Genomic DNA, 50,129 nt, shown 5'->3' with positions numbered 1-50,129 from the left:
GGACTACAAGCCAAACCGGTTGATGAACAAGCCGCTTTTCGTCCGGATGAGACGGTGGGAGTGTTTTTTTATTACATACTGGCTTTACTTAATCATACGGATTTTATTAGTGCAAGGCAGCGTATCGGTAGCTGCGGTGCGGGTGAGGGTGAAGGTGCAATACCGGATGTTAAAAGACTTAAACGCGCCCTGAAAGCCCTGCATGCTATCCGCCACAGTGAAGGTCAGGACAAGCCAGACTATGCGTATCACAGTGATGCGTTATCTCAAACCGCCAGCCACTATTTAGGCAGTCCGGTTGTGATGGATGGCAGTGGTGGTGATAACGATGCGGAATCAGCTTTAGTGAGTCAGGTAAAACAGGCCACGGCGGACGACCAGCTGACGGATATTGCATCGCTCTATCTTAATGCCATTAAACTGCTAAATAATGTCGAATTTATGTTATGCCATATTAAAGACTAAATAATAATGTTTAGGCCTGAATATCAAAGGTGAAAATTGAATAATAATTTAGGTTGAATATTTACAGTAGATCCATTAGAATTAGCAGCGTTCGTTTAAGTGGGTTGTTAGCTCAGTCGGTAGAGCAGTTGACTCTTAATCAATTGGTCGCGGGTTCGATCCCCTCACAACCCACCACTCCTTAATTCATCCAAACTCAAAAACGTTCAAAAAACCTTTATATAACAAGCTTTATAGCTAATTTACTGTTTAACTAAGTTCAAGAAGATTTAGCGAAATTCAAACTTTTATGTTATATATTATGTTATACGCTCAAATATAACTTAAATTCGTATAACATGGTCAAGATTATAAAACCCCTAAATGATACTCAAATCAAGTCAGCCAAGCCAGAGGAAAAGGATTTTACTTTATCAGATGGCAATGGTTTATATTTATTAGTTAAGTCTAATGGCTCTAAAATTTGGCGGTTTAATTATATTAGTCCTGATTCAAAAAAACGTACATTAGTTAGCTTTGGTAGTTATCCAGAAATCACATTACTTAACGCAAGACAAAAAAGAGATGAATATCGTTCTTTGGTATCTCAAGGAGTAGATCCACAACAGCATAAACAATCTATACAAATCCAAACAAAAAAAGAGAAAGATAATACATTTTATAAAGTGGCTGAAAGATGGCTTGAACAACAGAACTCAAGAGATATCACTAGTGGAACAATTAGGCGAATAAAAAATTCATTTGTTAATTATATTTATCCTATCCTTGGCGATATACCCGTCTCACAGCTAAAGGCAAAAGATTTTATTGAAGCTTTAAAGCCTCTTGAATGTGCCGGTAAACTAGATACAGTTAAGAGGATATCACAGCGAATTAATAGAGTAATGACTTATGCTGTTAACAATGATCTGATTGAATATAATCCAACGGGTAAAATAGGGGCTGTGTTTAAAGTCGCCCATAAACAAAATATGCCCTCGTTACCTCCGTCAGAGTTACCAAGAGTTATGAAAGCTATTTCTTTGGCTAGTATTGAATTACAAACAAGATGCTTGATTGAGTGGCAACTACTTACCATAACAAGACCAATTGAGGCAGTATCTGCATTATGGAGCGAAATAGACCTAAAAAATGAATTATGGACGATACCTGCAGAGAAAATGAAAATGAGAAGAGATCATACTATTCCACTAAATAAACAGGCAATAAAGATAATTGAGATAATGAAGCCTATTAGTGGTCATGGTGAATATGTCTTTCCAACATTAAAAGCACCTTTCAATAAACATATGAATAAAGAAACAGTCAATACAGCATTAAAACGAATGGGCTTTAAAGGTGAGTTAGTTGCTCATGGCTTTAGGTCATTAGCATCTACAGCATTAAATGAACATGGCTTTGATTATGATTTGATTGAAGTCTCACTTGCCCACGTCGATAGGAATGCAGTGAGAGCAATTTACAACAGAGCAACCTACCTAGATAAACGTAGAGATATGATGCAATGGTGGGGGGATTTTGTAGAGCAAACTAGCCAAGGAAATATATCCTTGTCAGGTAGTTAATATTAAAACTATAAATTTAATTTTGTCATATTCACATATTTAAGCCAGTCAGTTAGACTGGTTTTTTATTGTCTCTTATATAAGAATTACTTTATATATATTTTTAATAACACTAACAACACTAATAACATAATATAATTGATTTATATATATTTTTTTTAGTGTTATTAAAAGATAATAATAACATATATGACATAAAATTATGCCATTAAATTGATTCCAAATTCGTGCAGTTTCCTAAATGAGATCCTTTCCTTTGGCTAGCTAAATTCCACTAAATAGTGGTATTTAAAATGCATGTAATTTTATCCAGTAGTGGTATAATTATATTCAAACTTATTTAATAGATTAAATTAGTTACGCCTAGGGTAGCTCCCGAACGTTCGTAACCCTAACGGACTGGCGTAACTTCACCGTTAGGGATTTTGTTTAAGGGAAGCAAATAGTAATGTCAAATAAATTGTTTCAATTGAAAAAATATTTATCTATTGATGATACGGCTAAATTATTAAGTATTTCTTTGGGAGAATCTATAACCAATAAAGATATATTAGACTTAATTTTAGATAATCATATTTCTCTTAAAGTTAAAGCTACCCATTCGAAAGTAAAAGCTATTCCATTATCAGTCTGTGAACCATTAGCAACCATGGGTAATCTCATTAAGATATATAAATCTGCAACTGATGACGAAATGATAGACGATGTAAAATGTGGTGAAAATTTTACTCGCAATATCAAATTAAAAGGGGATAAGCATTTTATTGTAGATTTAAGACTTAATGATTATTGGCTCTTTCCGATGATTGGGGGTAATAGATTAGCAATAGAAAACTATAAAAGAAAATTGAATGGTCAAAGCTCAATAGATTCTTTTGATGGTTATATTTATCTGAAGGGAGACAATGATTATTGCAAATTATATACATTAAAGAAAGAAAAAAATCTTATGGAACTAGTTAGCGAACATCTAGATTATGACATAAATAATTATATACCAGCTACAGAAATTAATAATGATATTGAGTTATTTATTGAGGCGGAAGAAATAAAGAAATTTGAACTATCATTATTAGATCATCCACAAGAAAAAAAACAAGATACAGAACCTACCAATCTTCAAATTGAGTTTATTAGAAATTTATTACTGTTGAAATATGGTGACAAAGCTATAGATAACCCAAGAAATTTTATTGAAAATAAGCGAAGTGAACTTGTAAAAGAATTTCAATTAAACGCCTTAAAATACCCGTCAGGTAAAATACTTGAAAGCTGGTTAAAAAAATAATTTCGGAATTTCCGAACTGATTTTGGATATTTCCAAAAACTAAAAAATTCTATCCTAAAATCCTCATTGTATTAAACATTATTAATTCAGTGAGGAAAAACAATGCAATTAAATACAATACAAAAATACTATTCCTTAGATGAACTAGCTTTAATGCTAGGCTGTTCAAAAAACACATTACGCTATAATCCTAAATTCCCTAAAGGTATTCAGTTATCAAAACGTCGAACTGTTTATGATATAACCGAAGTACAAGCCTACTTAGAAAGCAACCGAGTACAGTAAGGGGGCTTTCAATGACTTATTCAATCACTCCAGAACAACACAAAGCAACCAGAGATAAATACGGCATTCAATATGATCGTCTGGTTCGTGAAAATGAAAGATACAAAATTACTAGTATCGCCCGTTCTACTGCTTGGCAACTTGAGAAAGAGGGTAAATATCCATTAAGAAAATCGTTAGGTGCTAACTCTTGCGGTTGGTCATTAGTGGAATTACTTCACTGGATAGATAATCCGCCACCAGTAGAAAAGATTAATCAACCGACTAAACGCCGAGGATTTGCCAATGGGAGCTACTAAGATGATTGTTAAACAAGATGAATTAAGCGTAATTAAATTCGATGGTATCGAAGTGCGAATTATTACTCGATTGGGCGAACCGTGGTTTATAGCAGCTGATGTTTGCAAGGCTTTAGAAATTAAGAATGTTACTAACGCAATTAAAGCACTAGATAAAAATGAGAATACCCTATGTTTAATAAAGGGTATTAAATCGGAAGCTGGTAATCCTATTTTCAATATTGTTTCAGAATCAGGATTTTATAAGCTCATTTCACGAAGTAGAAAAGCAACTCAACAAGGAACATTTGCTTATAAATTTAGTAACTGGGTATTTGGTGAAGTCATTCCAACTATTCGCAAAACTGGTGCTTATGGTGTGCCTTGGGCTTTCTTGAATGATCATGCAAAACGTGAAAAAGAATATCGCATTGAATCAAGCAGAAGAGGACGTAATTTAGAAGCTTGCAAAAAATGGAAAGCTAATTTAACCGCAGAGGAAAGGGCATTATGGGCAAAATACCAACCCGAATTGGCTTTGATATAAATAAAAAAGGCAACCTGTCACAGTTGCCTCTATTCAATCACTCAAATCAATTAACAAGGAATTTTCAATGACAATAAAACTTACTAGATGCATTGAATTTGTGCCAAAGCGTCACGCATTTAAAGCACGTTTTTATAATAGCGCAGAGTTAATAAAGTGGGTAGATTTCGGAAGCGTTCGAAAGGATTTTAGTTATTTATTCAATCTCATTTTACAAGCAGTTTTGACCCAGCCTGAAAAAGATTCACCATCTTTCTTGGCTTGTTGGTTAATTTGTTCAAGTAGATCATCTTCAAAACGTAGATTTTTTTTAGTGCTGTTTGAACGGTCGAATTTATTTTTTTCTTTTTTTTCTTGCACTGGTACACCCCTGTGTGTTAAATTGCTTTTAAAAGGTACACCCCATTATAGATATGGAAACCTTAAAAAGCAATCCCCCGAAGTGCTCGCAACACTATCGAGGGATCTAACCATAAACACTAACCAAGGAAATGCTATGGCTAATAGTAATGATACCCTACACCCAGAAAATGGGCAACTTGACCTACCTAATTTACTTTCTGTCTTAAATCTCTATAAGTCGAATATTCCGACCTCTTACTTATTGCAAGCAAAGAATCATTTTGAAGAACTACAGCAATCTATTTTATGCGGATTCGGCGCGATTGGTAATTTAATGTTTTGGGCTTGTGAGAGTGAGGATTATACAGAGCAAAACTTAAAAAATGATATGCGCGATATTGGCTATTTATTAAAGCAACTAAAGGATGTAGCTTATTTTGCTTTGAATCAAATTAATCAATTAGATGCCGAATATAGCAATAAGGGAGGTAAATAGCATGCTTGAAATGAATTATAAAGCAAAAATTAGTCATGCAATTAAGCTATTTAAATTCTATGACCTTTCAACGGCTCAAGTAATCCAAACAACGGCAACAACCGAATGCCAAGCCAGAAAAAATTTAGGCAAGAAATCCTTGATATTTATCGCAAGAATCCGCTTATATTCAACTATGGAATATCAAAGCAGTAATTGCTACTTTGGGAGGTTATAGTTATGAATGAATTAAAAGATTTATTAAGACGTTATCAACCACCTAAATTTACAGGTAGAAGAGACTTAGATCTCAGTAAAGATACGCTAAATATAACTCAAACAAATATACGATATGGTATCAAATCTATAAGCAATCTTATGATTTTAGCTTTGGAAAACACAGAATATTCTGAACATGATTTTAAAGAAGATATGCGTCAATTAGCTTATTTAATTAATGATTTAATGAATTTACAACAATTTGCTTATGAACAAAATGAAGATATAAGTTACAAATTAGAGTTAATGAGGAAATCAAAATGAGTAAAGTAAAAAATTCTAGTTCAGATATAGAATTAATTTTTATTCACCATAATATTGTTGACATGAAAATGCGCATAATCGCTCAATTGTATCTTTTAACTCTATTAACTAGAAATGGCTCTTCATTTTTTATTCATAATAATATTCGTTTAGAACTCAATTTAAATCTTATAGTAAAAGCTTTAGAAGCAAATATTAAAAAAATATGTATTGAAAACTGGGGTGAAAAAGATGGTTTGAATAAAAGTTATATTCTTTTAAATGATATGTACAATGAAATAAATGGAGAAGCTAAAGAATTAACTGAATACGGTTATGAGCTATTAAATCTAATTTTTATCAAAGTTATCAATAGATTAAAACATATTGAAAATTTTCCAGAACAAATAACAACCTTACACTAAGGCGGTCGTATGAAAATTAAAGAATTAATACAGCTCGCCACAGGTAAATGGGATTATATCTTTCATTCATTAGGCATTGAAGTGGGCAACGGTAAGCATTGCCCATGCCCTATATGTGGTGGTAAAGATAGATTTAGATTTGATAATCAAAATGGACGAGGTACTTATATTTGTAATCAATGTGGTAGTGGTGACGGCTTAGAACTGATTAAGAACTATTACCATCATAGTACTAAAGAAGCATCAATCAAAGTGGCGGAATGTTTGAATCAGCCTAATCAGAGTAACCAAATACGAGAAAAAACCGTATTTAGAAAAAGAGATTCCGAACAGTTGCATAATAACAACATACCAGAAAATTCCGTATGTAAAAAAGTCGAATATTTACTCTCTAAAACAACATTAGGGCAATCTGAGTACCTCACCAAGAAAGGATTAATCTTTGACTTACCTTTACTGGATAACGAGCGTATTTTTGCGCCTATTCTGAATCTTCATAATGAATATACAGGCGCACAGTTTATCGAATCAGACGGCAGTAAGCACTCAATGAAAAGTTCAAGCAAAAAAGGGGCTTTTATTTTAGTCGGCTCAATTTTGAGCAAGCCAGAGGAGGTGTGTGTAAAATTGCTCGCACATAATGAAATTATTATCTGTGAGGGGGTGGCCACAGCGATATCGATAGCGGAATTCCGCCATCGGTCTCTTGTTATATCAGCTATTGACGCAGGTAATCTTATGCATGTCGCTAAGGCTATCCGTGAAATAAATTCTACTGCTGAAATCATCATAGCCGGTGATAATGATATTGACCAAAGCCCGAATAAGGGCTTAGCTAAAGCAATGGAAGCCGCTCAAGCAGTCAATGGCTATTACTCTATACCTGAAACGGATTTTAAAGCAGATTGGGATGATTATAGACAACAATTTGGACTTGAAAAAGCTAAGCAGGATTTTCACAAAAATATTAAAAAATCAATTAAAGAGAGTAAGGAGCGTTTTACCGAAGTTAAACAAAAGGCTGTTCCTGACTTATCACAAATGCAAGCTAGCCAGAAAGCTGATGTACTGATAGAGCATTATGATAATAATCTCGCCTTGGATATGCTTACAAATGAAGTCTATCTATATAAGGATAATGTTTGGCAAATGATTTCTGAAATGGATCTAAAGCGTGAATTAGTTCAATTGTTCAGACAATCAAATGCTCACTATTCTGAAAAAGGCATTAAATCGACCATTGACACCATGAAATTACAAATACCGTTGAAAGGAGATCAAGCCAGAAATTTAATAGGATTTAGAAATGGTATCTTTGATTTAAATGATCGTGCATTTAAACCCCATGCCAAAAGACATTGGTTACAGTCAATTAATAATGTTGATTATGTTGATAGTGTAACTAATGAAAACTTGGAACTTCATGCACCTAATTTTTATCAATGGCTATCTCGTTCAGCTAAAAAAGATAAGATAAAAATGGATGCGATAAAGGCAGCGCTATACATGATTTTAGCTAATCGTTATGACTGGCAATTGTTCATAGAGGTTACGGGCGCAGGTGGTAGCGGTAAAAGTGTTTTTGCTGAGATTGCCACCATGCTAGCAGGCAAGAATAATACTGTATCGGCTAATATGGAAGCCTTAGAAAAACCAAGGGAAAGATCGCTTATTGTTGGGCAATCATTGATCATCTTACCAGACCAAGCAAAATATATCGGTGAGGGTAACGGTATCAAGGCAATTACAGGGGGTGATGATGTAGCCATAGATGAAAAATATAAGAAACCTTATTCTGCCAAGATTCAGGGAGTTATATTAGCCATTAACAATAATCCAATGACATTTAGTAATGATGATGGAGGCATTTCCAGACGAAGAGTGATCTTTCACTTTGGCGAGCCTGTACCTGCTAACGAAAGAGATCCTAACCTTAAAGATAAAATTAGTGCAGAGTTATCCGTTATTATTCGACACCTCTTTAACTATTTTGAGGATGATAGCAAGGCTAAATCATTACTAATTAAGCAACAAAAATCATCAGAAGCTATCGAAGTTAAAAGATTGACTAATCCATTAATTGATTTTTGTAGTTATCTCTTTGCAACCGACAAACCAGATGGAATGATGATAGGTAAATACTCAACGCCAGTACAGTTTAAGCGATTTTTATATCATGCTTATATTACTTTCATCGAAAATAATAACTTAAAAAATCCGTTATCACTTCGTAAGTTTGTTAATGCACTACCTTCAGCAATGAAAGAGTATGATGTAGAAGTCATTATACGAGCTAGACAGAGTGAAGGGCGCAGAACAAACTTACACCTTGATTATGATAAATGTAATGACTGGTTTCCTGATGCTGCTTTAGATGTTGATAACGAACTTCATAACAGATTTACCCATAAATAATAAATAGGAGGCAATTATGCCAATTACACAACAAGACATTAAAGACCATAACGACTATTACGATATTACAAAATTTGTAGGAGATATGACAAACTCAGAATACAAAGAATTTCTAAATAAAGAAGCTTTTTTTTATGCAGATGCTCATGGCTTTGTTCGACATGTTTTATCGGATGAGCCAGTGGCAACAAATAAAGATCAGCTTGATTTATTGATTGAGCATTTAAAAAGCTATAGGGCTGCACTGGATAAAGCTCATCCAAAATATCATAAAGGTTAAATAGTTTTGTTCTGATGCTTTCAGGTGAATTTTATCTAACTAATTGAATTAACAATAGTATTTTGTTTTGTTAGACTGCTTTTTGGGTTAATATAAAAACCAATAATTAGCGCAGATATGGCAGTCTAAAACCAAAGCGCAGCACCTTTTATAGTTTAATCGCTATCACCTTTCAAAGCCTTTCATATCTCGCTGTAAATAACAAAAAATACAGGTAAATATAGATATGAAAAAACTTATTGAATTACGTCAATTAAAAGCGACCAAAGTTGCAGAAATGCGCTCAATGCTTGATAAAGCCGAGCAAGAAAATCGCAGTGTGACCCCAGAAGAAAAAACACAATTCGACACCATTAAGGCAAAAGTTGAAGAGTTAAACACCGAAATTACAAACTATGAAACTTTAGCAAATGAAGAGCGTAGCCTTGCGGATAAAGCAAACCCAGTTGATAAAAAACTCACTAATGAAGAATTACGTAATTATATCCGTACTGGTGAAAGCCGTTCATTATCGACTGGTGTGCCTGCTGATGGTGGTTATACGGTTATTCCAGAGTTAGATAATGAAATCATGCGCCAGTTATCGGATGAATCCGAAATGCGTGCTATCTGTACCGTCAAAAAAATTGGCTCAAATGAGTATAAAAAACTGGTATCGGTAGGTGGTGCAGTAGTTAATCATGGCGAAGAGGGAACAGCTCGGACAGAGACAGCTACCCCTAAACTTGAAGAAGTATCAATCAAATTATACCCAATTTATGCTTATCCTAAAACAACTCAAGAAATCTTAGACTTTAGTGATTTAGATGTTTTAAGTTGGCTAACTGATGAAATCAAGGATACTTTTGTCGAAACTGAGGAATTAGACCTAATCAGTGGTAACGGCACGAAAAGAGCTAAAGGTTTCCTTGCTTATCCGCAAGCAGTTAAATCAGATAAAGATCGTCCATTCGGTACACTTGAAAAAATGACAATTACCGCAATCACGGCCGATAGTTTGATTGATTTACTTTTCAAACTTAAAAAGAAATACCGTAAAAATGCTGTATGGGTAATGAACTCAAATACTGCAGCAACATTACAAAAACTTAAAAATGGTAATGGTGATTATATTTGGCGTGACGGATTAAAAGCAGGTGATCCTGATATGCTTTTAGGTAAACCTGTTCATTACTTAGAAAACATGAATGATACAGGCGCAGTCGTTGCCGTTGGTGATTTTAAAAGAGGTTACTACATTGTAGACCACGAAACAGGTATAAGAACTCGTCCAGATAATATTACAGAACCAGGATTCTATAAAGTTCACACTGATAAGTATTTAGGCGGTGGTTTGGTTGATTCTAATGCTATCAAGATCTTAGAACTATCAGCAAATAAATAATAATAGGGGCTATATGCCCCTTTGAGGTTGATATGGATAAGAAACAATATGAAATAAGAAGCACTGAGATATCACGAGATGATACTAAGCTTGTGGGTTATGTGGTTAAGTGGAATAGCCGATCACAGCTAATATGGGGTGAATTTTATGAGCAATTTTCGCCAAAAGCCTTTAGCCAATCATTAAGCAGAAAATCCTGATATCAGAGCTTTATTTGAACATGACCACAAAGCGCTATTAGGTCGGACTACATCTAACACATTAATTCTTAATGAGGATGATATCGGGCTAAGATTTGAGCTTACACCTCCCGACACACAATTAGGACGTGATTTACTCGTTAGTGTTGATCGTGGTGATATTCGCGGTATGTCGTTTGGTTTTATGGCCACTACTGAATCATGGGATTTTAATCAAGAGCCTTGTATCAGGACTGTAAATACTGCTGAACTATTCGAAGTAACTGTTACAAGTATGCCAGCCTACCAAGAAAGTGATATCCAAATCGCTAAACGCTCAATGCTTTAAGCTAAAGCTAAATTAAAACCAGATTTAAGCAAAGCATGGCTTGACCTTATGGAGTTATAAGCATGGGATTATTTAGCCGTAAGAAGAAAGAAAAGCGAAGTATGACGGTAGACGAGTTAATCTCTTATCTTGGCTTGCCTAATACCAATTCGGGAGAATATGTCTCACCCAGTTCTGCCGAGGCATTACCTGCCGTGATGAATGCGGTCACAGTAATTAGTGAAGCGGTTGCTTCTATGCCGTGTTATCTCTATAAGCTTAATAAAAAGGGCGAACGTGAACGAGTATCAACTCATCCGGTTGAATATTTGCTTAATGAAATGCCAAATACCAAGCAAACACCGTACCAATTTAAGCGGACTATGATGCGACATTGTTTATTAGGGGGTAATGCTTATGCGGTTATTCATTGGGGTAAAGACGGACGACCTAATGGACTTGAAAGCTTTCCACCTTATGCAGTTACCCCAAAACGATTAGGAAATGGACGTTATGCTTATTCGATTGTTGATGAGGACGGCAATGTCAAAAATTACTTACAAGATGAAGTATTACATTTGCGTTATGCAAGTGATGACGGTTTTATCGGGCGTTCACCTGTGACAATATGTCGTGAAGCTATAGGATTAGGACTTGCACAACAACGACATGGGTCATCGGTCATGAAAAATGGCTTAATGGCTAGTGGTTATGTTTCAATGGCTGAATGGATGGATGATGCAAAAGGTAAAAAAGCCTTAAACGCATTAGAACGCTACAAAGGTGCAAAGAACGCAGGTAAAACCCCAATTCTTGAGGGTGGCATGAAGTACGAGCAACTAGGTATGAGTAATCAAGATGCTGAGTGGTTGCAGAGCAGACGATTTACAATTGAGGATATCGCTTGAATATTCAATATTAGCCCAATGTTTATACAAGAATATTCGCATAGTTCATACAGTAACTTTTCAGAAGCAACACGCTCATTTTTAACATTAACGCTAAGGCCATGGCTAACTAACTTTGAACAACAATTAAAAGATGCCTTGATGATAGATGTTAGCGAAGATAAAAGCCGATATATAATTGAGTTTGATACATCCGATCTGATGCGCACCAGTCCGATAGATCGCTTTAACAGTTATAACATTGCGATTAAATCAGGGGTAATGAATCCCAATGAGGCAAGGTTAAAAGAGGGATTACAACCTTATGAGGGCGGTGAAGAGTTTAGTCAGGCATGGAAGCAAACCGTAGAAGTTAAAAAGGAAATCGACAATGAGTAACTTAATCACCTTGCGTGAAGTAAAAGAACATTGTCGTATTGATTATGATGATGAAGATACGCTATTACAATTATATATTGACGCTGCAATAGAAACTTGTCAAAAGCATATTGGGAAAAGATTTGATAATGACTTGGAATTTAAACCAGCAATTAAAGTAGGATGCTTATTATATATAGGCACATTATACGATAATAGGGAAACAGTAGCAGACTTAACGATCAAGGAAATACCGCATACTATTGATATGCTTTGGAGTGTTTACCGTGATCCTGCTATCTATTAGGTGAGTAATGCCAGTACAGCCTTTAAGACGTTGCTCATATCCTAACTGTCGTAACCGTGTTAAATCGGGACGATGTAACGAGCATAGAGCAGGTAAAGAACAGGATAAGGCAAGAGGAACCGCAGCACAGAGAGGATATAACCACAGATGGCAAATATATCGAGCTGAGTATCTCAAGCATAACCCATTATGCAAGATGTGTAAGGATAACGGATTACTAACTCCTGCTACCGTGATAGATCATATTAAACCGGTTGAGCATGGGCAAAGAGATCCTTTCTTTTGGCAAGCAAGTAATCATCAACCATTATGCCGTGATTGTCATAGCTATAAGACAAGAGTAATCGATAAACGAGGATTTGGGTCATCTTCATAATAAAGACAACTGATAGCAGTCCTCAGATATGATGAGTGGGTAGGGGGGAATGTTCAAAGAAATTCAAAAAGCTAAAAGACCACCCCCCTCCTCAAATTTTTACGCACGGTGATTTTTTAGAAAGTAGAGGAAAAACAAATAAATGAAAGCACCAAAATACTTAGATAAATTAGCCAAAGAGCAATGGAAACTTAGAGCCGACTACCTAGCACAGCGTGATGATATTCAGCCGGCCGATTGGACTAACTTAGAATTATATTGCGTTAATTATTCAATGTATCGCAAAGCTATGGAAGACATTGCTAAACGTGGTTTTTCAATCGTTAATTCACAAGGCACAGAAAGCCGTAATCCTGCATTAAGTGCTAAGTCAGAAGCTGAAAAAATTATGATTAAAATGGCTTCACTTCTTGGATTTGATCCAGTAAGCCGTCGAAAAAATCCTGTAGAAGCCGAAGAGGAAGACGAGCTTGACCGCTTGGCATAATTACGCGTTATCTGTTAAAAATGGGGATATTCCTGCTTGTAAACGCTTAAAACAAGCAATTAACCGCTATTTTATTGATTTAGACAACCCTAATTATTATTTTGATAGTGAGGTAGTCAGTAAGTTTGTTTCATTCTCAAAAGTCTGTCCTCACGTTAAAGGCCATCTAAGAGCTAAACCTATTGAGCTTGAGCCTTGGCAACAATTTTTATTCGCCAATTTGCTAGGATTTAAGCACGTTAAAACTGGACTTAGAAAGTATCGTAGTGCCTATGTACAAGTACCGAGAAAGAACGCTAAATCAACAACAGCGGCAATACTGGCTAACTGGTTTTTAGTGATGGAGAAAGGGCAACAAGATATCTATACTGCAGCCGTTAGTCGTGACCGAGCCCGAATCGTATTTGATGATGCTAGGCAAATGGCAATACTTAGCAAGCCAATAAAGAAAAGGGTCACTATTCAACAGCATAAAGTGATCAACCCTAAGCAAAATAGCCTATTACGACCTTTAGCATCAAAAGCAGCGACTATTGAGGGGACTAACCCTAGTTTATCCATTGTAGATGAATACCATTTACACCCCGATAACAGCGTATATTCAGCCCTTGAGCTTGGTATGGGAGCAAGACCTGAGGGCATTTTATTTGCTATCACTACCGCAGGTAGTAACACAATATCAGCGTGTAAACAGCATTATGATTATTGTTGCCAGATTCTAGAGGGTGATGAAGTTAACGAATCGCAATTAGTGCTTATTTACGAACTGGACGACGAAAATGAGATTGATAACCCTGATTTATGGATTAAAGCCAATCCTAATCTTGATATTTCGGTCGATAGGGTAGCATTAGAGGACACCATTAAGAAAGCAAGAGGTATACCCTCCCAGTGGGTTGAAATGCTCACTAAACGTTTTAATATTTGGTGTAATGGAGCCACACCTTGGGTGAATATAGGAAGTTGGGCAGAATGTAAGGCGGATTATATCGAAGATGATTTAAAAGGCTTAGATTGCTATGCCGGATTAGATTTATCATCCACCAGTGATATTACTAGCGTCTGTTATTCATTTCCGTTTGAAACAGAGGTTAGATTATTAACACGGCATTACATTCCTGAATTTCAAATTACTAACGTGGCCAACAAAAATAGGGAAATGTACCGTAAATGGGTTAATCAAGGATGGATACGGGTTACTAAAGGTGACTGTATCGATTATGACCAAATACGGGATGATATTTTAAAAGACAGTGAACAGTTTAATATTAAGCTGATTGGTTTTGATGTATGGAACGCCACGCAATTAAGAACCCAATTACAAAATATTGGCTTAGACGTTGAGCCGTTCCCACAAACTTATGCACGTTATAGCCCAACGTCAAAAACTGCCGAGGTTTTTATCAGCCGTAAACGCATTAATCACAATGGCGATCCTGTTCTTTCTTGGGCGGTTGGGAATGTAGTTATGGAAACCGATGCCAATGCCAACATTAAGCCCAATAAAAAGAAAGCAGCCAACAAGATTGATCCTGCGGTCGCTTTCCTAATGTCATTCGGTACTTACTTGCTTGAGTACGGCGAGGTCGATATCAACCTATCGGATGAACAAAAACAAGCGTTAGACGAATTTAAAGGGATTGAGTTATGATAATGATATCGTTGCTATTAGCGCCAAAAAAATTATAGATAAAATACTAATAAAAACAACTGCCCTAGTTATTTTATCGTCATCTTCTAGTATTATTTTTTTTATAGTTGGCACCGACCATACACACCATAGAAAAATATTAGTCCCAATGAGAGTAATCGCAGTATCATAAATTGGTTTTTTATCGTATAAGACTATACTAGCAACAGTAAATAAAATAAAAGGAGTTGCATTGTTTGCACTTTCAACCATTAATTCACAAAATTTAGTTATTCCTATTTTTTTCATTTTATCACCTTTTGATTTATAAAAATTTATTAAATACTACCATGTTATTAATAACATATAACACTATAATAACACGAGGTTAATTTATTGATTATTTTATATAAATTTTGTTAGTGTTGTTAGTGCTGTAAAATCGCAAAAATAAACTTTTCTTTTAATCTTTCAGTTAGTCATTGGTGAATATTACTAATAATTTGATAATGATTTTAATATATTAAAACGATTTTATGTTATATGATATGTTATACGGGAAAACATAAATTTAAGAATATGAATTTAAATCAATTGGTTAATTTAATAATCCGATCCCCTCACACCCCACCATTCCTTTAATTAAAATCAAATAATTATGACCTATTATTCTCACTTTACCTTTTTCGGCTATTTTCATTAAAGACGATAAATTACTTAATCAGAGATGCGTAATTAAAGCAAGTAGTACCAATTATGGTAGAAAACCATCTTTTTTGATCAAATCTGTCTATTTACATAGCGTGAAAGCACATATAATTAATTTCGGGTTTCTGTGGTTTTTGAACTTAGCTAATGCAAGATCTTTTATTAAAAAATATATATAGCCTTTTTGACTAGTCTTAAAATATTCATAACACTGTTATAAACAATAATGCTAAAGAAAATTTTGAGAAACTTCTTAATTTTATTTATAGCGTTAGATTGAATATGATCTATTTTTCTAAAATTCAAGACCACTTTGACTGTATTAAGTTAAATAAAATATATTATGTTTAATATTTACTTTTTCTTGGTAAGGATTAAGTGGTGATGTAACAAAGATACAGTGTAGTAGGTTGGTGTAAAATAAATACTTGCTTACAAGTTAACTATGAAAATTGATTTACTTTTATCTTTTGTGTGTATATTATTCAGATAATATATTTTATGTAACATCAACATAAAATATATTAGAAAGAATAATAATAAAGGGTAAATCAGATGGGAAATAACCACATTGATGAAAGTGTCAATTTACTTGATAAATTAGCCGGTTCAAATCAATATACCTTGTTTATTCCAGAATTAACTGCACCAATTTCCATTGTAACTATTCGAGGATATGAAAGGCTGAATGAACCTTGGTATTATGAAATCACTTTTACCTCACCTAATAAATCAATAACCGTTGATTCCATCCTCAGTCGCCGAGCAAGTTTATCTTTTCATCCTCCGTCACTTTCAGCAATCATTTCTCATCTTAGTTCACTTAATAAACCTGCTCAGCACAGAACGCTATATGGGATTATTACTGAGTTTTGTCAGTTATCTATCAGTAACGATGAGGTACGTTATGTTGTCATGCTTAAATCTCGTTTATCTTTACTCGGGCTACATCATTATAGTGCGATTTATCAAAATCAAAGTGTGGTGAATGTTGTTGAGAGTGTACTTCGTAAACATGGTTGGACAGGTATCGATTATCGACTTGAACTCAATGACGATTATCCTGCTAGAGAGTTAATTACCCAATGGGAAGAGAGTGATCTTGCTTTTATTCAGCGTATTTTAGCTGATGTTGGGATTTGGTTTCGATTTGAAAGTCATGAAAAACATCATTGTGATGTTCTGGTTATGAGCGACTATGAACAAGGTTATCATGATGCTGGGGCAATAATTTATCAAGCGCCAAGTGGTACACTTGATGGTGGTCGTTACTCTATATGGGATGTGATGTTACAAAGTAAAACTGTTGAATCATCTGTTAAAGTTAACGACTATAATTATCGTCAGGCAAGTAATAATATGCAGAGTGAAATAAATACGCAGCAAAAAGATGCGACAACACACGGCATAGATTATCTTTATGGTGAGCACTACAGAGAAAGTGGTAATATCGATCTTGTTGAAAGTGGTGCATGGTATGCCAAAATCCGTCATCAGGCAAAGCTTAGCGAACAAGTTATTATTATTGGTAAAACAAATGAATATCATTTATCGACTGGTCAACATATTTATATTGATGGTCATCCTTTAGCGAAAACTTTTACAGAAGGCTTTATTATTCTAAGTGTTGAAGGGCAAGGTGATAGAGCAAATAACTATGAAGCAAGGTTTACTGCAATACCTTTTGATGTATTAAAACCCTACAGACCGAACTCTATTCGTTGGCCTTGTGTATCCGGCACGGTTTCAGCTAGAATAACGAGTCCTGACCATGATACTTATGGTTATATAGACACTCAAGGGCGTTACCGCGTTAAATTTAATTTTGACTTAACCCATTGGCGAAATGGTGAAGAGAGTTTATGGGTCCGTCTTGCAACGCCCTATGCCGGTGAGACTTATGGCTTTCACTTTCCGTTAATTGATGGAACCGAAGTGGCTATTGCTTTTATGGATGGCAATCCTGATAGGCCGTATATTTCACATGCTATGCATGACATTAATCATCCTAACCATGTTACAACCGCAAACAAACACCGCAATGTCATTAGAACGCCGGCTAACAATAAATTGCGGATGGATGATCAGCGTGGACAGGAACATATTAAACTTGCGACCGAATATGGTAAAACACAGCTGAATTTAGGACACTTAGTTGATGATAAGAAGAAACAGCGTGGTGAAGGATTTGAGCTGCGAACAGATGAATATGGTGCTATTCGTGCTGGTAAAGGGCTATATATTAGCTCATATAAAAGAGCAGAAAAAACAGGTGTTAACAAAAAAACACTAGATGCAGATGAAACAATTACCTTGCTTAATACGGGTGTTAGTGTCTCTTATCGGCAATCAAAGCGCTCTGAAAGTCATTTAGCAGGTGAGTTGAAAGGGGTAAAGAGTTTCTCTACATTTGTCAATTACACCGCATCGGATCCAACAAATTTATCTTTTACTGAACCCAGTATGGTTATATCTAGTCCCAAAGGTATCGCTACGGTAACACCTGATAACATCTATCAATATGCCGAGCAGAATATCTTATTAACAAGCAAACAAGATACCAATATTGCTGCAAATAACTCCATGAATGTGAGTGCTGGGAATCTATATTCAGTGTTTGCTAAACAAGATATCAAACTTTTTAGTGGTGAAAGTAAGATACAGTTACAAGCACATAATGGTGATATTGAAGTGATTGCAGATAAGTCTCTTAAGATTGTTAGTAATCAAGATAAAATCGATATCAATGCTAACAAAGAAATTACTATCGCATGTGGTGGTGCTTATATTCGCATTGCTGATGGCAATATTGAACTTTATGCGCCAGGTATGGTAAAGCATGGTGCGCAAGGTTTTCCATTTTCTGGTCCTAAGTCAATGCAGCCAACCTTATATTCTTTTCCAAAACAGCAACCACTACCTCCTTGTGTTAAACAATTTGTTTTACTGGAAGAGGGGTCGAATAATCCAATTATTAATCGAGAATATCAGATTTTAAATAAAGATAACCACGTCCTTGCTGAAGGAAAAACTGATGCAGATGGTAGAACTGAGATAGTTAGTACGGGCTATGAGGAAGAAGAGGTTGTATTTAGATATAAATCAGATAACGAATTGTTATAAAACGATAATTTACGGTTATACTGTGTATATAGGATAATTAAGGATAAAAAATGGGTTGGGAATCATGGCAAATACCGCAGGGATGGATAGATGCAGTGGGTCAAACAAAAGCTCAATTTGAGAATACGGCTAATCGCCAAATAGTAGAGCCACAAGTTGTCAAAGCTCAAATTAGAAAATTAAAGAATATTATCATACGAAGAATTCCCAAAAAAGGTCTGGTGGCTGGCCATTATTGGATTGAGATTATTCATCGCGATGAAGATGAAACGGATGATTTCATGAAACAAGCAAGAAAAAATAAGTTAACCGAAGCAAATATCACTTCTCTACCAATAAAAGCATGCACTAAAGCTAATGGTTTTCGAGAAAGTTATGGTTGGTATCCTGATAGTGGTGCATTTCATGTAGAAAATACATTTAACTCCAAAAGATGGATATCAGCAAAGGGCTATTTAAATGGTGATTGTGAGATCAGGAAAGCGAAAGATAAAAAACTTGATTTGACCTATCAACGTGATCGTGAAGCAGGAAGAAAGAAACAAAATAACGAACTATCAAGCCGACCATTTGATCCGCACCAGAATGGTCGACTGCATCCGGAGAAAATTGATTTTACGACTCATCCTTATATATTGTCAAATGATTCAAGGACTGAATTAGCAATCATCAATGATATTAGAAAGTTTGCAAAGGATTTTAAAGATGAGTGGAGCTGGAATGGTGATGGATATGATGAAACCAACTGCCATACTTTTTTGTTTTTATTATTGGCTCACTGTCAATTAGCCGATCCTGATTGTATCGGAAAGCGGTATGATAAACATTTCGAAGATTATAAAAAATCTTTGGATAGAAAAAAGCAAATTAAAGATGAAAAATTTGCTAAAAGAAAAATTTTGATCCAAAAATTATCGGATATGTCGAATCTGACTAAATCGGGATAATATTAACATTATGACAATATATAATAGTATGAAATCTATGAATAATATTATAAAAACGTGCTTGTTGGTGTGTTTAGTCTGGATATCCAATGCACAATCTATTTTTGCGGAGCTAACAGTGAATAACACAACAGAAATTATCAAACGTTTAAAGGAACAAGCAATCGAACCCAACAAAATCTATTTTCAATATGATTTTAATAATTTTATTAATAAAGATGACAGTTATCCTCAAAAAAATCTATTTTCATCATTAACAGCTTTAGAATCCAAGCCAGATATGCACTCTTTAGCCATTCAAAATATTTCTGAGATAACATTGAATGAAAATTACCAATATAGTGATGTATTAGAACGAGATCGAAATATTATCGAAATATTATATCCAACAGATCTTTTTCAGTTACTTGATGATGGAGTCTATTTTTATATTTTTAATGAGCATAATCAATTAATAAAAAAAGACACTTTTGCCGAGGTATTTGAGTTACCTTGTTATGTGCGAGTTGAGAAAAAAAATGGCATGGTTGTGAGTATTCAAAAAAGACCTTTACGTTCAATTACGCATTATACTTATGATTATTGGGCTAATAACAATATAAAACGCGCTATATTGGAAATGTATGATAATCATCATCAGGTTATTTATTTTGATGAGGTGTTTTTTGATGAAGCAGGAAGAAGAGTAAAAGGGGCAGAAAAAAATATTAACACAGGTAACACGGTTATCTACTCTTATATCAGGCAAGATGGTATTGAAAGGATTGAGGAGTATTTTGATGCTAAAGGGATTAAGACTAATCATGTAACTTATTATGAAAAATCACATCTTCCAGAAAACAAACGCCTAAATGAAAAAGGGGAGATAATTGAAATCACCCAGCAAAGACCAGCGGATATATTTGACTTTCAAAAAGATTTAGATGAATCCGTGCCTTATAATACACTTATAATGGATATCGAAAAAAGTGATGGTACGTTGACAAGAGCATTGTTTAAACGTGTTTTTGAATCAGATATGACAATATGGGACCTTGAAGCGATAAACCGAGCGAAATTTTTAGGAATTAAACCAAAGCAAGTTTATTATCATAAATTACCTTTTCCTGCATTCTTAGATGAACGTTATAAAAATTTCCCGCACCAAATGCCGTTAACATTAATTGAAGCAGAAAATCAAACTCCACAAACAGAATACAGCGAATTAATCAAAGTTGAGATTAGTGATAATTATCAATATAAAAAAATTATTAAAGAAAAGTGGCAACAATCACCGATTTCATTACCTGTGGAACAGTTTAAGTCATTAGAGAATGGGCTCTCTTTTTTTGTAATGGATGAGTCGGGTAAATTAAGTGAATTAAGTAGTGTAGAGCAAGCAGTTGAATTACCGCGCTATATTCGCATTGAAAAGGTTATGGGAAAAATTGTATCGATATTACAAAAAACATATATACAGCGACTAATAACTGAATTCGAATACAACGGTAATGAGCAAATAGGGAGTAAATTATTCACATTTAACCGTGATGTTATGCCTGATTTAATCATAGAAACGACATATGAGAAAGGAAATTATGTTCCGTTATCTCAAATAATAAAAAATGGAGAACATACTACAATTAGAACATTCATGCGCCATAAGGATGATGATATGTTTGGTATTATAGAAAAGTTTAGCAATCAAGGTGTTAAAACAAACCATATTGAAATATCCCAAAATGGAGCGGTAAAAAATCAATATTTGGGGGCTGATGGGAAAGTTTTGAACATTACAGATAGCTTTGATGACGAAAATAATCAGGGATCTTATGATGATTTATTATTTTATTCCGATGATTTCGAAATGGTCCGGCTAAGTAGCTTTTAATGATAGAGAAAATGGAACGAGACTTTATGATGAAAAGCGTTATGTGTTATGGAAAAATGCTTTAGCGATTAATGAGATCCTTAAATAAAAAGCGTTGATTGAAATGTAAAAAATTTATCATCACTTTCCAGTTGATGGTAATGTTAGTTGCTGGAGATCTGAAGTGATCGAGGATATTGAACATTCTCTGCTGTACTAATATTCAAACTAATTTATCAAGGACATATAGATGAAAGGTGTTATTCGACTTGGTGATTCAACGACGCATGGAGGTAAAGTCGTCTCAGCATCATCAACCCTTATTGTTTTTAATAAGGGAGTTGCTAGGGTTGGCGATATGGTAACTTGTCCTTATAAAGGTCATGGCGTTAACCCGATTATTGAAGGTGATCCTTTATTTAATGATCAAGGAAAACCAATTGCCTTTCACGGACATAAAACAGCATGTGGCTGTAAACTAATTTCGTCATTATCTAATTTTGGTATCAAAAAATAATGGCAATAGATTTTAAATTATTACCGGATGAAATACATTTGAAGAAACCGTTTCCTTGGTGGGGCTGGGGGATCGTTTTACTTATTTTCATGTTAGTTGGATTGATTGTCGTTATCTTGTTACAGTTAGATTCACAACTAGAACTCAGAGATGTGATAATGTGGGGTATGATTTTCCCGTTCATCAGTTGGCTATTAGTTGTTTTTTGTTGGATATTTGTTCGTGGTTTTAAAGAAGTCTATACCGAAAGATGTAATAAATTGCGTCAAGAACGCAAGGAAATGCTAATTGCTTATGGACAGCGCCCATTATATATCATTCATAATGAAATCAATTCTGAATTTGGAGTATTGCAGCATGCAGTAAAACTTACTGAGCAATTGGTTGCGTTAGAAGCTAGAATTCCATATAAGGGCGGTAATCCTATTTTCCATTCAAGATTACCATTACCTATCAATATATCTCCAAACCAGTTTGAAGAAAGAATCAAACTGATTTTTGACCATTTGAAGTCAACATCTTCTATGTTTTCAACAACACCGTTTGAGATTTTTCCTTTCCATGTGCGTTTATTTGTTGATGTCCCTATTTCATCTGAAAATATAGAGAAAATGTGGAATGATATTATTGAAAATACAGAAAATTTCGCAAGTTGGCAAATTATTGACCCAAGACAAGGTACTACTTTTTTGGATAGTTGGTTAGATAATAATGAGCATGATGATCAATTGCTTTGGTGTATTAGCCTACATTTATTTGAACATCCTAAACCTTATTATTCAGAGGCGATGACAAGCCTCATTTGCCTTGGGGGGAATATAATTAAAAATCAAAACATTATTAAATATATTACAATGAATAAAATTGAACTTGTTTCATTACATCGGACTGAAGAAGGTGATGATTTAGCTAATGTATTAGAGCATGCGCAAATATGGGGGAAAGCAGATAATACAGAATTATTTTCCTCTTTATGGTTAAATCAGCTATCTCCAGATAATCATGTCAATCTATTAGCAAAATATGGCGAGCAACAAGTATTAATGGAGCACATTTATGATATTGATAGATTATTTGGTATTGCTGGTAATAACAATTATTGGCTTTCTTTGGCATTAGCGGCTGAATATTGTAATGAGGCTAAAAATAAGCAGTTAATTGTTGGGCAAGAAGGAAATCGCTTTAATGCGACAATAGTTGCAAAATTATAAACTGTTTTTTATTCATCACGTTAATCTATTTTGTTACGTGTTCTGACAATTTCGGATATCCGACATATCAAATATTGTTGAAAAGTACATTACGTTAGCAACATTTTTTAAAGCGATAAAATTCATAATCTGTTTTAATAATATCGCGATGGTGTACTTGCTTATCGAGTAAGGCTATTATCATTTTTGATTGGTAAATAAAGTCGCCCGTTCTAAAAATACTAAATTTTGTTCCATGATAATATTAACGTGTTCATCTAGTTGGTTAATCAGCTCAAATAGCAATGCTGTCCTTTTTAGGAGAGAAATTTAAAAGATAATATAATCAATAGGTTATAATAACGATAAAAAGGGTTTTGAAAATAAAATACCCGTTTACCGTTGTTGCCAATGAAGTTTATTGTATATTGCGGTATCGTTTACTGCCGTGTTGGTAGTTAAATTAAAATCAGCGCTTATTACGTCGAGTGATTTTCGATTTTTAGCCTGGTGTGATCCTCAGGGATTCTCTATAAAACTACTGGATTGCCTTGATACACTATTCTGCATCTTTCTTAGATGCATTGGTGGCTAACTAGGTAGCAAAATGAAAAATATCGATTATCAAATAAAATGTTACATGCCCTTAAACAGGCACGCAGACATGTATAGCACGATATGAATAAAAGCTGACATCTTTAATATCAATTAAAATAAATCTTATCTAAAAGTAGAAACTAAAATTTATATCATAACACTCATTCATAATAACGTATCCCTAATACAGTATAATAAACTTGTCCATTGGGTGTCATGACGGTGATTTCGTCGTCAACTTTGTGACCAATTAGACTGCGAGCGACAGGACTATTAATTGAGATCCAGTTTTTTTTCGGGTCGAATTCATCAGCCCCGACGATACGATATACTTTTTCATTACCCTCATCATCCAATAGGGTTACCCAAGCACCAAAGAAGATTCTGCCTTCTTGCATGGGATTAGGGTCAACAATGGTAAGTTGGTCTAGACGTTTAGATAAAAAGCGGACACGGCGATCGATTTCTCGTAAGCGTCTTTTGCCATATATATACTCAGCGTTTTCACTGCGATCGCCCATGGCAGCAGCTTCAGAAACCGCTTGGGTGACTTTTGGTCGTTCTTCTTTCCAAAGATATTTTAATTCACGATCGAGTGCCAAATAGCCCTCTCTTGTTATATAATGACAGCTTGCCATAGTAATTTTATAACCTATTGATATTATTAAATTGAACAATTAAGAAATGCATTTATGATAAATACGCAAATCAGCCATATTATAGCGGGTGAACTGACCGTAAAACCAGAACAAGTTTTAGCTGCTATTACTTTATTAGATGAAGGCAGTACTGTCCCTTTTATTGCACGTTACCGTAAAGAGGTTACGGGTGGACTCGATGATACGCAATTGCGTACGTTAGATAGTCGTTTAAGTTATTTACGTGAATTAAATGATCGCAAACAAACTATTCTTAAATCAATTGTTGAGCAAGGTAAATTAACGCCAGAATTGGAAAAAACTATTACTAATACTCTAAACAAAACTGAACTCGAAGATCTGTATTTACCTTTTAAACCGAAACGTCGTACCCGTGGGCAAATCGCGATTGAAGCCGGTTTAACACCTTTAGCTGAGCGTTTATGGCAACAACCTAATTTGGATCCCGATACCGAGGCCTCTCAATATATTGATGCAGATAAAGGGATTACCGATACTAAAACTGCTTTAGATGGGGCACGTTATATTCTAATGGAACGTTTTGCGGAAGATGCTGCATTATTGGCAAAAATTCGCCACTATTTATGGAATAACGCGCATTTAGTATCGCAACTAATCACCGGTAAAGCGGAAGAAGGTGCGAAATTCCAAGATTATTTTGATCATCATGAGCGCATTGCCAAAGTACCATCGCATCGTGCGTTAGCTATGTTTCGAGGACGTAACGAAGGCATTTTACAACTGTCGTTAAATGCCGATCCGCTTTCCGAAGAGCCACCAAAAGAGAGCTATTGTGAGCAGATAATAACTGATCATCTAAACATCCATTTTAATGATCAACCTGCTGATAAATGGCGTAAAGCAGTGATCAGTTGGACATGGCGCATTAAGATTTTAATGCACATGGAGACCGATTTAATGACAACATTACGTGAACAAGCGGAAGAGGAAGCGATTAATGTGTTCGCAGCTAATTTGCATGATATGTTAATGGCTGCGCCAGCAGGTATGAAAGTGACTATGGGAATGGATCCGGGGTTACGTACCGGCGTTAAAATTGCTGTGGTTGATCAAACTGGCAAATTAGTAGCGACGGACACCATCTACCCTCACACTGGACAAACCGATAAAGCGGCTATGGTGATAGCTGCATTATGTATCAAATATCAGGTCGAATTGGTGGCAATTGGCAATGGTACCGCTTCACGCGAAACAGAACGGTTTTATTTGGATGTACAAAAACGTTACCCTGAGGTTAAAGCTCAAAAGGTGATTGTGAGTGAAGCTGGAGCATCGGTATATTCGGCATCAGAATTAGCAGCACAAGAATTTCCTGATCTTGATGTTTCGTTACGTGGTGCTGTATCAATTGCACGTCGCTTACAAGATCCACTGGCTGAGCTAGTTAAAATCGATCCAAAATCGATTGGGGTTGGGCAATACCAACATGATGTTAGTCAAAGTCAGTTAGCCAAAAAGTTAGATGCTGTAGTTGAAGACGGGGTAAATGCGGTTGGAGTAAATTTAAACACCGCATCAGTTATGCTACTCTCGCGCATTGCTGGTTTAAATAAAGTGATTGCGCAAAATATTGTTGATTATCGTAATGATAATGGACAATTTGCTGATCGTAAACAGTTATTAAAAGTCGCACGATTAGGACCAAAAGCATTTGAACAGTGTGCAGGATTTTTACGTATTATGGATGGTAAGAATCCGCTTGATGCTTCAGCAGTACATCCAGAAGCATATCCAGTGGTTGAAAGAATTTTAACCACCGTGCATAAACCCTTAAAAGAAGTCATGGGTGATGCGGTTTTGTTGCGGTCATTAAAAGCGGTTGATTTTACGGATGAGCACTTTGGTGTACCCACAGTAACCGATATAATTAAAGAGCTTGATAAGCCAGGACGCGATCCAAGACCAGAATTTAAAACCGCCCAATTTACCGAAAATGTGGAAACCCTAAATGATCTTAAAGTTGGTATGGTTATGGAAGGTGCCGTGACTAACGTGACCAACTTTGGGGCATTTGTCGATATCGGTGTACACCAAGATGGATTAATACATATTTCTGCTTTAGCGGATCAATTTGTTGAGGATCCCCGTTCAGTGGTGAAAACCGGCGATATTGTCAAAGTTAAAGTAATGGAAGTCGATATTGCACGTAAACGGATTGGTTTATCAATGCGACTAAATGATCAAGCTGTAGCAAATAAAAACAGTGATCAGCCACGCAAACCAGCGCAATCTAAACCGGTTAAATCGACTTCAGTGACCAATAGTGCCATGGGTAATGCGTTTGCTGAGGCATTTAAAAACAAATAAAAGGGCAGAATAATGAAATATCTGATTCCCAATACTTTTCATTTGCCAGTTTATGCTAAAGCTGTGGTAACAATTGACAGTACTGAACAGCTTTTAGCACATTATCAAACTGCGCAACAGCAAAATTGGCCTTTTTTAGTGATAGGTCAGGGGAGTAATACTCTATTTACAGAAAATTTTGCAGGTATGGTGATTATCAATCGAATTCGAGGTTACACCATTGAAGAACATGCAGATGCTTGGCGAGTTACTGTTGGTGCCGGTATGATTTGGCATGATCTTGTCAAAATGACAGTTGAACAGGCTATGCCAGGTTTAGAAAATTTAGCGATGATTCCTGGGTGTGTTGGTTCGGCAGCGATTCAAAATATTGGTGCTTATGGTGTCGAGTTTCAAAAGTTTGCTGATTATGTTGATCTGCTTGAATTATCGACCGGCAAATTAATTCGTGTTACCGATGGTCAATATGGTTATCGGGATAGTGTATTTAAATCACAGTATCTTCATGGTTATGTGGTCGTTAATGTAGGTATTAAGTTAGCTAAAGATTGGCAACCCGTATTAAGTTATGGAGAGTTAACTCAGTTCGATCCCGTTCAAGTCACAGCAAACATGATTTTAGAGAAAGTATGTGCAATTCGGTCGGCCAAATTACCAGATCCGCAGGTGCTAGGTAATGGGGGTAGTTTCTTCAAAAATCCAGTGATTGAAACTGCTCAAGCGCAAGCTATGTTACAAAATTATCCAAACATGCCATATTATCCACAAGCGAATGGTCAAGTTAAGTTAGCTGCCGGTTGGCTAATTGATCAGTGCGGTTTGAAAGGGTATCAATTGGGTGGAGCCGCGGTGCATGATAAACAAGCTTTAGTGTTAGTCAATAAACATCAAGCTACGTCACAAGATGTGATAGATTTAGCTCGTTTAGTGAGAAATCATGTTCAGCAAAAATTTGCAGTGGTCTTATCGCCAGAAATTCGTTTTATTGGTGCTTTGGCTGAATTAGATGCAGACCAATTACTTGGTTAATAATGAGAATGCTGTAACCCCATAATGAAGAGTGATATTGAACCTACAATTATGGGTTTTGATAATTGTTATGTTTTAGAGATATACACATGGGCCATCGATCCTATTCTTTTCCTCTTTTATTGATAAGTCTAGTATTTTTCACTATCTCTTTATCAACTTTGAATACTCAAGTTCCATTATGGTTAAAGCATAATGATTTTTCAATGTCGCAAATTGGTATTGTGGGGTCCAGTTATTTCATCGGTAACTTAGTTGGTGCAATGCTAGCAAATTGGTTAATCGGCAAATTTAATGCCAAAAAAACATATAGTGCAGTATGTGGCTTATTTATTGTTGCTACACTCGGTTTAAGTCTATCTATGGATGTGTATAGTTGGTCATTTTGGCGATTGATTATCGGGATAGCTTGTGCAATCACTTGGGTAATAGTGGAAAGCTGCATTTTAGTCACCGGTAGCATTCATAATCGTGGTAAAATGCTCGCAGCGTATATGACGACTTACTATTTAGGTACGGTGTTTGGGCAAGCATTGTTACGTTATTTCCCCAAAAATATACTCTATTTTGGCTTAGTCATTATGACATTAATGATGCTAGCTGTTTTTTTCATCTTATTGACGCATTACAAGTTGCCACATAGGAAAAGAAATAGTTTTAATCTGTTACCAATGATTTTACATAAACCGGCTCGTTTCGGATTAGTTGGCTGTGTGATTGCCGGTATGATTATTGGATCAATTTATTCGTTACTACCGGCTTATTATTCTTACTTAGGGTATAATGATCAAATGGTGGCAAATTGGATTATTTTATTGATTATATCCGGTGTAATAGCACAAACTCCCGTAGGTTGGTGTGCCGATAAATTTGGTAAAGCACGACTATTGTTGGTGGAAATGCTTATCGCTATAGTGGCTTGTTTATTATTAATTAGCCATCATTTTACCATTTTAGCCACGATATTTTTTGGTGCTGCGATATATACGGTCTATCCAATTGCAATGGCATGGGCATGCCAAACGGTGAAAAAACAAGATATTGTTGCTATGAATCAAGCCATGTTATTAGTTAATACCTTAGGGAGTCTGATCGCGCCAGCGGTTATTGCATTAGCTATGGATTGGTTAGGCATTCAATATTTATTTATCAGTTTTATGATAATTTCATTATATTTTGCTTGGTTATTGGCATGGAATTTATTAAAAAGTAAACGGAGTGACAATGCGTGATTTATCCAACCCACTTAAACTAATTACCCTATTATCTGATGGTGAATTTCATTCTGGTGAAGAGCTTGCAATTGAATTTGGCATCACGCGAGCAGGCATAAATAAGTATATTAAGTTAATTAAACAATGGGGATTAGAGATTACTTCGACCCAAGGAAAAGGTTATCAATTAGCTTATCCTATTGATTTGTTAATGATTGATAAAATTGAACAATATTATAGAACCTTCTCGCATTCTGCACTCGATTTTGAAATATTACCAGTAATTGATTCTACGAATCAGTATTTATTAGACAAAATTGGTGAATTGCAATCGGGTTTTGCTTGTGCAGCTGAATATCAACAAGCGGGTAGAGGTCGGCGCGGACGCCAGTGGTTCTCACCTTTTGGTAGTAATCTTTATTTCTCAATGTACTGGCGCCTTGAGCAGGGCCCTGCAGCAGCGATGGGACTGAGCTTAGTTATTGGAATTGTTATTGCTAATGTGTTGCGTCAATTGTCAGGTCAAGAAATTAAGGTTAAGTGGCCGAATGATCTTTATCTGAATGATAAAAAGCTAGCGGGTATATTAGTTGAATTAGCTGGTAAAACCGGTGATGTTGCACATGTCGTGATGGGATCGGGAATTAATTTAATGATGCATAACCCAGATCACGATATTGTCAATCAAGCTTGGGCTAATCTAGGATATATTGATCGCAATTTACTAGTCGCCAATTTATTAAATCAACTTCGAGAAGCAATGTGCTGTTTTGAACAGCAAGGGTTGCATGCATTTATTGATGAATGGATGCTGTTAGATAATTTTGTTGGGCGCCCTGTTAAGTTACTGATTGGTGACAAAATTATTAAAGGGATTGCGCGAGGGATTAATGATCAAGGTGCTTTACTCTTAGAACAAGATGGTCATATAACACCATATATTGGTGGCGAGATATCGTTACGGGCAGATCATGTATCAAAGGACTGATTTTCAAATTGCTTTATGCGATTGTTCTTATCAGTAGGCAAAAATTTGTTTACTGAACATAGGATTAATGTTACTAACTTATCTTCAATGTTTATAGATCACTTTATAATCTGACTTAATGAACAAACTCAATATCCATCTTTTAACACCTACTTGATAGTATATTTGTGTATTATAAGGTCGGATAAAGTGTAAAATGTTAAGTCATTTTAGAGAAGATCTCTGCCAAGGAACTTAATAATGATAAAGATCAATAATGCCATTTATAAAATTAATGATTATAAAACGTTTTCTATTCCGCAATTAGAGATAAATCGTGGAGAAAGTTGGGCGTTTGTTGGTAGTAATGGCAGTGGTAAATCAACATTAGTGCGAGCCTTAGCTGATGAACAAACTTTACTTACCGGTGAAGTAGTCAAGCAATTTAGCCGTATTGAGCATATTTCATTTGAACAATTACAAAAGTTGGTCGAACAACAATGGCACCGTAATAATACTGATATGCTTAGTGCTGATGAGGATGATACTGGTTTAACGACAGCGCAGATAATTCAAGAAAATATCCGTGATCCGGCGTTATGTTTGAAATTAGCACAACAATTTGGTATTGGTCATCTGCTCGACCGGCGGTTTAAATATCTTTCAACCGGTGAAACGCGCAAAACCTTGCTTTGTCGGATTTTAATGGCTGAGCCCGAGTTATTAGTATTAGATGAACCATTTGATGGATTAGATATGCAATCTCGTTCACTGTTTGCTAATTTATTAGCTCAGTTGTCTCAACAATCAATCAGTATAGTGCTAGTACTTAATCGCTTTAATGATATTCCTAATTTTGTAACCCATGTTGGTGTGTTGGCTGAATGTCAATTAGTAAAAACCGGATTACGGCAAACGATGTTGCAAACTGAAGTAGTAAAAAGCTTAACAAACATTGAATTATTAAGTTGTGAGCATTTACCTGAACCTGATGTTCCTCCAACCGTTTTAGCTGATGATTTACCTCGGATTATCTTGAACAATTGTCTTGTGTATTATAATGATCAAACGATTATTAATGGTTTAACTTGGCAAGTCAATGCTAATGAACATTGGCAAATTGTTGGGCCAAATGGTGCAGGTAAATCCACATTACTAAGCTTGATTACAGGTGATCATCCGCAAGGTTATAGTAATGATTTGACGTTATTTGGTCGACGTCGCGGTAGTGGTGAAACGATCTGGGATATAAAAAAACATATTGGTTATGTTAGCAGTAGCTTGCATATGGATTACCGGGTCAGTTCAAGTGTGAAAAATGTCCTACTTTCCGGTTATTTTGATTCGATAGGAATTTATAGTGCTATTAGTGATAAGCAGCAACAATTAGCAGATAAATGGTTGGCATTACTTAATTTAACACAACAGGCTAATCAACCGTTCCGATCTTTATCGTGGGGTCAACAACGCTTAGTGTTAATTGCTCGAGCATTAGTTAAACATCCAACATTATTAATTTTGGATGAGCCCTTACAAGGACTCGATCAATTAAATCGTGAATGGGTTAAACGTTGGATTGATCGATTGATCCATAAGGGACATAGTCAATTATTATTCGTATCACATCATATTGAAGATGCACCAAATTGTATAACTAATCGCTTAACTTTCGTGCAAACGGATCGTAATAATTTTCAATATCGATTTGAACAATTATAGTGCATTCGGTATTCACTATTGATCTTAATGAAATAAATAGATAAAAAATTTAATTAAATTAAATGGTTACATTGAATTTATTTGGATCTTTTTTGTCAAAAGTCTTGAAAATAAAGTGTTTGACCCAATTTATAATTTTATCCCCTTTACCTGTGGATAACTCTGTGAACAGTTTATTGATAAATGCGCTAACCTATAGAAATTGTTAGCTTTGCGTTAATTTGTTTAGAATCTAGACATAAAATAAAAAATACTTATAAATCAATTAGTTACAATAAATCAAGAGGTTCATTACAGCTTTGTAATACTTGTTTTTCAGATTTTTAACACAGATATATATAAATTAAAAAGGTCAAGTCCTTTTGGGGATAATTTTTTATTAATAGGTTTTATTGATAGTAAGTTAAGGTAAACGATATGCGAAATTTTAAATTGTGTTCTGATTTTAAACCGGCCGGTGATCAACCAGAAGCAATTAAGCGATTAAATCAGAATTTAGAAGACGGAATTGCTCATCAAACATTACTGGGCGTAACCGGTTCGGGAAAAACGTTCACTATGGCTAATGTTATTGCGACGCATAATCGACCTACGGTAATTTTGGCACCAAATAAAACGTTAGCAGCACAATTATATGGTGAAATGAAAGCTTTCTTTCCAGAGAATGCGGTGGAATATTTTGTCTCTTATTATGATTATTATCAGCCAGAGTCCTATGTACCAACCACCGATACTTTTATTGAAAAAGATGCGTCGATCAATGAGCATATTGAACAAATGCGTTTGTCAGCAACACGATCATTACTAGAAAGACGTGATGTGGTGATCGTTGCTTCTGTGTCGGCGATTTATGGTTTAGGCGCACCAGAAACCTATATGGCGATGATCTTACATCTTTCAAAGGGAACAATAACCGATCAACGGGCGATCTTAAATCGATTGGCAGATATGCAATATAAACGTAATGATACTGGTTTTAGTCGTGGTACATTTCGGGTCCGTGGTGATGTGATTGATATTTTCCCTGCGGATTCCGATACGTTAGCCGTGCGGGTTGAGTTGTTTGATGATGAGGTAGAAAGGATAGCTTTATTTGATCCTTTGACGGGAAGTATTGTTAACGAACTACCGCGTATTACAGTACATCCCAAAACCCATTATGCTACCCCACGCAACATTTTAGATAATGCAGTAGCAGAGATAAAACAAGAGTTAACGGATCGACAAAAGATCTTATTAGCGGAAAATCGTTTACTTGAGGAGCAACGTTTAACTCAGCGCACATTATTTGATATTGAGATGATGACAGAATTGGGTTATTGTTCAGGAATTGAAAACTATTCACGTTATTTAGCTCAACGTAGAGCTGGGGAACCCCCGGCGACACTCTTTGATTATTTACCAGCCGATGGTTTATTATTTATAGATGAATCACATGTGGGAATTCCGCAATTAGGTGCTATGTATAATGGTGATCGTTCTCGTAAATTAACTTTAGTCGAATATGGCTTTCGATTACCGTCGGCGTTAGATAATCGGCCGTTAAAATTTACTGAGTTTGAGAAGATCATGCCTCAAACGATTTATGTTTCAGCTACACCAGGAAAATATGAATTAGAAAAATCGGGTAGTGAAGTGATCGATCAAGTCGTGCGTCCGACAGGGTTACTTGATCCGATTATAGAAGTACGTCCTGTTGCCACTCAGGTTGATGATCTCTTATCAGAAATTAAACAGCGGATGGCAAAACATGAGCGAGTATTAGTTACTACATTAACTAAGAAAATGGCAGAGAATTTAACGGATTATCTGTCAGAACATGGCGTTAAAGTAAAATATTTACATTCTGATATTAATACCGTCGAGCGTATGGAAATCATTCGTGATTTGCGGTTAGGTGAAATTGATGTCTTAGTTGGGATTAACTTGTTGCGTGAAGGATTAGATATTCCAGAAGTATCGTTAGTCGCAATATTAGATGCTGATCGGGAGGGATTTTTACGTTCAACTAGCTCATTGATCCAGACAGTTGGTCGTGCTGCACGTAATCAACATGGTAAAGCTATTCTTTATGCTGATAAAATTACACCAGCGATGGAAAAAACAATGGAAGAAACCTCACGTCGCCGCCAAAAACAGCAAGATTTTAATACCCAACATGGTATTACACCGACATCAGTAAAAAAAGAGATTTTTGATGTATTAGAAGCTGGCTTAAGTACTAAAAAATCGACCAGCAAGATTCAAGCGTTTGAACCAGGTAAAAATTATGATTATATATCTGCGAAAGATGTTCAAGCTCGCATTAGTGAATTAGAGGCGATGATGTATGAAGCGGCTAAAAACTTAGAATTTGAACGGGCAGGGGTACTACGCGATGAAATCAAACAGCTGAGAAGTAGTTTTATTTCATTGTCTTAATAGTGATATTAATTATAATGATGAAGAGGGCGGCGTTATGCCGCCGAATTTTTGACATAAATGTTTGTTAAGCAAACGATGTTATGTTTAATTGTGTCAATAGTTGTTGTAACGCTTGGCCGCGATGTGAAATATGACTTTTCTGTTCACGAGATATTTCGGCAGCTGAGCAACCTAATTCTGGCACATAAAATACCGGATCATAACCAAATCCACCTTGACCTTGTTCGCTACGTAAAATTTTACCTACCCACTTACCTAAGCAGATTATTGGTGTTGGGTCGTTAGCGTGGCGCATAAACACTAAAGCACAATAAAAGTAGGCATTGCGCTTTTCATCAGGTACATCTTTTAAAGCATCGAGTAATTTTTCAATATTCTGTTTATCGTTACCATGCTCGCCAGCATAACGTGCAGAATAAATGCCAGGGGCGCCTCCTAATGCGTCAACTGCTAACCCAGAATCATCAGCAATTGCTGGTAGTCCAGTAAGTTTTGCCGTATGGCGAGCTTTGATAATCGCATTTTCGACAAAGCTGAGTCCAGTTTCATCAGCATCAGGGACATTGAATTCACTTTGTGCGATGACATCGAAGCCTGAATCGACTAAAAGATTATGTAATTCTTTTACCTTACCTTGGTTATTTGTACCCAGTACGATTTTTTTCATCAAATATTTCCTAGTTAATCGTTAAAATTCAGGTTCGCAGCTAAAGGTCATGCTTTCCCCTGTTTTGGGATGATTAATCATTAACATTTGTGCATGCAATAGTAAACGTTGTGCCATAGCAAAGGCTTGAGGGGTAGCATAAAATTTATCCCCTAAAATGGGATGACCAATCGCTTGCATATGAACACGTAATTGGTGCGAACGTCCGGTATAAGGTAATAATTCTACCCGTGTCGTATTATCTTCATGACGACTCAGCACATGATAATGGGTTAAAGCTTTTTTACCATTTTCATAATCGACCATTTGCCGAGGGCGATTTGGCCAGTCACAAATTAATGGAATATTAATTTCACCGCTATCATGCTCGATATGTCCCCAAACTTTAGCAATATAACGTTTTTTCGGAGTGCGTTCCCGAAATTGTTTTTTAATTTCGCGATCGGCTAATTTTGACAACGCTGCAACCATAATCCCACTTGTTGCCATATCTAAGCGGTGTACAGATTCGACATAACCAAATTTTTGTTGCAATCGATAGATAATACTATCCTGAAATTGCGGTTTATTACCGGAAACCGAGAGGATTCCTGGTTGCTTATTTACTACGACAATATGGTTATCCTGATACAAAATGGTTAACCACGGATTTGTGGGTGGGAAATATTCCAATAACATGACTTATCACTTATTTACAAAATCATCCACTATAATCGATAATTTAACAATTTACTATTTGTTTAATTTTTCCAGATAGTATTAGTGTTTGGTGGACTCACCATTTGAGATAACATAACCAGCGTACCAATTATTAGATAACAGCAAAAAATAATCATCATCCATTGTGACATTTCTAGCGTTAAGAATGACCAAACCTTTTTGCTACAGGGTTGGTCTGTGGCTTTAAATATTATTGGCAACCATTCATCAAGCGGTAAAAATTTAGGATAACGCACACCTAATGAGCAGCTATCTGAGATACGTGGTGCAAATTGTAAACGAGCTTGTAAGTATGCCAGATCGAAACCTTTATATGCACTGAAAAGCCATCCTAATATTGCAACGTTACGAAAGAATAAATTTTTACTACCTATAAAACCAACTATGCCAGAAAATAGAATACCAATCAGAGCAATTCGTTGATAAATACATAACGAACAAGGTTCAAGATAAAGAGTAATTTGGAAATATACTGCCACAGCTTGGAGAATAACCACTGAAAAAACTAATAAATACCAAGCAACTTTACCTTTAGAATATTGGTTAAGTAAATAAAACATACTCTTCTATTTCCTCGTTATTCGGTTATAATTAAACTCTATTATAAGTAAGATTATACTTATTAAGTTCTATAAATAAGCTAGTTTAGTTTATTTTGGAACAAAGTAAATTATTATCTCGATGGAATTATAAGAAATTATGGCCTTGACAGAACCAATCTCTCAATTAAAAGTGCAATTCGTTATCATTTCAGATGAAAATGAAGGTCAACGTATTGATAACTTTCTTATTACTTATTTAAAAGGTGTACCTAAGAGTTTGATTTATCGTATTTTACGCAAAGGTGAAGTGCGTGTAAATAAAAAACGTGTTAAGCCTGAATATAAATTAAAAGTTGCTGATCAATTGCGCATACCTCCTATACGAACGGCAGAAAAAACGCAAGTAAATTTTTCACCGAAATTACAAAAAATTGCTAATTTAGAGAAGGCCATTTTGTATGAAGATGATGCATTATTAGTTATCAATAAACCATCAGGAATTGCGGTACATGGTGGTAGTGGCTTGAGTTTTGGAGTGATTGAAGCATTTCGTACACTGCGCCCATATGCAAAATTCTTAGAACTGGTTCATCGTATTGACCGTGAAACATCAGGAGTATTGATGATTGCTAAAAAGCGTTCAGCTTTAAAAGCCTTACATGAACAATTACGAGCTAAACAAATGCAAAAAGATTACTTAGCTTTAATTAAAGGGGATTGGCCTTCAGAATGTAAAGTGGTACAAGCACCATTACTGAAGAATTTGTTAAAAAGCGGTGAACGGATAGTTAAGGTGAATCAAGAAGGTAAACCTGCTGAAACTCGGTTCAAAGTCGAAGAACGATTTGGTTTTGCCACGTTAATAAAAGCTAGCCCGGTAACGGGACGTACACATCAAATTCGTGTGCATACCCAGTATACCGGCCATCCTATTGCATTTGATAATCGTTATGGTGATCAAGCTTTTGATTACCAGTTGAACCAAACCGATTTAAATCGATTATTTTTGCATGCAAGTCACGTACGATTTATTCATCCTAAAACGCTAGAAGTCATGCAATTGAGTGCACCATTAGATGATACTTTACAACAATGTTTGACTTTTTTACGGGCGCATAAAAGTTCATTTAAATAGTTAAAATTCCTATCTCAATCAATAAGCCATATAACAGGACATTTAAGAGACACAAAAATGAAAAATTTGAATTTATATTTAGTTCGACATGGACAAACTCAATGGAATATTGCTGACAGAATGCAAGGTTCATGTAACTCCCCTTTGACTGAGAATGGGGTTTTAGGGGCTAAAATAACTGGAAAATATTTGAAAGATACACCGTTTATTGCTGCTTATTCTAGTCCTTTGCCTCGGGCGATAGATACCCGTGATTATATTTTAGCTGAGAATCTTGTTGACACGCCAACTAATACCTTAGCCGGTTTAAGTGAAATGGATTTTGGCAGTTGGGAAGGGCAACACGTGCCAGAATTATCAAAATTAGCGGAGTTTCAGCAGTATTTATCTGATCCTGAGCATTATCAAGGTCTAAGTAATCAGGGTGAAAAATATTTAGATGTATTAAATCGTATGCAACAAAGTTTAGATGAAATTGTTAAGCATGCGCCACAAGATAATGGTAATATTTTAGTTGTATCACATGCTACAGCATTACGTATTTTGCTATGTGTTTTAAACGGTGGCGATTGGCGTAAGCATCGGGATGACCAGCATTTTCCACGTATTTTGAATACCAGCATTAGTTTAGTCAATTATCAAGGTGATGGCGAGAAAGGTCGATATCATGTTAAATATTATAATGATGTGACCCATATGGCAGGTTGAATTTAATGTTTTAGTAATAAATAAAAGGTGCTGTTTTATATTGCACCTTTTTGTATTGTTGCATTTATTTAAATAAAATCTAACCATATTGCTGATATTGGCATGACAATAATAAGCGCAAATAGCATATTGGCAACTGGAAATAGTTTAATATTACAGATTCTAAAACCGGTCGCTAACATGATGATTCCGCCACAGGCTGAAAAATCAGCAAACATTGAATCTGAGATAAGTGGTTGAATGACGCTAGCTAATAAGAAGAGAGCTGCTTGAATTAAAAATTGTGGAATTGCGATCAGTGATACCGCATAACCTAATGTAATTGCAAAAATGATAGCCGTGAAAAAATCAAGAAACGCCTTAGCAATTAATAAAGAGGGATCGGCGGAAATACCTTCAGTTAATGCGCCAAAAATCCCCATACCACTTGCGCAAAATAATACCACTAAAGCAACATATTTTTCGATAAAATCTTCATGCGAAGTAATAAGCGGTTGCTTAGCATTTGGTTTATCAAAAAACAGTCGTAACTTCAAAGATAATTTTTCAATACCGCGCTCCAACTGTAATAGTTCGCCAATCAATGAACCTATTAATAAAGCTAATACCACGGCAGGTATGGTGTGTATTTTGGTGATTAATGCCACTCCAATGCCAATTGCCGCACAACCGAAAGTCATTGGTAAGGCTTCGCGCACTCGAGCAGGAATGGTTTTGCCAACAGAGGCACCAATTAAACCGCCAACTATAATAGCGGCGCCGTTAATAATAGGTCCAATCATGGTAGTTTACTCAAAAATAGTTTAGTGTTGATAATTAGCATAACGTTTTTGTAATTGCTGTAATTCACTGATGCGAGCATCAATTCGGGCATTGCTCATAGCATTGCCTTGAGTGATATTTTTGGCATTTTGTAATAACCGTATAGCTTGGTCAAATTGACCTTGTAATGCTAAAATTTCTGCTCTGGCTGACATCTCTTGTGCACGCTGTCGTTGCCCTCTGTAAGCAAGTTCAAGTAATTCCCAGCCAACAATATCGTCAGCGTTTTTTAGGGTATAACGATGTAATAAGCTAATTGCTTTAGTATTTTGCTTAGCTGCAATATAACTGTTGGCAAGATTAATCTGTAATGACTTATTATTCGGATAAGTTTTCAACGCTTTTGTAATGCGTTCAATAGCTACAAAGCTATTATTTGATTCTAAATCAATGTCCGTCATGAGATCAACAAACCATGGATTATTGGGTTCACTATTGAGTAATGGTTGTAGTTTATTTTTAGCGCTCGTCAATTTAGCCATTTTTAAATCCCATAAAGCATCGGCATATATGAGTGCAATTTGAGTTTGTGGATTATTTCGTTTTTGATAATCTTGGATAAGTAATTGCATGGCATTTTTGTTATTACCTAATAAAATGACTAGGCGCGCTTTGGCTAAATAATAGTTTAATGAAGATGCAACGGATTTGGGTGCAAATTGATTTGAGCGATTGCGAATATCAGATAGTCGACTATCTGGTAATGGGTGGGTTAATAACATTTCAGGGGGTTTGGACATAAAACGCGTTTCATCGGCCAATTTCTGTAAAAAATCAGCCGATGCATGAGGATCAAAACCTGCACGCGTCAATGTTCTAATACCAACGCGATCTGCTTCTTGTTCATTGCTTTGAGTGAAACTAATTTGACTTTGTGCTGATCCTGCCATTGTTCCCGTGATGGCAGCCATTCCTGCGTCAGGATTAGCTAATGCTAACAAAATCGCTCCTAAAGTTGCTCCCCATATATAAGGGCTATTTTGACTGCGCGCTTCCATTGCTCTGGCTAAATGTCGCTGTGTAACATGACCAATTTCATGTGCCATTACTGATGCTAATTCACTTTCGGTATCGGTATCTATAATCAACTTTGAATGAATAACTACATTGCCACCAAAGTAGGCAAATGCATTAAGAACATTACTTTTCATTACATAAAAATGAAATGGTGTTTGTACCGAATCCGCTTTAGCAACTAATTTATTACCTAATGAATTAATATATTCATTAATCATTGGATCCTCGATAATAGGTGTGCTAGCCTGTAACATACGAGTGTAATAATCGCCCATTTCAATTTCTTGACCAATGCTTAAGGTAGCAACAGCTGCAGTACCAATATCAGGTAGATTAATATTATTGCTCGCAGCCAAAGAAATGGTTGATTGCAACGCTATCAAACCAGATAAAACGAGAGTGGAAATTTTCTTCATAGCAGAGATCTCTAGGTAATATTGGTGTTAATTTTATACGAAAAATTGTCAAATGGCGATCAGACTGTAATCAATAGTTGTTGTTTGCTATATGTCATTAAGGAATAATTTTATCCCATAATTTCATTCTAATGTTCATGTAAATAGTGTTATAAAATCTAGAAAATTAGCGAACAGCATTTTGCAACTTTTCCGTGTATCGGTATATAATAGTGCAAATCTTCGTTCAATTTGGTAATTTTATGTGTGAATTAAGTGTTGAAGCACAAAAAGTCAAGGCTGCTTTAGCAATGAGAAATCTTGAAACACCAATGTGTAGTAATGAAATGGCGAACAGTGAGCGTAAAGCGAAGATAGAAAGCCATTTTCGTGCAATTATGAATTTGATGCAATTAAATTTGTCAGATGATAGTTTGCAAGAAACCCCACATCGTGTTGCAAAGATGTATGTTGATGAAATTTTTTCTGGACTTGATTATCACAATTTCCCTAAGATCACGTTAATTGCCAATAAAATGCAAGTTGATGAAATGATTACTGTGAGGGATATAACCTTAACCAGTGTTTGTGAGCATCATTTTGTTACCATCGATGGTAAAGCAACAGTGTCTTATATACCGAAAGATAAAGTGATTGGTTTATCTAAGATTAATCGTATCGTCGAATTTTTTTCGCAACGCCCACAGGTTCAGGAAAGACTGACACAACAAATTTTAGTGGCATTACAAACTTTATTGGGAACTGTCAATGTGGCAGTGTCAATCGACGCTACTCATTATTGTGTAAAAGCACGAGGTATTAAAGATTCAAATAGTATAACAACGACTACAGCGCTTGGTGGCGGTTTTAAAACCAACCCTAGTACTCGGCAAGAGTTTTTACGTGCTCTAAATCATAACTAAAAATAAAGATCAGGAAATATGATGCGCTATTTAATCTCGATTTTGTTAGCATTGTTAATCACAGCGTGTTCTGCTAACGATAATGATTATGATAATTTTATTGGTTTTTGGGTGGAAGGAACACCACAGTTTAGAAGCGTTGCAACTAGAGCCAATATTGTCGAAATTAATAAGCAGGGTGATTCTTTTTTTATTAATGAAAATTATGTATATGGTGATGGTAATACTATTCCTATGAAAAAATTAACTGAGTCACAGGATTTAATTAACGGACTAAGTTATAATTCAGAAATGTTACTTGGCATATCTAATCGAGTGAAATTTCATGATGATGAAGGTTATTCATCAATTGGTATATTTAACACTGTTTTTTATCGAATTTCAAAAGAAGAAGCAGAACAAATTAAAAATGCGGTTGAAGAGTGTGATGAGATAGAAAGAAACAGATTTTTTATTCCAAAAGAACAAAATGAAAAATATAGACAACGAGCAAAAGAGCTACCTTATTGTAGAATTTTTTGGTAATAATAGAGATATATGTAAATTTTGTCATTCTTAATTCAAAAAACACCAGCATTTTTATTGATTAAAAATCAAGACTAAACACTATAAAGCTTGTTTTATGTTGTGTGCATCTTTGCCAAAGATTGGTATAATCTTTGGCTACTTGGGTTTAATAACACATATTCATGAAAATCATTCGCGGTTTCGCTAATTTAAATAATCAATTTACGCAGTGTGTATTGACATTGGGCAATTTTGATGGCTTACATTTAGGGCACCAACAGTTAATTAATCAACTAGTAACACAAGGTAAAAAATTAAATTTACCAACGGTAGTTATGCTATTTGAACCTCAGCCATTAGAATTTTTCGGTTCTGATAAAGCACCGCCACGCTTAACCTCTTTTCGTGAAAAATATTTATTGCTGCAATCATTTAATATTGATTATCTTTTAGTAATTCCGTTTAATCAACATTTTGCCAATATGGGGGCGGTCGAATTTATTGAACAAGGAATAATTAGACAGTTGAATGCCAAGTATGTGATCGTGGGTGATGATTTTTGTTTTGGGATACATCGACAAGGTAATGTTGCGTTATTGCAAGACTATGCCGAAAAAGCATTTTTTGAGTTGGTATGTATGTCAACTTATATTATTGATCAGCTACGTGTTAGTAGCACTGCAGTGCGTAAGGCATTAGCTAATGATGATTTTAATTTGGCCTCACGATTACTCGGTCGCCCTTATGTTATTCAAGGTTATGTCGTGCATGGTAATCAATTAGCCAGACAATTAGGTTTTCCCACGGCAAATATTTGGTTAAATCGCAGAAAACCGGCTGTACATGGGGTTTATTTTGTTAAGATTAGCGATCATTATTCGCGGCAGCAATATTATGGCATTGCTAATATCGGTATTCGACCTACGGTTAATGGCACAATAGCAATACTTGAAGTGAATATTTTTGATTTTAGTGGAAATATTTATGGTCATTGCTTAGCTATTGAGTTTATCGAAAAGATTCGTAACGAGTTTAAATTTGACTCTCTAACAGCATTACAAAGACAAATTGCACAAGATATTTGCATCGCTAAACAGATTCAGGCAAAATTTATGCAATAATTTTGTTAGACAGTATATGATGCCTTTGGGGCATACTTTTGATCACTTAAAATGTGATCAAAGCAGATATTAATCGTAAACAGTGTTCCAATGGGCAACAACCATTTTAACCTAGTTTAATTTATTCATTCAGTCATAATAATTTGGAATTAAATAACATGACAGACTATAAAAATACATTGAATTTACCGGAAACCGGCTTCCCAATGCGCGGTGATCTGGCTAAACGTGAACCGGCGATGTTGCAAAATTGGTACGATAAGGCACTCTACCGTAAAATTCGCCAAGTAAAAAAAGGTAAAAAAGCCTTTATTTTGCATGATGGTCCTCCTTACGCAAACGGTAAACTTCATATAGGTCATGCAGTTAATAAAATTATTAAAGATATCATTATCAAATCAAAGACCTTAACTGGTTATGATTCGCCTTTTATTCCAGGTTGGGATTGCCATGGATTACCGATTGAACAAAAAGTAGAAGAACAAGTTGGTAAACCAGGTGAGAAGGTAACTGCTGCCGAATTTCGCAATATTTGCCGTGAGTATGCTGCATCGCAAGTTGCCATTCAAAAAGCCGATTTTATTCGTATGGGGGTTATTGGTGAGTGGGATAATCCGTATTTAACCATGAACTATGACACTGAGGCCAATATTATTCGCGCATTGGGTAGAGTTGTGGCGAACGGTCATGTAGTAAAAGGGGCTAAACCTGTATATTGGTGTACTGATTGTATGTCATCTTTGGCTGAAGCTGAAGTTGAGTATTATGATAAATCTTCACCTGCAATAGATGTTAAATTCAAGGCAGTGGATAATCAAGCTGTGGCAAGCAAATTTGATATTCAAACCAATTTACCGATTTATGCTGTGATTTGGACAACTACGCCTTGGACATTACCCGCTAGCCGCGGTATTGCATTAAATGCTGAAGTTGAATACCAATTAGTTGAAGTCAATGGTCAAGAATGTTTAATTTTGGCCGCAGATTTAGTAACGGCTGTAATGCAAAGAGCTGCGATCAGCGACTGGAAAATTTTAGCGAGCTGTAAAGGTAATGCATTAGAATTACTACGTTTCAAACATCCATTCCTTGATTTTGACGAACCTGCTATTCTTGGTGATCACGTTACGGTTGATGCGGGTACCGGCGCAGTGCATACAGCGCCAGGTCATGGTGTAGAAGATTTCATCGTTGGTCAAAAATACGGTCTTGAAGTGGCCAATCCGGTTGGAGGCAATGGATGTTATTTACCGGGTACCGGGGCTGGTTTAGATGGTTTATTTGTATTTAAAGCCAATAAAGTGGTTATTGAAATTCTTCAACAACATCAAGCATTATTGCATTTTGAGAATATCGAACATAGCTATCCATGCTGTTGGCGTCATAAAACCCCAATCATTTTCCGAGCTACTCCACAATGGTTTATCAGCATGGACAAACAAGGTTTACGGCAACAATCATTAGGGGAAATTAAACAAGTACGTTGGATTCCTGATTGGGGACAAGCACGTATTGAGTCAATGGTGGCAAATCGACCAGATTGGTGTATTTCTCGTCAGCGTACCTGGGGGGTTCCGATGACATTATTCGTTCATAAAGTAACGGATGAATTACACCCTGATACGTTGTCATTAATTGAAAAAGTTGCCGAATTAGTTGAAAAAGATGGTATTCAAGCATGGTGGGATGCCGATATTAAAGATCTGTTAGGCCCAGATGCCGATGATTATCGCAAAATTCCTGATACATTAGATGTGTGGTTTGATTCAGGATCTACATTCTTTTCAGTGGTTAATGTTCGTCCAGAATTTAATGGTAATGCGCCGGATTTGTATTTGGAAGGTTCCGATCAACATCGAGGTTGGTTTATGTCATCATTGATGTTGTCAACAGCAATAGATAAGAAAGCACCTTATAAGCAAGTTCTTACTCATGGATTTGTTGTCGATGGTCAGGGGCGCAAGATGTCTAAATCATTAGGCAATATTGTCACACCTCAAGAAGTCATGGGTAAATTAGGGGCAGATATCTTACGATTATGGATTGCTTCGACCGATTATTCAGGTGAAATTGCTTATTCTGAAGAGATCATAAAACGTTCCGCTGATAGTTATCGACGTATACGTAATACGGCACGATTTTTACTTGCAAACCTTAATGGTTTTGATCCTAAGACGGATTTAGTTAATGCAGAAGATATGGTAGTATTAGATCGGTGGGCTGTGAGTGCGGCTAAAGAAGCACAAGCCGAAATTATTGAAGCCTATGAAAATTATGACTTCCATAAAGTGGTACAACGTATCATGCAGTTCTGTTCTATTGAGATGGGATCATTCTATTTAGATATCATTAAAGACCGTCAGTATACAGCCAAGAGTGATAGTGTAGCACGTCATAGTTGTCAAACAGCGTTGTATCATATTGCGCAAGCTCTAGTACGTTGGATTGCCCCAGTATTATCTTTCACGGCTGACGAAATTTGGCAGTATTTACCTGGTGATAATGCAAATGAATTTGTTTTTGCCGACGAATGGTATTCAGGTTTATTCTCACTTGCAGACAGTGAAAAGATGAATAGCCAATATTGGAATCAAATTCTTAATATTCGTAGTGAAGTTAATAAGGTGTTAGAACAAGGACGTAATGATAAAGTAATTGGTGGATCATTGGAAGCTGCTGTAACATTGTATGCTAATGATCAACTGTTTTCCGCACTCGAATCGTTACAAAATGAATTACGTTTTGTTTTATTGACTTCACAAGCACAGGTTAAACCATTAACTGAGGCTCCAGCCAATAGTTTAGCAACGGAAATTGACGGTTTAAAAATTGTTTTGACAAAAGCTGAAGGGGATAAATGTCCACGTTGTTGGCATTATACCGTTAATAACGATCCGGTGACGCATTTATGTCAACGTTGTGATATTAATATTCACGGTATTGGTGAAGTTCGTAAATTTGCTTAAGTGTTAATTGAATTATTGTTATTCAGGCAAGGTTGACCTTGCCTTTTTTATTCAGAGAGATAGGGTATGAATCAAAATCAAAAAAATGCATCTGGTTTAGCTTGGCTATTATTATCCCTTGTTATATTTATCATAGATATATCGAGTAAATTTTTGATTCATAATAATTTTCGACTTTATGAGTCAATCAATGTATTGCCTTTCTTTTCTATTACATATGCGCAAAATATTGGTGCGGCATTTAGTATTCTTGAAGGGCAACGAACATTTTTAGCAGCAATTGCTATTATAATAAGTAGTTATATTACTTATGTATTATATAAAAATGGTAATCATAAAAAATCAGAGAGTTTTGCGCTAGCTTTAATTTTAGGTGGTGCTATAGGTAACTTATTTGATCGCCTATATCATGGCTTTGTGATTGATTTTCTCGATGTTAGTTTTGGGTCATGGCATTATCCAACTTTCAATTTTGCTGATTGTGCGATTTGCCTAGGTATAGCGATATATATTTTTATCACTGTCCGCTTTAAAAATCGTGATAAATCAGGAGATAATGATGAAAGTCATTCTTGCTAACCCTCGTGGTTTTTGTGCAGGAGTTCATCGTGCAATCAGTATCGTTGAACAAGCAATAGCTTTATTTGGTAAACCAATCTATGTAAGACATGAAGTGGTTCATAATCGTTATGTTGTTAATCGGTTAAAAGAGTTGGGTGCGATTTTTATTGAAGATCTCAAAGATGTGCCTGAGCAATCTATATTGATTTTTTCTGCTCATGGTGTCTCTAAAGCAATTCAGGCAGAAGCTAAACAGCGCGGATTGAAAGTTTTTGATGCTACTTGTCCGTTAGTTACCAAAGTCCATATGGAAGTTGCAAGAGCGAGTCATCGTGGAGAAGAGGTGATTCTAATCGGTCATGCTGGACATATAGAAGTTGAAGGTACTATGGGGCAGTATAGTAATAGTGAAGGTGGAATCTATCTTATTGAATCGGTTGATGATGTCAACTCGCTAAATGTTAAAAATGAAGGATTTCTCTGCTTTACAACTCAAACGACATTGTCAGTCGATGATACGGCTGAAATTATTGCCGCACTATATCGCCGTTTTCCTGCGATACGTGGTCCGCGTAAAAATGATATCTGTTATGCAACAACTAATCGGCAAATGGTAGTGCATGAATTAGCTCAGCAGGCGGATATTGTATTAGTTGTTGGCTCAAAGAATTCATCAAACTCTAATCGATTAGCTGAACTAGCTAGTCGTGAAGGTAAGTCCGCTTATCTAATTGACTTTAGTTCGGATATTAAAACAGAATGGTTTGACAATGTAAAAGTAGTCGGTGTAACCGCAGGTGCTTCCGCACCTGAAGTGCTTGTTAATGATGTGATTGTTCATTTAAATCAATTAGGTTTTAACACATTAATTGAAATGAATGGTATTGTTGAAAATGTCGTCTTTGAAATTCCTAAAGAGCTACGTATCGCTGTAAAAGAATGTTAATTGCTTTTTTTTAATTGCTCAAATTTTTTCAGCAATTCTTCATGTGTTTCAATGTGTTGAGGATCAACAATAATCGCATGATTAATAGGGCAAACCCTTTGGCAAGTTGAGTGTGAATAATAACCAACACACTCAGTACATTTTGCCGGATCAATTTCATAGGTATCAAATCCCATGGAAATTGCATCATTTGGGCATTCTGGTTCGCACATATCACAATTTATGCATTTTGATGTAATTTTTAATGCCATATCAACAGCTTATCCATTTTAAATGGTAAAAACAAGTACTTATAATCATTTCATATTCCGCAGTATTACGAACTTATTGTATCTTTATACAGTATAAAATACAATGACAAACTCAATCTAGTAACGCAAAACAGCAACGTCCCCTCATTTTTTGCTATAGCAAAATTCCGCATGTGTAACACTGACCTAATTTACTTTATAAATAAAGGAATTGGTTATAGTTAACGCTGTAACACAAAAGGCAATAAACATTAGTAACGATGAATATTTGACCGCTTAAGGTAAGAGGGATTCATGTAAACCACTTTATACTAGCGCACACATGCGGATCTGCGTTGCTGCTGCCAAAACAATACCATTATACATTAATAAACCATGGCGCTCAAAACACGAAAAAGAAAATTATTTACGCATTGAATTTAATAAGTCAGGGGCGGTTACTTATTATGATGAATTTCCTAAACACATGTCGCTTAAAGGTAAAAAATTGTGTGAGTATCTAGGAATGACCTTGGACGTAGCTCGTTTTTTCTGATATTTTTCATGACCTTGATGCTGCACCATTTCTTCATTTAACGCCGTTTCAATCACCAGTTTATTCATAAAGCCCGTTAATTTGCCTAAATTTTCCTGAGTTTTTATGCCTTTGGCGAGCTCTGTGGCCATTTCTCGTAGTTTTTTTCGTGCATTTATATCTACCTATTTTTACTCATTAGAGTAGTTCAAAAATAGACAAATACACAAATTTATTTACAGGGTCGAAGATATTGAATTACCCTTAAAGCTCTGTTAATGAGCTTTAATTTTTATTATATTTGATTTTTCAGTATACACGGTGCAATTGTCTGGAATATCTTTATTTATGAAGGACATTGCACCAATTGTTACATTATTGCCGATTTTTAAATTATCTGAAACTATAGTTGTTGATGCTCCTATATTTACATTATCACCAATCACAAAAAAAGAATCTTTTAATTTACCTGTACTGCCAATTGTGGTATTTTGTCTAATTGTGAAATTTTTACCAATTTTTATATTGTCGTATAAAATTATTGAAGAATAATGACAAATAAGTAGTCCTTTATCAATAAATGTACGTTCAATACCGATTTCAACAGAGTACTCTTTAGTTAATCTTCTATTAATTTTATTTGCTAATTTTTTTTGTTTTTTGTTTCCATATTTGGACATTTCATTACATAATCTCCACCAAGCTATATATGTATTTTCCATTTTCCTTATTTTTTTAATTAATTTTATCCAACTGAATTCACTTTTTATAAACTCAATTTCCCAACATTCTTTCAAAAAATTCAAATTGTGCGTCATTAAAAACTTAATAATGTGAAAATATTTAATCATACAGTGTACCTTATTTTAAGTTTGCGCCAATATCTATCATTATATTAATAATTTTTTAACTTATCATTATTTAATGACAATTGTGAGTAGCTATAAAAAATAACAAATATGGAGATATAAAACGTTGAGTATTACTACCAGTGTATTTTTACCATTGATTATTACTAGGCAGCACTGCTAAATCATTCATTTGATTGTGAATCAAGTTGTTCTTTTATTCTCACAAATCATGAGTTGTTGGCGCGGTTTAATTTTCAATTAATTTTTTCATGATATATTAAAAAAGCCCTTTCGGGCTTGGTTAAATAGATCTGATAACTAGCGCTATAATCGTTGCGACAGCTCCGATTAAGCCTGTTAAGATGAAAACAGAATATCAAAACGAATCTTTGAATTCAATAACTAAGTGTGAATTATTAACTAAAATGATGGAGACAATAAAAGAAGTAAGTCATTTATAATAATTAATCTGTCGCCAAGCAAAGTTGTGATAGCATCAGAGAATATAAACAACGTAACCCTAAAGAAGTAAACCAGATTTGTTACCTAAAGAGTAAGGGTTTGATGAATAAAGTCATTGCTCAAATACTAGTAAGGCATATTTCAACGATTTATCGAGAACTAAAACATAACAAAGACTATTATGAATTTTACTACCACGTAAAGCCCATGGTTTCGCTTTGGCCAGACGAGAAACTAGTGGTTAGCGAGTAATCTGAATAGTTAATGGTTTGGAATATTGAACATAAGCTTTAAAAATAATGGAGCATAGAATGAATAAGTCATTTTATTGGTGTGAGCCATGAACATATTTACCAATATGTTTATTAAGATAAAAAATTGGAGGAAAGTTTTATCTTAATTTAGGGCACTTAGCAAAGATACGGCAAAAGAGAAGCGATACTTATCAGTGACGAGGATTGATAGCAAATGCGATGAATTATAGAGTGCTGCGACCTAAAATTGTAGACATCGGAAGGCTTTTGTATGATTTTAAAGCTGATACCATCATGATCGCTAATTATCAAATATATCAAAGACACTTGATTGTAAATACTGTTTTGTTGATTCCTATTTATCTTGGGATCGAGGAATAAATCGAAATACGAATGGAATAATCAGGAGTACTTTCCAAAAAATGGCATATTGATAATATTATGGATAAAGAGGTTTTGGTAGTGGCTCATCACTAAAATAATTGTCCAAGAATAAGGCTCAAGTATAAAACACCCTATGAAGCTTTTTTTAAACTGGATTCGCACTTAGCTGTTGAACTTAGGAAATTTCATATGATAACATTGCGCAAGAACTTGTATGCAGATATTAGGGATAGGGTAAACTAATCTTGTCTATTTATTGAATTAGAATA

At 35.4% G+C, this 50,129-nt stretch carries 48 protein-coding genes, 1 tRNA gene and 2 pseudogenes; 40 read left to right on the top strand and 11 right to left on the bottom strand.

All coding sequences use genetic code 11. The annotated features are described in order from the left end of the window. The 7 genes from JMI89_RS01870 to JMI89_RS01840 form a co-directional block, all read left to right on the top strand. Window positions 1–465 (top strand): hypothetical protein (locus JMI89_RS01870; protein WP_220679182.1); only part of this gene is annotated, 465 nt, incomplete at its 5' end. A 101-nt stretch (window positions 466–566) separates the two neighbouring features. Continuing rightward, window positions 567–642 (top strand) — tRNA-Lys (locus tag JMI89_RS01865). A 161-nt stretch (window positions 643–803) separates the two neighbouring features. Beyond that, complete coding sequence (locus tag JMI89_RS01860; RefSeq protein ID WP_220679181.1) at window positions 804–2,030, top strand: integrase domain-containing protein; 1,227 nt, start codon at window positions 804–806, stop codon at window positions 2,028–2,030. A 448-nt stretch (window positions 2,031–2,478) separates the two neighbouring features. Then, entirely contained in the window at window positions 2,479–3,318 is an 840-nt protein-coding gene (locus JMI89_RS01855) for a hypothetical protein (protein WP_187754870.1), read from the top strand. Window positions 3,319–3,420: 102 nt separating this feature from the next. Beyond that, on the top strand, window positions 3,421–3,603 hold the full coding sequence (locus tag JMI89_RS01850; protein WP_187754871.1) for an AlpA family transcriptional regulator: 183 nt from the start codon (window positions 3,421–3,423) through the stop codon (window positions 3,601–3,603). An 11-nt stretch (window positions 3,604–3,614) separates the two neighbouring features. Next, window positions 3,615–3,902 (top strand): AlpA family transcriptional regulator, encoded by a 288-nt coding sequence (locus JMI89_RS01845; protein WP_065798220.1) that lies wholly within the window; start codon window positions 3,615–3,617, stop codon window positions 3,900–3,902. Continuing rightward, window positions 3,889–4,428: a BRO family protein gene (locus tag JMI89_RS01840; protein ID WP_187754872.1), complete on the top strand. Its 540-nt coding sequence runs from the start codon at window positions 3,889–3,891 to the stop codon at window positions 4,426–4,428. Before JMI89_RS01845 ends, JMI89_RS01840 begins: the two co-directional genes overlap by 14 nt. 192 nt (window positions 4,429–4,620) lie before the next feature. Here the strand turns inward: JMI89_RS01840 and JMI89_RS11835 are convergent, their stop codons facing one another. After that, window positions 4,621–4,788 carry a YlcI/YnfO family protein gene (locus JMI89_RS11835; RefSeq protein WP_220679180.1) on the bottom strand — a complete coding sequence of 56 codons (168 nt, stop codon included), beginning with the start codon at window positions 4,786–4,788 and terminating at the stop codon, window positions 4,621–4,623. Between the two features lie 136 nt (window positions 4,789–4,924). Between JMI89_RS11835 and JMI89_RS01830 the strand changes: the two genes are divergently transcribed. The 13 genes and pseudogenes from JMI89_RS01830 (at window position 4,925) to JMI89_RS01770 (ending at window position 14,864) form a co-directional block, all read left to right on the top strand. Beyond that, window positions 4,925–5,266, top strand: a complete 342-nt coding sequence (locus JMI89_RS01830) for a hypothetical protein (RefSeq protein WP_220679179.1) — start codon at window positions 4,925–4,927, stop codon at window positions 5,264–5,266. Between the two features lies 1 nt (window position 5,267). Beyond that, window positions 5,268–5,483, top strand: coding sequence for a host cell division inhibitor Icd-like protein (locus JMI89_RS01825; protein WP_220679178.1), 216 nt, complete (start codon window positions 5,268–5,270; stop codon window positions 5,481–5,483). Window positions 5,484–5,485: 2 nt separating this feature from the next. Beyond that, on the top strand, window positions 5,486–5,788 hold the full coding sequence (locus tag JMI89_RS01820) for a hypothetical protein (protein WP_220679177.1): 303 nt from the start codon (window positions 5,486–5,488) through the stop codon (window positions 5,786–5,788). Beyond that, window positions 5,785–6,192 (top strand): hypothetical protein, encoded by a 408-nt coding sequence (locus tag JMI89_RS01815; protein ID WP_220679176.1) that lies wholly within the window; start codon window positions 5,785–5,787, stop codon window positions 6,190–6,192. Before JMI89_RS01820 ends, JMI89_RS01815 begins: the two co-directional genes overlap by 4 nt. A 9-nt stretch (window positions 6,193–6,201) precedes the next feature. Next, entirely contained in the window at window positions 6,202–8,607 is a 2,406-nt protein-coding gene (locus tag JMI89_RS01810) for a phage/plasmid primase, P4 family (RefSeq protein ID WP_220679175.1), read from the top strand. A gap of 16 nt (window positions 8,608–8,623) precedes the next feature. After that, window positions 8,624–8,887 (top strand): hypothetical protein, encoded by a 264-nt coding sequence (locus tag JMI89_RS01805; protein WP_220679174.1) that lies wholly within the window; start codon window positions 8,624–8,626, stop codon window positions 8,885–8,887. Window positions 8,888–9,113: 226 nt separating this feature from the next. After that, entirely contained in the window at window positions 9,114–10,271 is a 1,158-nt protein-coding gene (locus JMI89_RS01800) for a phage major capsid protein (protein WP_220679173.1), read from the top strand. 32 nt (window positions 10,272–10,303) lie between these two features. After that, window positions 10,304–10,799, top strand: a pseudogene (locus JMI89_RS12000) (HK97 family phage prohead protease). A 62-nt stretch (window positions 10,800–10,861) separates the two neighbouring features. Further along, window positions 10,862–12,064, top strand: a pseudogene (locus tag JMI89_RS01790) (phage portal protein). Beyond that, window positions 12,057–12,350, top strand: coding sequence for a head-tail connector protein (locus tag JMI89_RS01785; RefSeq protein WP_220679172.1), 294 nt, complete (start codon window positions 12,057–12,059; stop codon window positions 12,348–12,350). Before JMI89_RS01790 ends, JMI89_RS01785 begins: the two are co-directional and overlap by 8 nt. Before the next feature lie 7 nt (window positions 12,351–12,357). Further along, window positions 12,358–12,726 (top strand): HNH endonuclease signature motif containing protein, encoded by a 369-nt coding sequence (locus JMI89_RS01780; RefSeq protein ID WP_220679171.1) that lies wholly within the window; start codon window positions 12,358–12,360, stop codon window positions 12,724–12,726. Between the two features lie 142 nt (window positions 12,727–12,868). Continuing rightward, a complete protein-coding gene (locus JMI89_RS01775) occupies window positions 12,869–13,213 on the top strand; it encodes a phage terminase small subunit P27 family (protein WP_065798208.1) in 345 nt (114 codons plus the stop codon). Then, window positions 13,197–14,864 carry a terminase large subunit gene (locus tag JMI89_RS01770; protein WP_220679170.1) on the top strand — a complete coding sequence of 556 codons (1,668 nt, stop codon included), beginning with the start codon at window positions 13,197–13,199 and terminating at the stop codon, window positions 14,862–14,864. The genes JMI89_RS01775 and JMI89_RS01770 overlap by 17 nt, the downstream gene beginning before the upstream one ends. Here the strand turns inward: JMI89_RS01770 and JMI89_RS01765 are convergent. Next, window positions 14,859–15,152 (bottom strand): hypothetical protein, encoded by a 294-nt coding sequence (locus tag JMI89_RS01765; RefSeq protein ID WP_220679169.1) that lies wholly within the window; start codon window positions 15,150–15,152, stop codon window positions 14,859–14,861. The two genes, JMI89_RS01770 and JMI89_RS01765, sit on opposite strands and share 6 nt — an antisense overlap. A gap of 954 nt (window positions 15,153–16,106) precedes the next feature. Here JMI89_RS01765 and JMI89_RS01760 point away from each other — a divergent pair. From JMI89_RS01760 to JMI89_RS01740, 5 genes are all read left to right on the top strand, one after another. Then, window positions 16,107–18,674, top strand: a complete 2,568-nt coding sequence (locus JMI89_RS01760; RefSeq protein ID WP_220679168.1) for a type VI secretion system Vgr family protein — start codon at window positions 16,107–16,109, stop codon at window positions 18,672–18,674. 50 nt (window positions 18,675–18,724) lie between these two features. Continuing rightward, the gene (locus JMI89_RS01755) at window positions 18,725–19,621 is read left to right on the top strand and encodes a hypothetical protein (RefSeq protein ID WP_187754889.1); all 897 of its coding nucleotides are present in this window, start codon (window positions 18,725–18,727) and stop codon (window positions 19,619–19,621) included. A 37-nt stretch (window positions 19,622–19,658) separates the two neighbouring features. Then, window positions 19,659–21,491, top strand: coding sequence for a hypothetical protein (locus tag JMI89_RS01750; protein ID WP_220679167.1), 1,833 nt, complete (start codon window positions 19,659–19,661; stop codon window positions 21,489–21,491). 229 nt (window positions 21,492–21,720) lie between these two features. Next, window positions 21,721–21,987: a PAAR domain-containing protein gene (locus JMI89_RS01745; protein ID WP_220679166.1), complete on the top strand. Its 267-nt coding sequence runs from the start codon at window positions 21,721–21,723 to the stop codon at window positions 21,985–21,987. Then, window positions 21,987–23,198: a hypothetical protein gene (locus JMI89_RS01740; protein WP_220679165.1), complete on the top strand. Its 1,212-nt coding sequence runs from the start codon at window positions 21,987–21,989 to the stop codon at window positions 23,196–23,198. Before JMI89_RS01745 ends, JMI89_RS01740 begins: the two co-directional genes overlap by 1 nt. 737 nt (window positions 23,199–23,935) lie before the next feature. Here the strand turns inward: JMI89_RS01740 and greB are convergent. Beyond that, a complete protein-coding gene (gene greB / locus JMI89_RS01735; protein WP_220679164.1) occupies window positions 23,936–24,412 on the bottom strand; it encodes a transcription elongation factor GreB in 477 nt (158 codons plus the stop codon). A gap of 54 nt (window positions 24,413–24,466) precedes the next feature. On the opposite strand from greB, the gene JMI89_RS01730 reads away from it, so the two are divergent. The 6 genes from JMI89_RS01730 (at window position 24,467) to uvrB (ending at window position 34,111) form a co-directional block, all read left to right on the top strand. After that, the gene (locus JMI89_RS01730) at window positions 24,467–26,761 is read left to right on the top strand and encodes a Tex family protein (RefSeq protein ID WP_220679163.1); all 2,295 of its coding nucleotides are present in this window, start codon (window positions 24,467–24,469) and stop codon (window positions 26,759–26,761) included. 12 nt (window positions 26,762–26,773) lie between these two features. After that, window positions 26,774–27,790: a UDP-N-acetylmuramate dehydrogenase gene (murB, locus tag JMI89_RS01725; protein ID WP_187754895.1), complete on the top strand. Its 1,017-nt coding sequence runs from the start codon at window positions 26,774–26,776 to the stop codon at window positions 27,788–27,790. Window positions 27,791–27,879: 89 nt separating this feature from the next. Continuing rightward, window positions 27,880–29,022, top strand: a complete 1,143-nt coding sequence (locus JMI89_RS01720; protein ID WP_220679162.1) for an MFS transporter — start codon at window positions 27,880–27,882, stop codon at window positions 29,020–29,022. Then, entirely contained in the window at window positions 29,015–29,992 is a 978-nt protein-coding gene (gene birA, locus JMI89_RS01715) for a bifunctional biotin--[acetyl-CoA-carboxylase] ligase/biotin operon repressor BirA (protein WP_220679161.1), read from the top strand. The genes JMI89_RS01720 and birA overlap by 8 nt, the downstream gene beginning before the upstream one ends. 240 nt (window positions 29,993–30,232) lie before the next feature. Then, window positions 30,233–31,690: a molybdate ABC transporter ATP-binding protein ModF gene (gene modF, locus JMI89_RS01710; RefSeq protein ID WP_187754898.1), complete on the top strand. Its 1,458-nt coding sequence runs from the start codon at window positions 30,233–30,235 to the stop codon at window positions 31,688–31,690. Window positions 31,691–32,107: 417 nt separating this feature from the next. After that, complete coding sequence (gene uvrB / locus JMI89_RS01705) at window positions 32,108–34,111, top strand: excinuclease ABC subunit UvrB (protein WP_187754899.1); 2,004 nt, start codon at window positions 32,108–32,110, stop codon at window positions 34,109–34,111. Window positions 34,112–34,178: 67 nt separating this feature from the next. Here the strand turns inward: uvrB and rdgB are convergent, their stop codons facing one another. From rdgB to dsbB, 3 genes are all read right to left on the bottom strand, one after another. Beyond that, on the bottom strand, window positions 34,179–34,781 hold the full coding sequence (gene rdgB / locus JMI89_RS01700) for an RdgB/HAM1 family non-canonical purine NTP pyrophosphatase (protein ID WP_220679160.1): 603 nt from the start codon (window positions 34,779–34,781) through the stop codon (window positions 34,179–34,181). A 21-nt stretch (window positions 34,782–34,802) separates the two neighbouring features. Continuing rightward, on the bottom strand, window positions 34,803–35,459 hold the full coding sequence (gene rluA, locus JMI89_RS01695) for a bifunctional tRNA pseudouridine(32) synthase/23S rRNA pseudouridine(746) synthase RluA (RefSeq protein ID WP_220679159.1): 657 nt from the start codon (window positions 35,457–35,459) through the stop codon (window positions 34,803–34,805). A gap of 62 nt (window positions 35,460–35,521) precedes the next feature. Further along, complete coding sequence (dsbB, locus tag JMI89_RS01690; protein WP_187754901.1) at window positions 35,522–36,061, bottom strand: disulfide bond formation protein DsbB; 540 nt, start codon at window positions 36,059–36,061, stop codon at window positions 35,522–35,524. Between the two features lie 139 nt (window positions 36,062–36,200). On the opposite strand from dsbB, the gene rluC reads away from it, so the two are divergent. After that, on the top strand, window positions 36,201–37,178 hold the full coding sequence (rluC, locus tag JMI89_RS01685; RefSeq protein WP_187754902.1) for a 23S rRNA pseudouridine(955/2504/2580) synthase RluC: 978 nt from the start codon (window positions 36,201–36,203) through the stop codon (window positions 37,176–37,178). Window positions 37,179–37,235: 57 nt separating this feature from the next. Beyond that, on the top strand, window positions 37,236–37,886 hold the full coding sequence (locus JMI89_RS01680) for a histidine phosphatase family protein (protein ID WP_187754903.1): 651 nt from the start codon (window positions 37,236–37,238) through the stop codon (window positions 37,884–37,886). Between the two features lie 68 nt (window positions 37,887–37,954). Here the strand turns inward: JMI89_RS01680 and JMI89_RS01675 are convergent, their stop codons facing one another. Both JMI89_RS01675 and JMI89_RS01670 read right to left on the bottom strand, forming a co-directional pair. Beyond that, complete coding sequence (locus tag JMI89_RS01675) at window positions 37,955–38,668, bottom strand: DUF554 domain-containing protein (RefSeq protein ID WP_187754904.1); 714 nt, start codon at window positions 38,666–38,668, stop codon at window positions 37,955–37,957. 21 nt (window positions 38,669–38,689) lie between these two features. After that, a complete protein-coding gene (locus JMI89_RS01670) occupies window positions 38,690–40,141 on the bottom strand; it encodes a M48 family metalloprotease (protein WP_220679158.1) in 1,452 nt (483 codons plus the stop codon). Between the two features lie 242 nt (window positions 40,142–40,383). On the opposite strand from JMI89_RS01670, the gene folE reads away from it, so the two are divergent. The 6 genes from folE (at window position 40,384) to ispH (ending at window position 47,144) form a co-directional block, all read left to right on the top strand. Beyond that, window positions 40,384–41,043: a GTP cyclohydrolase I FolE gene (gene folE, locus JMI89_RS01665; RefSeq protein WP_187754906.1), complete on the top strand. Its 660-nt coding sequence runs from the start codon at window positions 40,384–40,386 to the stop codon at window positions 41,041–41,043. Between the two features lie 21 nt (window positions 41,044–41,064). After that, on the top strand, window positions 41,065–41,568 hold the full coding sequence (locus JMI89_RS01660) for a hypothetical protein (protein WP_220679156.1): 504 nt from the start codon (window positions 41,065–41,067) through the stop codon (window positions 41,566–41,568). 164 nt (window positions 41,569–41,732) lie between these two features. Beyond that, entirely contained in the window at window positions 41,733–42,671 is a 939-nt protein-coding gene (gene ribF, locus JMI89_RS01655) for a bifunctional riboflavin kinase/FAD synthetase (RefSeq protein WP_220679155.1), read from the top strand. Between the two features lie 158 nt (window positions 42,672–42,829). Continuing rightward, on the top strand, window positions 42,830–45,637 hold the full coding sequence (ileS, locus tag JMI89_RS01650; RefSeq protein ID WP_220679154.1) for an isoleucine--tRNA ligase: 2,808 nt from the start codon (window positions 42,830–42,832) through the stop codon (window positions 45,635–45,637). 66 nt (window positions 45,638–45,703) lie between these two features. Further along, entirely contained in the window at window positions 45,704–46,216 is a 513-nt protein-coding gene (gene lspA, locus JMI89_RS01645) for a signal peptidase II (RefSeq protein ID WP_187754910.1), read from the top strand. After that, window positions 46,197–47,144 (top strand): 4-hydroxy-3-methylbut-2-enyl diphosphate reductase, encoded by a 948-nt coding sequence (ispH, locus tag JMI89_RS01640; protein WP_220679153.1) that lies wholly within the window; start codon window positions 46,197–46,199, stop codon window positions 47,142–47,144. The genes lspA and ispH overlap by 20 nt, the downstream gene beginning before the upstream one ends. Here the strand turns inward: ispH and JMI89_RS01635 are convergent. The 3 genes from JMI89_RS01635 to JMI89_RS01625 all read right to left on the bottom strand — a co-directional run bounded on the left by JMI89_RS01635 (window position 47,141) and on the right by JMI89_RS01625 (window position 48,760). Beyond that, window positions 47,141–47,395, bottom strand: a complete 255-nt coding sequence (locus JMI89_RS01635; protein WP_220679152.1) for a YfhL family 4Fe-4S dicluster ferredoxin — start codon at window positions 47,393–47,395, stop codon at window positions 47,141–47,143. The two genes, ispH and JMI89_RS01635, sit on opposite strands and share 4 nt — an antisense overlap. A 444-nt stretch (window positions 47,396–47,839) precedes the next feature. Further along, on the bottom strand, window positions 47,840–48,061 hold the full coding sequence (locus JMI89_RS01630) for a hypothetical protein (protein ID WP_220679151.1): 222 nt from the start codon (window positions 48,059–48,061) through the stop codon (window positions 47,840–47,842). A 123-nt stretch (window positions 48,062–48,184) separates the two neighbouring features. Continuing rightward, window positions 48,185–48,760, bottom strand: a complete 576-nt coding sequence (locus tag JMI89_RS01625) for a hypothetical protein (RefSeq protein ID WP_220679150.1) — start codon at window positions 48,758–48,760, stop codon at window positions 48,185–48,187. A gap of 495 nt (window positions 48,761–49,255) precedes the next feature. Between JMI89_RS01625 and JMI89_RS11995 the strand changes: the two genes are divergently transcribed. Continuing rightward, entirely contained in the window at window positions 49,256–49,474 is a 219-nt protein-coding gene (locus tag JMI89_RS11995) for a helix-turn-helix domain-containing protein (RefSeq protein WP_220679194.1), read from the top strand. Window positions 49,475–50,129 lie beyond the last annotated feature (655 nt).

The organism is Frischella sp. Ac48 (assembly GCF_019641635.1).
Classification (GTDB): Bacteria; Pseudomonadota; Gammaproteobacteria; order Enterobacterales; family Orbaceae; genus Frischella; species Frischella japonica.
This window is presented reverse-complemented; position numbering and strand designations above follow the sequence as displayed.

Bases quoted from the DNA above. Each gene is read 5' to 3' on its own strand.
- JMI89_RS01675 (WP_187754904.1), bottom strand. From the start codon at position 38,668: ATGATTGGACCTATTATTAACGGCGCCGCTATTATAGTTGGCGGTTTA.
- JMI89_RS01800 (WP_220679173.1), top strand. From the start codon at position 9,114: ATGAAAAAACTTATTGAATTACGTCAATTAAAAGCGACCAAAGTTGCA.
- JMI89_RS01820 (WP_220679177.1), top strand. From the start codon at position 5,486: ATGAATGAATTAAAAGATTTATTAAGACGTTATCAACCACCTAAATTT.
- rdgB (WP_220679160.1), bottom strand. From the start codon at position 34,781: ATGAAAAAAATCGTACTGGGTACAAATAACCAAGGTAAGGTAAAAGAA.
- rluC (WP_187754902.1), top strand. From the start codon at position 36,201: ATGGCCTTGACAGAACCAATCTCTCAATTAAAAGTGCAATTCGTTATC.
- JMI89_RS01850 (WP_187754871.1), top strand. From the start codon at position 3,421: ATGCAATTAAATACAATACAAAAATACTATTCCTTAGATGAACTAGCT.
- JMI89_RS01805 (WP_220679174.1), top strand. From the start codon at position 8,624: ATGCCAATTACACAACAAGACATTAAAGACCATAACGACTATTACGAT.
- JMI89_RS01730 (WP_220679163.1), top strand. From the start codon at position 24,467: ATGATAAATACGCAAATCAGCCATATTATAGCGGGTGAACTGACCGTA.
- modF (WP_187754898.1), top strand. From the start codon at position 30,233: ATGATAAAGATCAATAATGCCATTTATAAAATTAATGATTATAAAACG.
- JMI89_RS01785 (WP_220679172.1), top strand. From the start codon at position 12,057: ATGAGTAACTTAATCACCTTGCGTGAAGTAAAAGAACATTGTCGTATT.
- JMI89_RS01670 (WP_220679158.1), bottom strand. From the start codon at position 40,141: ATGAAGAAAATTTCCACTCTCGTTTTATCTGGTTTGATAGCGTTGCAA.
- ileS (WP_220679154.1), top strand. From the start codon at position 42,830: ATGACAGACTATAAAAATACATTGAATTTACCGGAAACCGGCTTCCCA.
- JMI89_RS01720 (WP_220679162.1), top strand. From the start codon at position 27,880: ATGGGCCATCGATCCTATTCTTTTCCTCTTTTATTGATAAGTCTAGTA.
- JMI89_RS01840 (WP_187754872.1), top strand. From the start codon at position 3,889: ATGGGAGCTACTAAGATGATTGTTAAACAAGATGAATTAAGCGTAATT.
- lspA (WP_187754910.1), top strand. From the start codon at position 45,704: ATGAATCAAAATCAAAAAAATGCATCTGGTTTAGCTTGGCTATTATTA.
- murB (WP_187754895.1), top strand. From the start codon at position 26,774: ATGAAATATCTGATTCCCAATACTTTTCATTTGCCAGTTTATGCTAAA.
- JMI89_RS01760 (WP_220679168.1), top strand. From the start codon at position 16,107: ATGGGAAATAACCACATTGATGAAAGTGTCAATTTACTTGATAAATTA.
- JMI89_RS01830 (WP_220679179.1), top strand. From the start codon at position 4,925: ATGGCTAATAGTAATGATACCCTACACCCAGAAAATGGGCAACTTGAC.
- JMI89_RS01745 (WP_220679166.1), top strand. From the start codon at position 21,721: ATGAAAGGTGTTATTCGACTTGGTGATTCAACGACGCATGGAGGTAAA.
- JMI89_RS01635 (WP_220679152.1), bottom strand. From the start codon at position 47,395: ATGGCATTAAAAATTACATCAAAATGCATAAATTGTGATATGTGCGAA.
- birA (WP_220679161.1), top strand. From the start codon at position 29,015: ATGCGTGATTTATCCAACCCACTTAAACTAATTACCCTATTATCTGAT.
- JMI89_RS01660 (WP_220679156.1), top strand. From the start codon at position 41,065: ATGCGCTATTTAATCTCGATTTTGTTAGCATTGTTAATCACAGCGTGT.
- JMI89_RS01680 (WP_187754903.1), top strand. From the start codon at position 37,236: ATGAAAAATTTGAATTTATATTTAGTTCGACATGGACAAACTCAATGG.
- dsbB (WP_187754901.1), bottom strand. From the start codon at position 36,061: ATGTTTTATTTACTTAACCAATATTCTAAAGGTAAAGTTGCTTGGTAT.
- JMI89_RS01750 (WP_220679167.1), top strand. From the start codon at position 19,659: ATGAATAATATTATAAAAACGTGCTTGTTGGTGTGTTTAGTCTGGATA.
- JMI89_RS01825 (WP_220679178.1), top strand. From the start codon at position 5,268: ATGCTTGAAATGAATTATAAAGCAAAAATTAGTCATGCAATTAAGCTA.
- ribF (WP_220679155.1), top strand. From the start codon at position 41,733: ATGAAAATCATTCGCGGTTTCGCTAATTTAAATAATCAATTTACGCAG.
- rluA (WP_220679159.1), bottom strand. From the start codon at position 35,459: ATGTTATTGGAATATTTCCCACCCACAAATCCGTGGTTAACCATTTTG.
- greB (WP_220679164.1), bottom strand. From the start codon at position 24,412: ATGGCAAGCTGTCATTATATAACAAGAGAGGGCTATTTGGCACTCGAT.
- JMI89_RS01855 (WP_187754870.1), top strand. From the start codon at position 2,479: ATGTCAAATAAATTGTTTCAATTGAAAAAATATTTATCTATTGATGAT.
- JMI89_RS01630 (WP_220679151.1), bottom strand. From the start codon at position 48,061: ATGGCCACAGAGCTCGCCAAAGGCATAAAAACTCAGGAAAATTTAGGC.
- JMI89_RS01780 (WP_220679171.1), top strand. From the start codon at position 12,358: ATGCCAGTACAGCCTTTAAGACGTTGCTCATATCCTAACTGTCGTAAC.
- JMI89_RS01765 (WP_220679169.1), bottom strand. From the start codon at position 15,152: ATGAAAAAAATAGGAATAACTAAATTTTGTGAATTAATGGTTGAAAGT.
- JMI89_RS01625 (WP_220679150.1), bottom strand. From the start codon at position 48,760: ATGATTAAATATTTTCACATTATTAAGTTTTTAATGACGCACAATTTG.
- ispH (WP_220679153.1), top strand. From the start codon at position 46,197: ATGAAAGTCATTCTTGCTAACCCTCGTGGTTTTTGTGCAGGAGTTCAT.
- JMI89_RS01810 (WP_220679175.1), top strand. From the start codon at position 6,202: ATGAAAATTAAAGAATTAATACAGCTCGCCACAGGTAAATGGGATTAT.
- JMI89_RS01845 (WP_065798220.1), top strand. From the start codon at position 3,615: ATGACTTATTCAATCACTCCAGAACAACACAAAGCAACCAGAGATAAA.
- JMI89_RS01740 (WP_220679165.1), top strand. From the start codon at position 21,987: ATGGCAATAGATTTTAAATTATTACCGGATGAAATACATTTGAAGAAA.
- uvrB (WP_187754899.1), top strand. From the start codon at position 32,108: ATGCGAAATTTTAAATTGTGTTCTGATTTTAAACCGGCCGGTGATCAA.
- folE (WP_187754906.1), top strand. From the start codon at position 40,384: ATGTGTGAATTAAGTGTTGAAGCACAAAAAGTCAAGGCTGCTTTAGCA.
- JMI89_RS01755 (WP_187754889.1), top strand. From the start codon at position 18,725: ATGGGTTGGGAATCATGGCAAATACCGCAGGGATGGATAGATGCAGTG.
- JMI89_RS01860 (WP_220679181.1), top strand. From the start codon at position 804: ATGGTCAAGATTATAAAACCCCTAAATGATACTCAAATCAAGTCAGCC.
- JMI89_RS01775 (WP_065798208.1), top strand. From the start codon at position 12,869: ATGAAAGCACCAAAATACTTAGATAAATTAGCCAAAGAGCAATGGAAA.
- JMI89_RS01815 (WP_220679176.1), top strand. From the start codon at position 5,785: ATGAGTAAAGTAAAAAATTCTAGTTCAGATATAGAATTAATTTTTATT.